Genomic DNA, 57671 nt, shown 5'->3' on the forward strand with positions numbered 1-57671 from the left:
AATACACTTTACCAAGAATGAAACAAGCTAGTAATGAAGTAAGTGAAGACTTGCCCTTGTTTATTCATTAAGTTCTTGGATTTGTGATTCTCTTAAATAGGTTGAAGAAACATAAATTATTACCCTTTATATTACCCTAAAAATAAAAAAGCACCTACAATATTAGTGTAAGTGCTTGATTTACAATGTGGAGAAGATGGGACTCGAACCCACGACCTCTTGACTGCCAGTCAAGCGCTCTAGCCAGCTGAGCTACATCCCCTATCATTTTATTAAGGTTTTTTAAATTCCATTTTTTAAAAGAGATGCTCTTATTTTTTTGAGCTTAGTAGGAGCTTCCATTAGATTTATGTTTTCATTAAAGGGTTCAACGCTTACTGCCCCTTCATAACCTTTTGAACGAATGAAATCTAAAAATTTTTTTAGATCGATGATTCCTGTCTCTCCAGGCAATTCTCGCTCCCAATCTATCTGAGTGTCTGCGGTTCGATTGACAACCGCATCGTTGATTTGAACAGATATAATATCTTTAACATTTAAGAAGTTCATGTCTTCTATCTGATCTCCCGCACAATAGGTGTGAAAACTATCCAGTAAATAACCAATATTATCCTTATCAATAGCATTAATAAGTTCTCTTAATTCAGAAATACTGTGTAAAAAAGGGTATTTATTTGTCACCATTAGTGTTTTTGGCCCCACATACTCCAGCCCTAATTGAACTCCTTCATAACTCAAAACACTCGCAATTTTTCCCAATCTTACGCGATGCAGCTCAAAATTTTTATTATACGTCAAGCTATCGTGTGTTGGCATTATCCAAGTAACAAGACTTGATATATTAAAAGAAGCAATTGCTTTAATATTTTGTTGAAGAGTCTTGAGCCCCTGCTGAAAAACCTCTTCTGAAGAACGAAATTCAACAGGGAGTCCTCCGGAATCAAATACAATTTCATTACTTAACATTTTTTTTAGATACGCTTTTTTTTCATTTGGCTTTAACTTAAGAAGTTCCTTTAAAGGAGGGCTAATTGCAGAAAAATCATAAGAAATAGCATAGTCTAAAAGTTCTTGAGCGTCACATTTAAGAACAACGGAGCTCGGATTTAAAGAGGCTCTCAGTGGTTTTGATGATCCTGAAAATGAAAAAGGATTAATTACAAAAGGACTAATTCCAGCAAATGACGTTGTTTTTATAAAATGTCTTCTAGTTGACATAAAATTGTTTTTTGTTTACAAATTATGAATACTCAAATGTAATAAATTCCTTACCTTATTAAGGTGCTACAAGTTCAACTAATTCTTAATTAGAATTGATTTTGTTTTCTTCTTTAAGAAGATTGTAAATTATTTGAAAAATCTCAGTGTCTCTTTTAAGCCATGAAGTCTCAATGATTGTTGTCTCTATTTTAAAATTAACAATATTCCAAAATTTTAAATCTTTAGAAAGCTTTTCAAAATCAGTATTTGGACCTCCAATAACCAGTTGACTATTTAAGTTTCCGAGAACAATTTCTCTATAATTAATGTTTTCATTGATGTATGGTTCAATTCTATCATTATACTGAGCTTCATTATACTCTGCCATTCCTTTTGACCTCTCAATTTCCCTAACATACTTTTTGAACATTGTTTTTAATGAATCGTTTTGGACCTTATTTATATAATCAAGATCAATAAACTCTTCAGTTATAGGCATGGAGTATCTGGTAGGCCAGGTGGTAGCTAGAGTTCCTAATAATGTTTTTAGGATAGGAATAGAATCTTTATTTTTTGATTTAATAATATCTAAAGATCTTGTCATCGAATTTTGGAGATATTGTAATGTTTTTTGTTGACGTTTTTGATAATTAATTGTCTCTTTAAATTCAACTTGAATGTCCTTATAATAGCCATTAATATCAGCTTGTTCAACTCTTTTATTGTTCCAGTTATCTATTGCTAGAGCAATTAAAATACCCCCAGTAACTAAGATTATCTCTAAAATTATATGCTTAAAGGAAAAGTTTTTATTATTTCCTTTATTGTCAATAATTCTCTTTAAGCTGATCATTTATTTGTAAAGTTTATTAATTGAAAATCATTCACATGCCTGGTCTGCTATTTTTAAGGCCTCTGAAATAATTTTTAGGCCTTCATCTATTTGATTTTTATTTATACAAAGTGGAGGCGCAACAAATATATAGCTCCACTTGCTAAAAGTGTACATTCCTAATTCAGAAATTTTAGCCTTTACTTCATTCATCACTATTAATTCGTGTGGCTTAGCATTAAATTTTGCTATGGGTTCTTTGGAGTTTTTATTCTTAACTAATTCTATACAGCCAAGAAGTCCTGTATTTCGAAAGTCTCCAATAGAGGGATGTTTAATTTTCAAAAGCTCAACTTGTTCTTCCATGTATTTACCCATTTCTTTCGCGTTGTTAATGAGATTATCGTCTTCATAAATTTTAATAACCTCCAAAGCAGCGGCACAAGCTGTAGGATGTGCTGAATACGTTAGCCCAAGCATCATCGGATCATTGTCAAAATGAGCTGCAATTCTATCACTTACTTGTAGGGCGCCAAAAGGTATGTATCCTGCTGTAATTCCTTTAGCTAAGACCATCATATCAGGTATCACGTCATGGTTATTAATTCCAAACCATTGACCTGTTCTTCCAAAGCCACTCATCACTTCATCTGAAATTAATAAAATGCCATGTTTGTCACATACTTCTCTTAATTTTTTAAAATAACCCTTAGGTAGCTTGAGACATCCTGAAGTACCTGATTCTCCCTCCATTATAATTGCTGCAAAATTTTCTGGACCCTCGTATGCTAAGATTCTATCAAGCTTATCGAAGCATTCTTGCTCCCAGTTAATTCCTGCAGATCTATATTCATAAGGTATCTCTAGATGAACAAAATTAGGAGCTTGATGAGCATCAACTTGAAGTCTTCTTGGATCTCCTCCAGCTGACATAGCTCCTGTTGTTGAACCATGATATGACCTATATCTTGATAATATTTTATGTCTACCAGTGTAAAGTCTTGCTAGTTTAATCGCGTTTTCAATACCAGTAGCTCCACAAACGGTGAAAAAAGATTTATTTAAATCTCCAGGACATATTTCAGCTAGTTTTTTTCCTAGTTCACCTCTAACTTGAGTAATTGCTGATGGTGTAACGTAACTTACTTTTTGCATTTGATTTACTACAGCGTTAGTTACTCTTTGATCTCCGTGTCCAATGTTAACATTCATAAGTCCAGAGGAAAAATCCATTATTTTATTTCCATCATCGTCAAACAAATAAATTCCTTTTGCCCTTTTGATATTTAAAGGCTTAATTCCTTTTTGTTTTGACCATGAAAATAATGTATGGTCAAGATTATATTTGAGGGTCCTATCTTTTTTATCCGACATAAAATTATTTTTTTAAGACTCGTATTTCCATTTTCCTCCCACCATTGTTCTTTCAATTGGAATATTTACAATTTCCATGGGATCAACTTTTCTAGGGTCTTTGTCAAGAACTACTAAATCTGCCAATTTTCCATTTTCTAAAGAACCTTTAATGCTCTCTTCATAGGAAGCATAAGCCCCATTAATTGTACCTACTTTAATGGCTTCATCTACAGTTATTTTTTGTGATGGACCCCAAACATCTCCGTTTATATCTGTTCTGGTTACGCTGGACTGAATAGCCATCATCGGCTCAAAAGGTCCTGGCGGGTAATCTGAGGTTTGTGTAACGTTTATTCCCGCATCAAGAAAGCTTCGAACTGCAAACATGTTTTCTAATCTTTCCTTTCCATATTGCTTCATTTTCTCTCCGTGAAAATAAACATATGTGGAAAAAGGGTTTGGAATGGCATTTAAGTTTTTAATTCTCCTAACAAGATCATCATTAATTACCGTACAATGTTCAAGTCTAAACCTGGGGTCAAGACGAGGATTTTCTCTTTGAAGTCGCTCATAAATATTTAGTGTTTTGTCAATTCCTACATCTCCATTTGCATGAACTCCTATTTGCCATCCATTTGAATGCGCTTTATGGGCATACTTATAAACCTCTTCCTCTTCCATAACAAGTATTCCGTAATCATTAGGTCTTCCAATATATGGTTTTGACAACCTAGCTGTTCTTTCTGAAATTGAACCATCTATTGTGATCTTCATTCCTCCTATTCTAAGCCAGTTATCCCCAAAACCAGTCTTAATTCCGGCATCAATAAACTTATCTATTTCTCTGTAGGAAATCATACTATAAATTCTCATAGATAATTCGTCTGCTTTATAAGCATCCTGATAGGCTTTTAAAAAGGTTGAAGATCCATAAGCTTCAGTTACAGAAGTAACTCCACTTTTCGTCATCATTTCAGTTATCAACCGAACTCCTTCCTGATAATCTTTTTCGGTAAAAGTGTCTGGAATCAATTTTGACAAAGGATGTGCAGCCGTTTCTAATAGTTGCCCTGTTAAATTCCCGTTTTTGGATTCTCTACCAATTTTACCTCCTGGTGGATCGGGGGTGTTTTTATTATAACCCATTAGCTTCAAAGCCATTGAATTTACATAATTTGAGTGGCCTCCTCTGTGTTTTATTCTAACCGGATGATTTGGAGCTGCTTCGTCAAGATCATTTTTATTTATTAATCTTCCTTCTTTAATTTTTGTGTCATCATATTTAAATCCTAAAATCCATTCTCCTGGAGGGGTAGACTTCGATCTCTCATGGATCGCTTTTTTTATCTCTTCAATTGACCTTAAATCTATATCTACATTTCTTAAATGCGATAATCCTGATGACGCTGGATGAGAATGGGCGTCTATAAATCCAGGAACAACTGTTTTTCCTGCAATATCAATTTTTCTTGTAGTTGAATTTGCTAATTTTAATATTTGATTATTTTCTCCAATGGCTACAACTCTTTCTCCTAAAATAGCAATAGCCTGAGCTGTTGGTTTATTGGGATTTACAGTAATTACATTTGCATTATACAAAATTGTATCGGGACTTGAAGTGAAAATACTTTTTGTGCTTAGCCACGGAAAAGCTAATAAAGGACTTGCATTTTTTAAAAATTCTCTTCTGTTTTGCTTAGACATAAGTTTTTATTTAAGGTATCTTAAATTTAAGAAAAACTTTTTTATCTCTTTAAGTTTTAATTTTTATCACAAAAATGTAGTCGTTGTGTTCGATAACTCCATTATTATCTGCTTCTAAAAAAGTATAATGTATGATGAATATCTAGGGCCAATTATTGAAAATAGGGCATAAGATATCTCTAAAGTAGTCGAAGAAAGTAGAAAGTTTAATCTTAATTAAATCCTGGCGTGGTTAGTTTTATGTTCTTGCTGTATATTAGAAGATATGTTGCGAGTTTATTTATTTTTAACTTTTATTAATTTTGGTCTATTTTCTTTTTCGCAAGGAAACATCAATCTTTACAAGCAATACAGGGCTGGTCCTGATCCAGACAATTTCTATCACTCCTTGAATTACTCCTTGTATACTAGTTTGAATGGAATAAATTCTGATCAAAACTATACCAAAACGCAGGTCGGAAAGGGCTTTGGGTTTGTTGTTCAAAATCTTAGATCTAAAACATTTGGTTTCTCAACTGGTATTGAGTTTAACGAAATTCGTTATAAATATGATGGCTTCTTAGAAGACTCCTCAGATAGTATAAATTATTTAAGCTTCCCATTATCAATTAGACTTTATCCTACACGAAAATTTTTTTTTGAGGCAGGATTGAAATATCACTATTTTTTAAATGCTAAAAACTCTTCAATTATTAATTCAATCTCTAGATCACTTGTATATCCTGATGGATATTTCAATAATACGTTTGGAACATTTATAGCCATACAGTATCAAGTTTGGAAAAGGCTAAATATCGGTCTTCAATATCAGTACCTAAGTGGCAAAAAAACAAATCTTTCTGGAATTCAGCCAAATATTTTTAATGGTTTAACTATCCAGATTGGGGGTTTTATGAAAAATCCTTTCAAACGTCCAGATCAGATTTAGTTTTGATTTTTAAGTAGTGTGTCATTTATAATTATCCTTTTAACCAAATAGTCCATATCCAAGCTGTCTTTAACAAAGAAATATCCTTTTGGCTTAACGATATCCATAAAAAATATTTCATGTTTTCTATTTTTTAAATTGACAAACTCTCCTGTTCCAATAAGAGTTTTTATTTCATCTGTCTTTTTTAAAGGTTTTTTGGTTTTTAGATCAGCAGAAATATTCTCTTGAAAATTACTTGCCATATTGCACGAATATAATGCCCCTAAAAAAAATAAAACAAATGTTCTTCTGAGTTTTTGCATAAAACTAAAGTTATGAATATTTTAGAATTGCTTTCTTATTGTTATATTAAGAACTTTATGCCTATCATACCTTTGACCAGGTGTGTCTTTACTCATGGATTGATATAAAGTTAAAATTGTCCATTTTTTTTTCTGTGAGAAAAATCCAAATTCAAAACTATTTCTATAATTAATATTGGTATACGTTTTTTCTCGTGGAGAAAAATCATAAAAATTTCCACTTAAAGCAAAATCATGTGGCCTATACTCCTGTCGAGTTCCAAAATATAAACCTATTGAAGATTCTTTTATTCCAAAAGATACTTTTTGAAAAGGAAATTTTGGAGTCAGCCCAACTAAAAGTCCAGTTCTTCCCAAGAACTGGAGTCTGTGACTTGATATTTTCGAATAAATCTGAGAGGTAACATGAAAATATTTAGATAACCTAATGGTTTTATTTATCTGTCCAAAGACTCCAATTTGTATGCTTTGAGGTTGAGCTCCAGTCCATGTTAATTGTGGTAATTTTAAAAACGTTTTATGTAAAAAATTTTGAAATGTTTCTGCTAAAGAAGCATCCCCGGTCACTCCTAATTCAACCCCCCAACTGTAACTAGAGTTTTCACTTAAAAAATATTCTTTTTCATTTTGAATATAAAGCCAACCGCTATAGGGATAGTCTATTCTTGAAAGATCACTCGTATATCTCTGTGAAGGATGATAAATTTCTTGTCCCAATCGCCAGTGGTTTGCTTTATTTTTATTTCTTTTTCCATATGAGATAATTATTCCACTTGAATAATATTGATCTGTTAAAAAGTACAAATCATTGTCAACAGATAATTCAATGTATGACTGGGAATGAATATTTAAAGTCGAAAACATAATACAGAAAGTCAAATAAATTAAAATTTTTTTCAATTTGCTTTTTATAATATGTTTATGTAAAATTGAGACATTGTTAAAATTATAACATCTTTCTATTAAAAAATAGAATATTGCTTAATGATGTTTTAAAAATTATTTTGCTAAAGCTATAATATGATTCGACTCGCATACTTTTCTGACCTTGATAACGTAAAAAAATTAACTGAATCCTGCGCAGAGGACATGATCTCTAGGAGCATCTTTCAATGGAATGAGCATTACCCTTCAAGAGCTGTTTTTGAAGAAGACATAAAAAACAAAGAATTATATGTTACTGAAATTAATAATATCATAGTTGGCTGTATCATGTTTTCAAAGTTAAAAGATGAGCTTTATAATACCGTTGACTGGCTCACCCCAGATGGAAACAACATGTATATTCACCGACTAGCTGTTCATCCCAGGAATCAAAAGACAGGTTTAGCGAAATTAATGATGGATTTTGCAGAAGAAGAAGCAAATAAAATGAACTGTATTTCAGTTAGACTTGATACCTTTAGTCAAAATCAGAGAAACTCAAAGTTTTATATGGCCAGGGATTACATTCAACTAGGAGATGTCTATTTCCCAAAACAAAGTGAGTTTCCATTTTATTGTTTTGAAAAAATATTAACCAGAAAGGACTGAAGTCATGAATAATATGATAAGAATTACTAAAGAGTTTAGCTTAGAAACTGGGCATGCACTTTATGGTTACGATGGGCTATGTAAAAATGTTCACGGGCACAGTTATAAACTATATGTAACTGTTTTAGGAAATCCAATACACGATCCTAATAATGTTAAGTTTGGGATGGTAATTGATTTTAGTGATTTAAAAAAAATTGTGAAAGAGGAAATTATTATTCCTTTTGATCATGCAACTGTTTTGAACTGTAGTTCACCTCATAGTGAACTAGCAGACGAAATGGAAGAAAAAGGAAATAAAATAGTTAGAGTAAACTATCAGCCAACTTGTGAGATGTTGGTTTCAGATTTCGCAAGTAAAATCCAAAATCGACTTCCTAAGGAATTACAACTCTACTCATTAAAACTCAGAGAAACGGCTACAGCTTTTGCTGAATGGTATGCTGATGATAATCAATGATCAATACCCAAACCCTTCCAGATCTTCAATATCTTTATCAAATTCCTCTAGCTTATATTTATCACAATTAAGGGGAATCTTAAGCACTTTGGGTTTAATAAAATCCTCTTTTGATACTCCTAAATCTGGTCTAAGGTAGACCTCTTTCATGAAACTTCCCCATATTGGTAATGCCATTGTTGCTCCCTGTCCAAATGCTATTTTCTTAAAATGAACCGACCGATCTTCTCCTCCAACCCAAACACCCGTTACAAGATTTGGCACAATTCCCAGGAACCAACCATCACTCTGGTTTTGGGTTGTTCCTGTTTTGCCAGCAATTGGATTATCGAAAACATAAGGATATCCAGTGATAGTGTTTTTATAAATATAGCTTTTCTTTTCAAGCCCTGAATGTCTTAGCCTGGCACCTGATCCTTGCTCTGTAACTCCTTTCATTAAGCTTATGGTTACATAGGCCGATTCTTCAGACATAACATCTTGCGTCTCGGGAACCGATTCGTAAATAGCCGTTCCGTTTTTGTCTTCTATTCTTGAAATCATAACCGGTTTTACATATATGCCTCTATTTGCAAAAGTGCCGTATGCTCCAACCATTTCAAAAAGACTTATATCAGGAGTTCCAAGCGCAATGGAAGGAACAGAAGGAATTTTAGATGTAATTCCCATTTTTCTAACTAAATTGATTACTGGTCTTGGTCCTACTTTATCCATTAATCTGGCACTTACGGTGTTTACTGAGTTTGCTAATGCGTTTTTTAAAGTTCGGTTCTTTCCATATTTGTCCCCTGCATTTTCAGGACACCATGCATCAATATTTCCGTGCTTCATTGGCTCGATACAAAAAAGACCATCTGGAAAAACATCACATGGAGAAAGTTTTAATTGATCAATTGCTGTTGCGTATAAAAAGGGTTTGAATGTTGAGCCTATTTGACGTCTTCCTTGTTTTACTTGGTCGTATTGAAAATGCTTGTAATCATATCCTCCTACCCATACTTTTACATGTCCAGTTTGAGGTTCCATTGACATCATTGAAGAGCGTAAGAAATATTTATAATATCTTATTGAATCAAGAGGAGAAATAACAGTATCAATTTCTCCCTTCCAAGAAAATATTGACATTGGTGTTGGTTCTTTAAAATGTTTCCATATCTCATCTTCTTCCCAGCCGGCATTAATTTTATTTCTCCAACGATCTGATCTGTATGCTGATCGCTTTAAAAGAGTATCAATTTGTCCTTTTCTTAAATCTAAGAAAGGAGCTGTTTTGTTTAATCTTTTAGAATTTTGTCTAAAAAATTCTTTTTGTAAGTTTTTCATGTGACTACGAACAGACTGTTCCCCAATACTTTGAAGCTGAGAGTCAATTGTTGTATAAATTTTTAGACCATCCCGATATAGGTTATATTTATCTCCATTTTGTTTTGGGTTTTTCTTTATCCACCCCCTCATAAACTCTTGTAGGTATGCTCTGAAGTATGTGGCCAGTCCTTCTCTGTGAGATTCAGGACTGTAATCTATTTCTAATTTTATTTTTGAAAGAGAATCAACAGCTTGATTAGATAAAAAACCATTTCTTTCCATTTGTTTAAAAACAATATTTCTTCTGCTTTTTACTAGCTCAGGTCTTCTTAATGGATTATAGTAAGATGAGTTTTTCAACATGCCTATCAATGTTGCTGATTGCTCTATCTTTAATTTTTGCGGAGTTGTATTGAAAAATATTTTTGCGGCAGATCTAATTCCGTCTGCATTATATCCAAAATCGTAAATATTTAAATACATAGCAATAATTTCTTTTTTGGTATACCTTCTCTCTAGTTGAATAGATAAAACCCATTCTTTAGCTTTTTGAGTAATTATCTCAGAAATATTTCTAGACCTAACTCCGACAAAAAGCTGTCTTGCTAATTGTTGAGTTATTGTACTTGCACCACCTCTTTTTCCTAAAAAAACTAATGCAGCAATTGTTCGTTTCCAATCTATTCCTGAATGAGAATAAAATCTTTCATCTTCTGTCGCAATAAGGGCATTTACAATGTTATCAGGCAGCTCACTAAATTGAATAGGTGTCCTGTTGTCTTCAAAATAATACTTTCCTAAAACAACTCCATCTGATGAAAAAATTTGTGTAGCAAGATTAGTTTTAGGATTTTCGAGATTCTGAGTATCGGGCATTTCTCCAAAATGACCCATTCCAGCCCCATAGAATAATAAACCCAAAAGAATAATTACTGAAAAAATAATTCCCCAAAAAACATTAATGGCTAAAGTGAATGGGTTTTTATTTGAATCACTCATTTTTCTCCTCGTTTAAAATTATACTTACTCCAACGCTAATGATTCCTGGCAATACTTTCATCCCATATTCATTTTGATTTTTTCTCATTGCATGTTTTAAAATAATTGAATACTCTGAATCACTCAAAAAGTCAAAATCTTCTTTCCAATTTAATAAACTTTCTTTTACATTTCCAAAACCTTTTCCTAGGAACTTTCCTGATTTGTCAGCCATTGAGTATTCCAGAGTATCAACGCTTATTTCCTTTCCGTTTTTTAACAACTTTGAAATTATGAAAATGTTAGAAAACGAATAATTGTTGTCATTTCGAATATTAATAAATATATCTCCATTCGTGTCTGGGGTTTTGTTAAAATTAAAGGTTGCTGAGTCCTGTATTTTCCACCCACCTGAGAAGTCTTTATAGTCTCCAAACCAAACATCATTTGAACAAGAGCAAAAAGTTATTAAAATAATTAAAAATAAGATTTTATTACTATTTTTAGTTTTCATAATACTTTTTGTGTCAGCGTAAAGATACAATATCTAGACACTGAGTTTATCTGTGAAATTTATTTTTTGAACTTTAAGAGTTCTGATCTACCTTTTCTAAAAATTTTATTACTGTTTTGAGTGCCTTTTCTTAACTCTTTTTGTTTCTTTATCGGCATATTTGTGATTTCTTCGCATGCAACAGAACAACAATGTTTGTTTTTTTCTGAACAACTGGAGCATTGAATAAATAGTAAATGACAAGCTGGATTTTTACAATTTACATGAACGTCACATGCAGCTCCACATTGATGACATTTGGAAATAATTTCTTGAGAAATTCTTTCACCTCGTCTTTCGTCAAAAACAAAATTCTTGCCTTTGAACTTGTTTTCAATATTTGTATTTTTTACTTGTCTAGCATATTCAGTAATTCCACCTTCTAATTGAAAAACATTTTTAAATCCTTTGTGTTTAAAGTATGCACTTGCCTTTTCACATCTAATTCCTCCAGTGCAATACATTAAAATATTTTTATCTTTTTTGTTTTTAATAATTGAATTTTCAATCACAGGTAATGAGTTTCTAAAAGTATCAACATCTGGAGTTATTGCCCCATTAAAATGACCTATTTCACTTTCATAATGATTTCTAACATCAACACAAAGGGTTTTGGGATCCTCTAAAAGATTGTTGAATTCGACTGCATTAACGTGCGTACCAATATTCGTGACATCAAAAGTTTCATCATTTAACCCATCTGCTACAATTTTGTCTCTTACTTTGATTGTGAGTTTTAAAAAGGACTTGTTATTATGCTCAACAGCAATATTAAGTCTAACGTTTTTTAAAAATAATATGTTATCAATCTTGGATTTAAAATCTTGGATTTTTTCAGCAGGAATTGAAATCTGAGCATTTATACCTTCATTAGCTATATAAATTCTCCCCAAAACCTCTATAGGGTTCCAAGTTAAAAAAAGGTGATCCCTAAAAAGTTTTGGATTACCAATTTGTGCATATTTATAAAAAGAGAGAGTTAGTCTGTCTTTTCCAGCAGATTCAATTATTTCTGAATGTTCCTTAGCACTTAATTTGTTGTACAGTTGCATGCTATACTTTTTTTAAGTTAAATTTTAACAAAGATAATCTTATTCTATATTATTATCTTTTTCTCCAATCAAAATGAGCTCAGTCTGCCTTCCGTTTACATATCTAAAACCCCTTGAACCAAAATATCCAGCTTCTTCAAGCATAATCCTAACTTCTTTTTTCCATTCTTTTACATAAACTTTTGTATTTAATTCAATAGCATAAACTGTTTCTGGTTGCAATGGACGCTCACCTGAGCCTGGTATTCCGTTTTGAGCATCCCACATTCCAAAAGTTGTGCCCGCGGAATGTCCAAAAAGACCTAAAGGATGAGTATAAATTTGAGGCTTATAGCCTGCGGTCGAAGCTTCATTTAAAGCTTTTTTAAGAGTTTGATTTCCAGTGTTACCTTCAACAAAGTTGTTTGTTAAATAGTCTTGGACTGCATTTCCATCTTTTAGGGCTTCTTGTAGAGCTTGAGGAGCAGTTTTCTCTCCTCTTCTGAGGACATATGCGAGCTCCTGACAGTCAGTGTTTAGTGTTAAATACGTTATGCCAAAGTCACAATGAAGTAGGTCTCCTGGAAGGATTGTGTCAAATTTTGATTTGCCATCAAAAGAATACATGTCGCTTGATTCATTTCTTTGAACATCAACTGTTGGGTGAAACCAAGTAGATAAGCCCATACTTCTTACTTTTTCTCGAAGCCACCAAACAACATCATCCGTAGTTGTGATCCCTGGAGTAATTACTTGTGTTGAAAATGCTTCCTTTATAATGTTATGAGTGATTAAGACTAATTGATTATATATAACCATTTCTCTTTTAGTTCTTGTTTCAATCCAAGAGACGGCTAATTGCTCAGAGGAAATTATTTTATTAGCTAAGTTTTTTGGCAATACGTTTATTAATTTATCAAAGTCAGTACGAACGAGTCCATCAGCTAATGCATAATTTTCAGAGGTATTAACTGCGATTCTTTTTGGGTTTTGAGATTTTATATATTTTGATAAAGCTTTCCATTGGCTAGGCTCTTTTTCTTTGTCCCAAACCGAAGGAATAAGTTTTCCAAATGGATATCTTGTAATTGCAGCTGATTTGAAAACTCCGTCTTTTAATGAAAAGACAATAATAGTTCGTCTTCTCGCATTTAACCATGTTGGAGGTAAAAAAGTCTTAACAATTGGATCTTCGTTATATTCTCTTGTTATTAAAACCCACATATCAATGTTGTGTCTTTCCATTAAAATGGGCAATAAGTTTTCTATTCGATCTTCTTGTATTTTATCAATAACAGAGGCCTGATCTTTTAAGTCTAATATGTTTTGAGACTGCAAAGAGATTGTGAAGAATAAAAAAGCTAAAAGTAAATTTGTTTTTTTCATAGTATTAAACTTAATAAAATTTTGTTAATAATCACTTTTATAGCTACTTGACCTAGACTAAAAGAAATATTACTTTAGCTAAAAACTAAACAAATGTCAGAAGATAACTCAGCAAAAATTAAAGCTTTACAATTAACATTAGATAAGTTAGATAAAACTTATGGGAAAGGGACTGTTATGAAGCTTGGTGATCAAGTAGTAGTTGAAACAGAGGCAATTTCCTCAGGGTCGTTAGGTCTTGATATTGCACTAGGAGTTGGGGGTTATCCTCGTGGAAGAGTTGTAGAAATTTATGGCCCCGAATCGTCAGGAAAAACAACCCTAACGCTTCATGCTATCGCTGAATGCCAAAAAAAAGGAGGTATTGCTGCTTTTATTGATGCTGAACATGCGTTTGATCGATCTTACGCTGAAAAATTAGGAATTGATATTGATGAATTGATAATTTCTCAGCCAGATCATGGAGAACAAGCTCTTGAAATTGCTGATAACTTAATTAGGTCTGGAGCTATAGATATTGTTGTAATTGATTCTGTAGCTGCTCTAACTCCAAAAAGTGAAATAGAAGGAGAAATGGGAGATTCTAAAATGGGGCTTCATGCAAGGCTAATGTCTCAAGCATTAAGAAAGCTGACAGCTTCAATAAGCAAAACTAATTGTACTGTTTTTTTTATAAATCAATTGAGAGAAAAAATAGGTGTAATGTTTGGAAATCCAGAAACAACTACTGGAGGTAATGCATTAAAATTTTATGCATCAGTTAGGCTTGACATTAGAAGGTCAACTCAGATTAAAAATGGAGATGCAGTTGTTATGGGGAATAAAACAAGGGTAAAGGTTGTTAAAAACAAAGTTGCCCCCCCATTTAAAACAACTGAATTTGATATTCTTTATGGGGAAGGAATTTCAAAGATTGGTGAGATAATAGATCTTGGCGTAAACTATGAAATAATTAATAAAAGTGGATCCTGGTTTAGTTATGGTGAAACAAGACTGGGTCAAGGTAGAGATTCTGTAAAAACTCTTTTAACTGAAAATCCAGACTTAATGGATGAGCTTGAAACAAAAATAATGGAATCAATAAAAGCTATAAACGCCTAGGCTATTTCGGGTGATTTGTTACTTTTTTCCAGACTTCGATCGCTTCTATTGCGGACTGATTTGGATCATTAATTAATTTGCCTTCAATGAAGCTTCTAGTTTCATTCATCACTTTTTCAAAATCTTTTTCTTCAAGTTCTGAAGTAGGGATTGGTTTAAAAATTTTTGCCCTGAGTTGTCCAGGATAACCATGAGTTGTATACCACGGGAATTTTCTTTTACAATCATAAAATACGATTGGAACAATAGGAAGCCTGTGTTTAATGGCAAGTTTAAATGCTCCATGTTTAAAACTACTTAAAAGATCTGTTTCAACTGTGTATTGTTTTTCTGGAAATATACAAACACTATACCCTTTTTTTAATTTTTCACTTGCCTGACCATAAACTGCAAATCGACTAACTTTATCACTTCTATCAACCATGATTGCGGCCCGCCTATACAAATATCCAAAAATTGGAATACCATCTAATTCTTTTTTCCCAACGAAAACAAAAGGTTTTTTAAAAAGTCTAAGCATAATCATAGGGTCAATATAACTTGAATGATTAGCCACAAATAAATATGATTTATCTTTTTCAAGGTTTGAATAATTGGTTTTCTTGATATGAAATCCCATCCCAATCAAAACAAAAGATGCCCAGACGTTTCTTGCGTACCAATAAACGATGTCATAACCATTAGGTAAGATAAAAATTAGGGGGGATATTGGGAAAATTAATATTACAGGAATCGAGCATAGAATGTAAAACCATAATCTCCAAAAAATCAACAAAATACGCCCCAATAGTTTCATGTGAAATTCATAAAGTCCCGAATATACAAAGGGTTCCTTTAAAATAAACTAAAGCTCTTAATAAAAAATTTATCTTTGCTTTAATATTTTAAAAATATGTCAAGAATATTAACTGGTGTACAATCAACTGGCATTCCTCATTTAGGAAATCTTTTAGGAGCTGTAATACCAGCTGTTGAGCTTGCTGAAAAAGTTGAAAATGAATCATTTTTATTTATAGCAGATCTACACTCACTTACTCAGGTCAAAAACGGGAAAGAGCTCAGAGATAATACTTTTGCCACGGCTGCTGCTTGGTTGGCGTGCGGATTAAATCCAGATAAAACATTTTTTTACAGACAAAGTGATATTAGTCAAGTAACTGAATTATCTTGGTATTTATCTTGTTTTTTTCCTTACCAAAGACTCACTTTAGCTCACTCTTTCAAGGATAAGTCTGAAAATATGTCTGATATAAACGCTGGTTTGTTTAATTATCCAATGCTAATGGCCGCTGATATTTTATTATATGACGCAGAATTAGTTCCTGTTGGTAAAGATCAATTACAGCATTTGGAAATGACTAGAAGCGTAGCCTCTAGATTTAACAATCTTATGGGTGATACGTTTATTCTGCCTAATCCTGTCTTACAAGAAGAAAGTCAATATGTTCCTGGTATTGATGGTAATAAAATGAGTAAATCTAAAAATAACACAATAAACATTTTTCTCTCTGATAAAGATTTAAGAAAGCAAATTATGAGTATTTCAACTGATAGTGCGTTGGTAGAAGACCCAAAAAACCCTGATAACTGTACTGTTTTTAAATTGTATTCATTACTAAGTAGTCCTTATGAAATAACTGAGTTGAAAAATAATTATTTGTCTGGTGGCATGGGTTACGGTACTGCAAAAACTATACTTTACGATTTAATACTCAAAAAGTTTAAAGTTGAAAGAGAAAAATTTAAATACTACAATTCTAACCCCAATGAGGTGTACTTTGCCCTTAAAAAAGGGGCTGAAAAAGCCAAGAGTGTTGCAGATAAAGTATTATTACGTGTAAGAAATAAAATCGGTTATTAAATCCGTCTTTAAATTCTAGGACGAGAAAATAAATTTGTTATTTTTGATATATGATCCTAGAACTATATATAAGAGATTTATTATTTAAATACGAATGCGTAACTGTTCCAGGATTTGGTGCTTTTTTGACAAGGTCCTATGGCTTTGAGGTTAACACTATTTCAGGGGAGTTTATTCCTTCTCGAAAAGAGATAACATTTAATAGCTTACTGACTAGTAATGATGGTGTTCTAGCTAATTATTTTGCAAAAAAACAAAAAATAAGCTATGAAAGTGCGATTCGCTTAATTGAAAAAGAAGCTGGTGTGTGGAGAAAAAAGCTGAACACCCAAGCGATACATCTAGACAGTCTTGGTAAGTTAATTCTCAATCAAGACAAAAGAATCGAGTTTAATCCTTATGGTAAATTAAATTTTGATAGTTCTGTTTTTGGCTTAAGTTCTTTTAGTAAAAAACCATTTTTGTCATCCAAAAAAATAGTCTTTATGCCCCAAAGTAAAAAAGTAATTGCACACAATTCTTTTTATAGATATGCTGCTGTAGGCTTAATTACTTTGGTATTATCCACCACCTCTCTTTATTTTGGAGATCAATATGTGTCTAATCAAAAACTATTAAATCAAGAAGTTGCTCAAGATGTGATTATAAATAATATTCAGTCTGCAACATTTGATTTAGGAAAACTAAATAGTGTATCACTTTCTGTAAGTGTAGTTAAAAAAAAGATTGTTCCTGAAATAAAAAACCCTCGCTACAGCATAATAGCCGGTACATTTAGAAATAAAAAGTATGCAAAAAGGAAAATTGAAAAATTGAAAAGAGAGGGCTATAAAGCCGCACTTGCCGAAATTAATCCGAAAGGAATGTTTAGGGTTGCATATGGGCGTTTCGAGTCAAAAAGTGAGGCAATAAAGTTGTTATATTTTTTAAAATACACATTAAAAAAAGATGCTTGGTATCTTATTGAAAAATAATTTATTTATATAACCAGAATGCTGGGTTTTCTGGCTTCATCCCTTTAAAAATGCTAAACTGTAAAATTGTTTTTCCAGTTTCATTATTTGTAAATATTTCTCCTAATTCCTCTTTTGAAGAAACTTTCTGACCTTTTTTTACAAAAACTTTTGAAAGATTTTTATAGGCTGTTATGTAATTTCCATGTTTTATTAAAATTGTTGGATTGCTGTTTTTAAAAGACAGTATAGACATAACCTCTCCGTCAAAAACTACTCTTGCGTTGGTTTTTGACTCTGTTGCTATACTGATTCCGCTACTCTTGATTTTGGTCGTTTTAACAACGGGGTGGGGCTGAGTCCCATAACGCTGAATCACTAATCCCTTTATAACTGGCCAGGGAAGACTGCCTTTATTCAATTTAAAATTTTCTGCTAATATTTTTGCTTCAGGAGTTAATGAAAAAAAGTTTGAGGTTTTTTTCCCAGCCTTTTTATTAGAAAGGGCAATTGCTTCTCTAATAAGCTTTTCAATTTCTAAATCAATTAAATTTGCTTGAACTTGTCTTTTATTAATTTGAGTCTCAAAACTTCTAGACTTTTTTTTAAGAGATTTCAAAATCTTTTCTTTATTTAGTTCCTCTCCAATCAAGCTCCTGGTTATAGTCTTATTTTCTGAGACTAACTCTTGTCTTTTATTTTTCTTATTTATTAAATCTTTGTTTAGTTCCTGAAGGTTTAAGGTTTGATTTGTGATTTTTTCACCTTGTTTTTTTCGATACTTATTGTATTGTTTGAGGTAGTCAAGTCTTTTATATGCCTGAAGTAAACTCTCTGATGAAAAAATAAACATTAGTCTATTTTGCATCGATTTACTTTTATACGAATTTTGAACCATCTGTGCATATTCTTGTTTTAGTTTTTTTAATTCCTTCCGATATTTATCAATTTCTTTTTGATTTAAATTTATTCTATTATTTAAAAAATTTGCTTGTTCGTTATTGACTCTAATCAGCTGCTTTCTTACTGATATTCTAAGTTGAATATTCTCAACTTCAGAAAGTGTTAATTTCTTTTGAGTTTTGTTTTTAAATAATAAATTATTTATTTGTTTTATTTCTTCCCTCAGTTTAACTCGTTGTTTTTCAAGTTTAATTTGTTTTACACTTGACTCATTTTGAGAGAACACACTAAGGTTAAATAATAATAATAAAACAATTACGTTTTTCATTAAAATCTGATTGGTGAATATCCTTCAGGAGTTTTAAAAGGAAAGGTTAAGTTGACTGGTATTTCTACTCTAGTATATTCTAATGTGATTTGAATGTTATTGTTGTTGTTCATTAATAGTAAAGAAATTTTACTTGGAATTAGATTACCATCAACTTTTTGAAAATCATCATAATAAATTATCAATGATTTATTCGTGCCTTGAAAAACAAACCTCTGTTCCTTTAAAAGAAAAGTAGAAGGATCAAAGAAAAAGATAGGCCTTAATATCTTGTTTTCAGATCTAGGAGAAATAACATATGAGTTGGGGTTTTTAATCTGTTCCCATTTTCCTTTTCTAATATCTATTACCGGTCTCCCAACCAATAGGTTCTCAAGGTTTTCATAACCTAAATCAACTCCCAAATACTCTTTAATTAGAGAAAAATCTCCCTCATAAAAGTTTTTTTGAAACTTCTCATAAAAAGAAATAGTGTTTGGAGTTATCAAAATTTTAGCAATAGGAATAAGCATAGTAGCGCTCAGCCAAATAGCCTTATCTTTTTCCATTCTAAGATTTACAACTAATTGCTGGCTTCTCTTTCCGTCGTCAAAAGTTACTTTTAATCTTGACCTTAATAACGATAGATTAGGTAGCGATGAGTGTAGGGTCTTTGTAAGCTCTTTGGTTTTAATATTTTTAATAGGTGCTTTGTTTGGCAAAACCTTCAAAGACTTACAGCTATTTAATATTAAAGATGAAAAGATGAAGAATATTAGTACTTGTTTTATATATCTCTGATCCATATTATTTAAGTTGAGAATAGTCTCCTAATGATACCGATTTGTAGTTATGATTTAAGTGCACGTTATTACCAATCATGGATTTTACTAATTTGGCGTTTTGAATTAGCGAATTGTTTTGGATTAGTGAATGACTAATTTCACTACTTTCCACTCGAGTGTTTTCCCCAATTGAAACTCCAGGACCAATTTTTGAGTCAATAATCTCAACTCCTTTTCCTATATAACAAGGTGGTACTATTTTTGAGTTTTTGAGTTTTACATCTGAAGAAATCAAATTAACATTTTCTCTATTTAAGATCTCCAGCATTTGAGTATTAGTTTCAATTGTTATTTGTGGATTTCCGCAATCCATCCAATGATCAACATTGCCACATGTAATAATGTAACCTTCATTTATCATTGATGTTATACCATCATTTATTTGGTATTCTTGGTAGAGTTTATTTTTAATATCTAAAGACTTTTGTAGTTTAGCTTTCAATATTTCAATATTTTTGAAATAATAAATTCCTATAGCCGCGAGGTCAGAAACGTATGATTTTGGTTTCTCGATTAGGCTTTTAACATGGTTTTTACTGTTCAATTCTAACACACCGTATGCTTCCGGGTTTTTAACTTTCTTTACCCAGATCATACCGTCAACCTCAGGGTTTATCTCTAAATCTGCTCTTATTAGGGTGTCTGCAAATGCAACAAAGGCCGGTCCTTGAAGTGATTGAGAACCACACATAACGGCATGTCCGGTTCCTAAGGGTTCTAGCTGCCTATATATCTTTGCTTTTGCTCCGATTCTTGTGGCTGCATTTTTTAGACTCTCTTCAATTTCTTTTCCAAAAAATGCAGGATCTCCTAAAATAAATATTACTTCTTCAATTTGAGATTTTACAGATTTTGATATTGTAGAAATTAGTTGGTGAACTATTGGAGAGCCTGCAACTGGTAACATGGGCTTTGGAACTGTAAGGCTGTGTGGTCTAAGTCTTGACCCTCTCCCCGCCATTGGTACAATTATTTTCAAGTTTTTTATTTTTATTTTCTATTTTCCTGTACTTCCAAAGCCTCCAACGCCTCTTGATGTGATATCTAAACTTTCTTTTAAATCCCATTTGACCTGTTCAACCTTAGCAAAAACAAGCTGTGCTATTCTATCTCCAGGATTAATAATGTAACTTTCTGAAGAAATATTTACCAAAATGACACCAATCTCTCCACGATAATCAGCGTCAATTGTCCCTGGAGAATTGAGAACTGTAATTCCATGTTTGGCTGATAAGCCGCTTCTTGACCTAACTTGAGCTTCATAACCTTTTGGTAAAGCTATTTTAATTCCGGTACCTATGACTTTTCTTTCAAGTGAAGCAAGTTTCACTTCGCTAGTCAAAACTGCTCTAAGATCAACTCCTGCGGAGGAAGTGGTTTCATACTTGGGTAATTCAAATGGGCTATTATTAATAATTGCTACTTTGGGCATACTTTGTTTTTTATAAAAATACAAAAAGCCGTATTTATCAGGCCCTAATTAAATGCTAATTTTAATTTGAAGTTAGTAAAGTTTGAATCTAATTTTCTAACTATTTAATGCTTCAGCTCCGCCAACAATTTCAAGTATTTCATTAGTTATTGAAGCTTGTCGTGCTTGGTTGTATGAAAGCTTAAGCTGGTCTCTTAGTTCTTCTGCATTATCCGTTGCCTTGTGCATAGCTGTCATTCGGGCTCCATGTTCACTTGCAAAAGAATCTTTTAGGGATTTTAGTAGTTGGGTTTTTAGTGCTTTTGGAAGTAATTCATTAACTATCTTCTCTTGTGAAGGCTCATATATGTAATCAATACTTTTCTTATTGTTGTCAGAATTGTATTCAGGGACTATTGGTAAATATGACTCCTTTGTAATAATTTGAGTAGCAGCGTTTTTAAAACGATTGTATATGAGTACAATGGAATCATATTTCTCATCAGAAAAATCTTGCATTATTAAATCTGCTATTGATGAGGCATTTTCATAATTAAGATTATCAAAGACATTATCATGAGAACTGATTACATCATATTTTTTTGACAATAAGTCTGTTCCTTTTTTACCAATTGATAAAATATCAATTTTCTTTTCTGGATTTTTCTTATAAATTTCGTTTACCGCTTTAATTATATTAGAATTGAAGCCCCCACAAAGTCCCCTATTGGATGTTATTGCAACAACTAAAATCTTATTAACTGGTCTTATTTTAACATATGGGTTGTCTCTGTCTCCACTTTCAAAAGATGAACTTAAATTTTGAATAAGTTCGGTTAATTTGTCTGAATACGGTCTCATTTGAGAAATGGCGTCTGTTGCTTTTTTTAATTTTGCAGCGGAAACCATTTTCATGGCACTTGTTATTTGCATCGTTGAAGATACTGATGAAATTCTATTTCTTATTTCCTTTAAATTAGCCATTGAATGTTTTTAATATTGCCCCGATATAGTTTGTGCAGTTTCATTTAAAACATCAATAGTTTGATCTGAAAGTTTACCTAATTTTAATTGAGATAAGACCTCGGGATGGTTTTTTTTCAAATGCTCTAAATAAGAAACTTCAAAATCTTTAACTTTTTCAACAGGAACAGACCTTAAAAGGTTTTTAGATCCTGCATATATTATGGCAACTTGTTCCTCAACTTTGAAGGGATCATTTTGGGCTTGTTTTAATATTTCAACATTTCTTTTACCTTTTTCGATTACATTCAATGTGGCGGAATCTAAATCAGATCCAAATTTTGCAAAAGCCTCTAGTTCTCTGAATTGGGCTTGATCAAGCTTCAATGTTCCCGCAACTTTTTTCATTGACTTAATTTGAGCGGATCCACCCACTCTTGAAACTGAAATTCCGACGTTAATTGCAGGTCTTACCCCTGAGTTAAAAAGATCAGATTCTAGAAAAATCTGGCCATCAGTAATAGAAATAACATTCGTAGGGATATATGCTGAAACATCCCCCGCTTGAGTTTCTATTATAGGAAGAGCAGTTAACGAGCCACCCCCTTTAACCTTGGATTTGAGAGAATCTGGAAGATCATTCATTTCAGAGGCAATACTATTGTCTGATATTACTTTTGCTGCTCTTTCAAGTAATCGAGAGTGAAGATAAAATACATCTCCAGGATATGCTTCCCTTCCCGGCGGCCTTCTTAGTAACAATGAAACCTCCCTATAGGCAACTGCTTGCTTTGATAAGTCATCATAGATTATCAAAGCTGGCCTTCCCGTATCTCTAAAATATTCTCCAATTGCTGCCCCAGCAAAAGGAGCATAGACTTGCATTGGGGCCGGGTCAGATGCATTTGCGGCAACTATAGTGGTATATGCTAAAGCTCCTTTTTCTTCTAAGACTCTGGCTATCCCGGCTACAGTTGAAGCTTTTTGTCCGATCGCAACATATATACAATAAACTGGCTCTCCAGCATCAAAAAATTCTTTTTGGTTAAGAATCGTATCAATACAGACCGTTGTTTTTCCTGTCTGTCTGTCACCAATTACAAGCTCTCTTTGCCCTCTTCCAACAGGTATCATTGCATCAATAGACTTTATTCCTGTTTGCATTGGCTCATTAACTGGTTGTCGGTATATAACTCCAGGCGCTTTTCTTTCAAGAGGCATGTCGTATAGATCACCATTTATAGCACCTTTTCCGTCAATGGGGCTACCTAAGGTGTTAACAACTCTTCCAACTATTTCTTCCCCAACTTTTATTGAAGCAATTCTTTGAGTTCTTTTGACTGTGTCTCCCTCCTTTATTTCTTTTGAAGGTCCTAATAAAACAATACCTACATTATCCTCCTCTAGATTAAGTACCATTCCCTCAAGGCCACTGTCAAAGGAAACTAATTCCCCATACTGAGCGTTAGTTAGTCCAAATACTCGAGCAATTCCATCTCCTACCTCAAGCACTGTGCCTATTTCATTTAAGTCTAGTGCGGAATTGTATCCTGCTAGTTGATTTTTTAAAATTGCCGATACTTCAGCTGGTTTAACTTCTGCCATAATATTTTATTTAACTATACTTCTGATTTTGTTAATTTATTACTTAATGCCTTTAATTGATTAGTTACACTTGCATTGAATTGTAAGTCTCCAACATTTAAAATAAAACCTCCAACTATTGAAGGATCAATTACATTTTTTAATTGAACTTGAAAATCAGTCATTTGTTTTACTTTATTTAAAACTTGCTTTATTGTTGATTCGTTAAGTGAAATAGCCGAAATAACCACAGCAGTAATTTTTCCTTGAGATTTTTGATATCTTGATATATAATTTTCTGCTACCGCTGATAACAAATGGAGTCTTCTGTTTTCTGATAAAAGAGATATTATCGATTTTGTCTCATCATTAATTGAATGAAAAATATCAATTATTGTTTTGAATTTTAATTGATTCGGTAGTACCGGGTTAGACAATAAACTTCTCAATTCTTTAGAATTGGAAACAGTCAAAAGAATATCCTTAAAATCTTGCTCTACTTCCTTTGCTTTGTTTTTGTCAAACGCATGCGCTAGAGAGGCTTTTGAATATCGAATTGCTGCCCTGTTTACCTTCATCAATTTCTAAAGTTTAGTTTCTTTAAGCAATCGCTCAATTAATTTATTTTGCTTATCCTTATCCTCTAGTTCAGAATGAAGAACTTTTTCAGCCATTTGAATAGCTATGTCGGCAACTTGGGTCTTAAGCTCCTGAATAGCTGCTCTTTTTTCACTTTCAATCGACTCATGAGCCTGCTTAATTAAATGTTCTGCAGAACTTTTAGCCTCTATCCTAGCTTCATCAATTATTTTTTGACTCGTGTTTCTAGCTTCTTTGAGCAAAGCCTCTCTTTCGGATCTTGCTTTTTTAATTATTTTTTGGTTGTCTTCGTTTAAAGATTCCATTTCTTTTCTGGCGTTGTCTGCTGAAGAAAGTGCTTCTTTGATAGAAGATTCTCTCTCATTTACCGAATCTAAAATCGGTTTCCAAGCAAACTTTTTCAGTAACAGAACTAATCCTACAAAAATAAGAAGTTGCCAAAAAAACAATCCAAAAGAAAACTCGTTTATTAATTTATCCATTTTGGTACTTTTTCGTAAGTGTTTTTATAACATTCTTGTTATACTGCAAATAATGCAGCGAATCCTATGCCCTCAACAAGAGCAGCCGCTATTAACATTACCGTTTGAATTTTTCCCGTAGCTTCTGGCTGGCGACCTATCGCCTCCATCGCACCTTTACCGATGTTTCCGATACCGATACCTACTCCTATTACTACTAAACCCGCTCCTACTATTGCTGGAATTTCCATATTTACTATTTATTTAAAATTATACATTAAGTTAAACTAAAAAATTTAATAATCATTGTCTTCATGATCGTGTTCCTCTACTGCAAAACCAAAATACAATGCTGATAATACTGTAAAAATATACGCTTGTAATACTGCCACTAAAATCTCAATAATAGAGATTGAAAAAGCTAAGATAAAAGATAGGCTTGATCCTAGCCAAGTTCTGAAAACAAAAATTAAGGATATAAGACTCATTAAAACAATGTGTCCTGCAGAAATATTTGCATAAAGACGGATCATTAAAGCAAATGGCTTAATCATGACCCCCAACAACTCTATGGGTGCAAGCGCAATTTTCATTGGTAATGGAACTCCTGGCATCCAAAAAATATGTTTCCAGTAAACTTTTTTTGCTGTCAAATTGGTTATTAGAAAGGTTATTAATGCTAAACAGAATGTTACAGCAATATTTCCTGTTACATTAATTCCTAATGGTGTTAATCCCAGAATATTCAAAAACCAAACAAAGAAAAACAGAGTGAGCAAATAGCTCATGTAATTTCTGTAGTGTTTTTCTCCAATGTTAGGAATTGCTATTTCATCTCTAACATACAATACTATAGGCTCAAAGAACCTTCCGGCTCCTGTAGCAACAAGATTGTTTTTTTTATATGAATCTGCAAGTCTCTTGAATAAAAAAAACATAAATAAAGAGGTGAACATTATGCTCACTACTCCTTTTGTAAGAGAGAGGTCTAAGGGGGCAATATTTACTGGATGGTTAGACTCGTCATATTGAATGAATCCTTTTGAGTCCGTTTTATATATTTTATTGTGTTCTAGCTTGTAGAAGTTTTCACCCACCTCCGCGACACTTTCACCATGATGTAACTTTGAAGAAGAAAATATTTTAAAACCATGATCCCATAAAATGACTGGAAGCGGAATTCCAAAATGAATTTTTTTTCCTTCATTATTAGTATAAGAAAGTAAGTTGAAATCGTGTGAATCCTGAAGATGATGAAGGATATACTCTTTTATTTCTGATTTTTGATCTCCCGTTTTGGACGAAGTGTCTTTGAGATCGTTAGCGAATAATGGATAAACTCCAAAGAGCAGTAAGGAAAAACTTATCTGATATATATATTTTAGCATATTTAGCGTAAAAATTTATTTGTTTTTTGCGCATTGCAAATGTAAGTCATTCGCAAAAAATATTAAAGCACTTTTATCATATATTTTAATTTTAGATATCTGCTGTTATTCTTTTGAGTTTAAAAACTTTGAAAGCTCGTAAGTTTCAATTAATAAGCATGTGAAATAGGGAATGAAAAAAGCTGAAAGTTCTGTTTTAGAAATTATACCATCAAAAGTAAATTTTGGATATAGAAAAAGTAAAAATAAAATAAATTTTAAAACCGTTCCAATGCAATAAAATAGAATTGAACTTAAACTAATTGATTTAGAGAAAAAATAAGTGCCTGAATATATTACTTGCGCTAGGATCAAATTAAAAATATAGGATATTATAATATTTTCTGACCAAAAGAGGTCAAAAAAATAATAAATAATCAATATATGAAAGGAAAAAAGAGGCAGTAAAAAGAGAGAGAGTGTAAAAAAGAATTTTAGAGAAACTCTGAGCATTTAGATCTATAAATTAAGATTCTTACTTTGTTTTTGTATTAAATATATTATTATAATTAATCCCAGTGATGATGATAAAATAGTGGGCAGTTTGTTTTCAAATAAAAACTTCGATTCAATCCATAAACCAAAACGGATCATTAGATACATTAACACCCCTATTTGAAAGGCAAGGCCAGAAAAGACAAGCAGCCTATTATGCTGTTTTTTCATGATTTTTTGAGAATTCAGAAAGTGGCTTAACCTGTTTATTTTCTTGAGATTTCATTGAACAGTTAGCGTTAAAGGTTGCTCCTGATTCAACAATAAGCTTGCCGATAAGAACCTCTCCCTCAATATTACTTGTTGCTTTTAAAAAAAGTATATTTTTAACTTTTAATGAGCCCTTGATTTCACCCTCTACATCAGCAGTTTCACAATCTAAATTACCATTAACCTTTCCTTCTTTTCCAACTATAATCTTACCTAGGGTTTTAATTGTACCCTCTAAAACACCATCAATCCTAAAATCAGCTTCAGATACTATATCTCCTTTAAATTTTGTACTCTTTTCTATTCTACTGTATTGACCGTTAATGTCTGAGTTTTTCATAATACTTTTAATTTGCTACTGGCCACAATTTTTCTATAAAAATTTTGCGATATTTAGAGGATAAAGCTACAAAATTATTTGAATCTAATAGTTTTAATGCGCTCTGAGGTAATGTTTTCCTTACGCTGTCTATTTCGAGCTTAGATTTTATGCCATGAATTACAATAAATTGGTAGTCAGCGTTATAAATATCATTTGTTAACTTCCATTTTCTTGTTTTAAGTTGATCAATATTAGTGTTTAAAATTTTTATTAATCTATTATGGTCAAATTTTGAATCTATCTCATATGGAAGTATCCACTTAAACTCTACTAGCGTTTTAGTTTGTTTTTGAAAGCTAATGTTGATATTATCTAAATCTGATTTTGCTTTAATGGCTATTTTAGAATTTGGGAAATCTTTGATGATTTCTTCCAGCTCTAATTTTAAAATATTTTTTCCTTTTAATCTTCCTAGTGCTTGAGCCCTTATTAGCAACACTTTGGGCTCCCATTTTGAAGCTGCTAATAATACCTTTATATTTTCTATCATCGTAAGTGCCTCCGAGTATTTTCCTTCTAAGTATGTGTTTAATACCTTCAAATATAATGACTTAGGAGTTTTTAGTTCTCCTTGTATGTAGTTTTCTGGATCAATAAGAACCTTGGAATAAATTGATTCTGGATATTGATTAATTAATTTGATTTTATAATCATTTGCCAATTTATTAGAATCCTCAAAATAAACCTTATACAAGTGGTATAGTGCGGGGGAAGCGAAGACAGAAGATGTGCTCTTTTCTGTTACATATTTCAAGTTTTTAATAGACAATTTCTTATCCTTATATTTCTCTTTGTATATAAGGCCAAGCTTCAATGCTGCTTGATGATTTTGATTTATTAAACTATCTTTTATGCCAGGAGATTTTGGTATTTGATTTAAATAAAACTCAACAGACTCAATCTCGATTTTTGCAACTTTAAACTCTTTGCTTTTTTTGTCCTGCAAATTAGAGGTGTTTTTAAATTGGGCCTGAACTTTGTTTCTCCAGTTGTCAATATTTGGTCTTTTTCCCCATGTTGAAGTGAAGTTTTGTTTCCCTTTAAGAGCTAAACTTGGATTGTAAAAATAAAATGATGCTTTGGGTTTTCTTTTTAAAAACGATTTTCTTTTTTTTTGTTGACTAAGTAATTTAATCTTGTCGAGCTCTGAGTTTCTTTTGTTTATCAGAAATTCTCTAAAATAACTAATTTGATCTGCCTTATTTAAGCTTAAAAGACTTAATAAGCTGTCTGTTTTTTGGAATTGATTTTCATAAAAAATGACATCCGAAAGATTGTCTCGCTCTCTTTGAGTTTTAATTTTAGTGATACTTTCTGAGGCTAATAGAGGTATCAAACTGTCTAAGTAGTTTCCTGTAAGGCCATATTTTTTATTTTTAAAATTAAGATTTGCCATATCCCTATAGTTAACTTTTCGGGTAGGATTGTCAATTCCTTTACTTTGAAGAGACTTTTTAAAGTATACCATGACTAGGCTGTCGTTACCTTTTAAAGAATAGTAATTCCCAATAGCCCTATTTAAGCTATGAGAAAACATTTTATTTTCATAGACTTTTAATAACTTTTCTATTTCCTGAACAAATGGAATCTCTTGATTTTCATTGGAAAGTCTTAATGAATTAATTTTTGAATTAATCCAAAACTTTCTTTGTACTTGCCAATTTAATTCAACTATTGAATTATAATAATAAAGGGCCATCTCTTTTGAGCCTTTTCTTTCAAAAAGCTGCGCAGCAATATATGCGTACCTTACTTTTTGTGTTAAGTTTTTCTCGTGATTTGCCGCTCTAACCATGTAATAACTTGCTGAATCAATTTCCCTCAGATTAATGAAAGCCTGGGACAACGTCGCATTTGATTGACTATAAAACTTGTTTTTGCTAATAAGTTGTCTTGCTAGCGGCCTAAGGTTGTTTATTGCTACTTGATTGTTTTGTAATCTAATGTTCGTTTTTTCCCTCCAAATTCTCCCTTCAATATATACCGACTCATCAGTGCTATTGTCAAGTAGAAAGTTAAATGCCTCTATTGCGGGGAAAAATCTTCTATCGTAATACCTTGCCTTTCCTAATAGGAGGTATGCTTCATCAATATTTGAATTTTTTTGAGCCCCCTCAATACTCATTGAGTGTTTTTGAATAGCTTTAACTGCTTTTTCTTCCGCCCTATTAAATCCCGGAACAATAGTATTGTCGTCAAAACGTTCTCCTTTTAAAAGAATAGGATCTGTTTTAATTATTTTAAAAAAATCATCCTCTATGGTTGCATTTAAAATATCTTGTCCGACCGAAAGTGATTCGTTTCCGTTAAATACAACATTATATTTGGTGTTTAGGCTATGGTACTGTCGATTAAGAAATCGATTTTTTTGGGTAGAGCATGCCGCCAATAGAAGGAAAATAATAATAATAAAATAAAATATCCTTCCTAGATGTTTCAAAATACGTTTTTTATAATAACTGAATAAACTACCTTTTATTATAAATTAAAGGAGAGATTTAAAGAGTAAAATAGTCTTCAAGCTGTTTAAGTGTCTCTTTATTGGTCTCGATGTCTTTAATGATTTTTCCTTTTTCAAGTAAAACTATTCGATTACACACCTCAGTAACATGACTTAAGTCATGACTAGAAATTAAAAAAGTAGTTTTATTGTTCTTTGAGAGATTTTGAATTAATTTTTTAAGTAGAATTTGTGAGCTAGGATCTAAGTTTGAGAAAGGTTCATCAAGAATTACCAGCTCAGGTGAACCAATTAGTGAGGATGCAATCCCAACTTTTTTTTGATTTCCTTTGGATAAGTCTCTAATATATTTTTTTTGGCTTAAAACTTCATCTTTAAAAAAATCCGAAAACTTTTCCAGCCACGATTTTAAAGCTTCCTTATTAACACCTCTTAATTCAGCTATGAATTCAAAGTATTCTTCAGGAGTCAGATAGCTAATTATAAATGTACTGTCAATAAAAGCGCTGGTTTTTTCCTTCCACGATTCATCTTTGGAAACTTCAATGCCTTGGTTTAATATCTCTCCTGAAGTTGGTTCTATCAAGTCTAAAAGCAAACTAAAAAGAGTTGTTTTTCCAGCTCCATTATTTCCGACAAGTCCAAAACAGGATCCTTTGGAGATACCAAGACTTGAAATATTTAGTACTTGATCACCAGAGTATGTTTTTGTTAAATTTTCAATTTTAATCATTTTAGTTATTTGTGTTATAAGCTTCTAGTGTTTTGTATTTCTGCTTTTTATATACTTTTTCAATTTGATTGATTATAAAACTATGTAAAAAAAATGCCAAAAGTCCAGATAGTCCAATTAGTAAGATGCCGACTTGTTCACTGAACATTGTTTTTCCTAACCAATATATTAAAACTGGAAGGCCCATTTTAGGGAGAACAAAAAGAAACTGGGTTAAACTGTAAGCCTGTGTGTTTTCAAAAGCTTTTGCTTTTATATTTAATTTGATTGGACTTTTATTTAGCACTCCGGACAAGAGAGTTATATATCCACCCAGTCCCATATTAAAAAAAGCTCCTGCTACTATCATGCTATATATTTTTAATCCATAATAAAGGTATGGCAGGGATAAAATCGTTGCTATAACTGTTGCTGTAATCATTAATACTAGTTTGGATTCTAAATATTTTCTGTAAGAAAGATTTTGTGTCATTAAAAGTGAATAGTATTCACTATCCCAAGAAGGCACATATTGTCCAAAGGTCATCATGAAGCCTCCTGTTATAAAAATAGATGCAAAAACTAATAATGTCCCAGTTTCATTATAGAAGGAAGGGGTGAAAAATATAATTCCATAAAACAAAAAGAAAAAAGACATTAGTATTACTTGTTTTGCTCTGACATTTCTTAAAATCAGTCTTATATCGTTTTTAATTAAGACTCCTAATGAACCAAAACGATCTAAAAATGAAAGATTTTTCCCTATTAATTTTTCTTTTCCTTTTGAGAGAGCCTTATCCAGATAGCACTGTTTAATTAAAAAATTAAATAATAAGTAATACGATAATATTAGAATTGAAATAACAATGAAAATCCAAATAGGGTCACTGTAAACTTTGTCAAGAAATAATCCAAAAAATGAGAAAATATCAAAATAGTCAAATCTCTGAAGACTATATAAAGAAACTACAGTGACTATAATTATTTTTAAAATTGAACTATTTTTATTGACTAGAAAAACTAAATTATTCAATATCCATGTAATCATTTGTAGGCAAACCCACCAAGAAAAAGCACCAAAAATGCTTCTTCTTGAAAATTCGACTTCATCCCCTGGACCTCCTGAAAAAATAAAAACGATTGCAAATGGTAAAAACCAAAATATTGGTGAAGAATTATAAATTGAAAAAGTAGACTTTAGTATTGTATTTAGAATTATTTTTTTTTTAGTTATTGGAGTTATTAATAGCTGTTGTATTTCGGTCGATGGAAGAGATTGAAAAAAATATCTGAATACAAATCCCAAAACAAAATAATATAATAGATAGCTGTTTACAATTGATAAAGGGGATTGATCAGGAAATTCTTTTTCTAGTAGAAAAACAGAAATTCCGCTAAAAAAAATAGCTGCTAATGAAAAATATATTATAAAAAAACCTATCAAAACTTTAACCCCTAATTTTGCACCAAACTGAGGCGCTCTTGAAAATTGTTTCCATTTAAGTTCAATAAATTTTGTGTTCATGATCTAAATATACCAGATTAATTGTGATTTACAACCATCTTTATTAGTTGTTTATGCTCATTTTATTTGTAAAAATGATTTAATTTTGTTCTCGTTATTTAATTTAATCTTAATGTCTGATTTTAATTTTTTAAAAGTTGCGAAAGTTGACAGACTTACTAGAGACTCTGTCGCTCTATCTTTTGAGGTTCCAAATGAACTCAAAAAAGACTACGGTTTTATTTCTGGACAATATCTTACTTTGGAAGTCGTCATTAATGAGCTTAAGGTTAGAAGATCGTATTCAATATGTTCCGGCCCCAGAGAACTCCTAAAAGTTGGAATTAAGAAGGTTAAAGGAGGGCTTTTTTCTAATTATATAGTTGACAAAATTCAAACAGGAGATTTGATAAGTGTTGCTATTCCGCAGGGGCGGTTTTTGTATAACTCTAAAGGTGACAAAGAGCTCATAACCGGAATAGCTGCCGGTAGTGGAATTACACCAATTTTATCAATAGCTAAGCATGTTTTAGATGCAAATAATGAAAATGAATTTAGACTTATCTATGGAAATAAATCACTGTCTAGTGAAATGTTTTACCAGGAGATAGAGTCTCTTAAGGAATTGTACCCTAGTCGATTAAAGGTTGTTAATGTTTACAGTCAATCCAACGAAAAACAAGGAATGTATGGAAGGATTGATATTTCAATTATAACATACTATAGAGAGAAATATAACATTGCCGACAAATATTATATTTGTGGCCCAGAGTCAATGATTAATTCGATTTCAGATGTTTTATTAAAAGAAGAAGTTCCAAAAAACAAGATTTTTTATGAATTATTCACTGCCAGTAATATTAGTGTCATTGAGAAGTCTAATGCAAGAGTTTCAAAATTAGATATTGTTTATGATGGAGAAACTTATTGTTTAGAAAACGTATCTGGAAAAACAGTATTAGAGGTGGCGATTCAGAATGAAGTTGATGTGCCATATTCTTGTCAAGGTGGAGTGTGTAGTAGTTGTATTGCAAAAGTTGTTGAGGGTGGAGCTAGAATGAGGGCTAATCAAGTTCTCACAGAAGAGGAAGTTGAAGAAGGTATAATACTGACCTGTCAAGCGGAGGTAAAAGAAGATTATGCTAAAGTTGATTTTGACGACATTTGATTTCATTGTTTTTCCAAAACTTCCAGTGCTCTTTCAATTACTGTTTTTGGGGAAATAGTCCTAAAAGCATTTTCATACCCCTTGGGTATAGTTTTTCCATAAATAGAGGTAGGTATCGATGGATATTTATCTCGATCTGAACAAATTGAATTATTTTCTGGCTGACCAAAAGGTGCAAATCCTGCATAAGGATGTGTCTGTCCCCAAAGAGTAATTACTGGTATTCCAGCATTTGCAGCTAAATGCCCGTTCAAACTGTCCATGCTAATCATAAGATCTAAAAAAGGAAAAGCCATAAGCTGCTCTTTAAAATCTAATTCTTTTGAAGCATTCCAACAATTTGAGTACGCTTTTGTCCATACCGCTAAGAGAGCTTCTTCTTTTTTCCCGCCTCCCAATAAAAATATTTTGTAATCTCTCTGTAAAAAAACTATGACCTGTTGCATCAGGTCTAACGGGTATGTTTTTCCGGAAAAAGATGCAAAAGGTGCTATTCCTATCCACTTTTTTTTATCAAGATAAAATACTCTTTCGAGTTTTTCTGGTAATGAATTATTGTGAGAAAATTTATTTTTGGTGATATCGATAGGAAATCCAAGTTTTGAAAAAACTTTTGAGTACCTAAACACTGTTGGAGTTAGTGGCTCAAAGTGTTTATTTTTTAACCTTGTTAGTGCTTTTTTTTGTCTTCTACCTTTATCGATACTTTTAACTTTGTAGCCCAAAAGCCTAAAAAGCAAGCTTATTAATCTAGTTCTAAGGACATAATGAAGATCAGCTATGTGAGTGGGGTTTAGTTTTTTGAGAGCTTTAAAAAGCTTAAAAACTCCTATTAAACCTATATAATCCTTTTCAATATCAAGTGATAGAAAATTAATGTTTTTAAATTCATCAAATAGCGGGGCCATTTTGGGGCGACTTGCCACGTTAAATTTAATATCTGGATACTGATTTGACAACGATCTAAGTACTGGTATCATAATTGCTACGTCTCCAAGAGAAGAGAAACGAAGTACCAATACATTTTTAACTCGTTTCATCCAACTATTTAGACCCTTTGTAAAGAACCGGATTTAATTCTTCATCATTATACATTTTCATTTGCTTGTAAACCTTCATGTATTTTTTGCCGCTAAAAATATTATCTAGTAGCGAGTCTATTGCGTTTGACAAGTCTGTTTTTTGCTCTAATAAAACATCTAACTTGTTTTGACATTTAACTGTGTGATTTTTTGAGGCATCTGTTCGGTCGACTTCTTCTTGCATGTGATATATTTTAAGAGCTAAAATAGAAAGCCTATCTATCGCCCAGGCGGGGCTTTCAGAATTTACTTCTGCATTATTCAAAACAACCGTGTCTTTATACTTGTTAAGAAAATAGCTGTCAATATATTCTACCATATCTGTTCTGTCCTGATTAGATGCATCAATTTTTCTTTTGAGATCCATTCCCTTTTTGGGATCAATGTTTGGGTCTCTTATTAAATCTTCGAAGTGCCACTGAACAGTATCAATCCAGTTTTTTCTAAATAATAGGTGTTCAAATGTGTTTTCAGAAAAAGGGTTTTTAAAGACTTGATCTACTGTGTTTAGAATATGGTATTGATCAATAGACTTTTTAAAAACTTCAAGTGCTTTTTTACTTATTTTATTCATATTCACGAATTCAATATTATTTAAAAACTATGTCGGAACAAATATACCATTTGCTTTACGGAAACAAAAAAGGGAAAGTATTGAATATTGAAAAAAACAACAATACGAGCAAAAATGCTTCTGCGAAAAGTGTTTTTTTTAACCTTCTATGAAAAAGACTTAATCCATAAACCGTTGATGGAAGTATAAGAATCATGGCTTCCTGCTTATTGATAAAGTAAACTAATATCAGGTGTGTTGCAAAAATACCTATTCTTGAGTAATGTGAATTTCTCTCTAGCTTTGATAGTTCAATTGTTTTGGCAAACACAAATGTTAAAACTGATGTAAAGACTAGTATAATTAAAAACTTCCCCTCTAACCCTTTAGCATCTAAAAAGTAAAAATTTTCTTTTTTATTTAAAAATTCATAGAAAGCTACGTCGATTAGAAAAAAAGCTTTTATTGTTAAAGCTAAACTTCCAGAAACTACAATTGGCATAATGACTACAAATAAATTACTCAATTTAAACTTTCCAATTGGAATAAATAAAATAATTATAAGTATTGTATAGGCAAAAAAGTATGGTATTAAAATAATTGAGACACTCATTTGTATTCCAATCTTTAATAAAGATTCTTTATCTAAATCAGGGGTTTTTAAAAACTTTGTGAATGCCATAAACAATAATAGGGCTCCAATAATCCATCTAAAATTAATTATTTCGTGCGGCATAAAAGAAAGTACAGCTGGGAATATGAACAAATGTATTGATGACCTTTCCAAAACATTAAAGTCTTTTGAGGCTGATTGATTTATCATGAAGCTATTTAAGTAATTATAAAAACCTATTAAGGCCACGAAAAAAAATAAATAGTATAATTTTCCTTGAGTTAATGGTGAGTTGTAATTTTCTATTACCTTAAAATAAATAATACATGCCAAAAATAAATTTGAAAAAACAATCAATAAAAAAGAAGATTTGTTGTATAGCTTGGTGAGCATAGTCTGATTTGTTACATTTGCAATATAATCTAATTAATTATGAAAGAAATTTTTGAGAGTATTGCTTACTTATTTGAAAAAATTCTCTTTTTGCCTTATAATTTTCTCAGAAATTTGGAGCTAGACAATTGGTGGATAGCAAACTCTGTGTCTTGGCTTTTCTTGTTTGTGGGAATATGTGCAGGTGCTTATTGGATTTCTCAACTAAGAGATTTCGATAAAAGAGGAGAAGAAAATAAAGACCCTTCTGCCCATTCTTTCTTATAAATCAAACCCTATATCTTTTCTGAAGTACTTTCCTTTAAAGTTGATTTTTTTGGCTCCTTTGTATGATTTCTTTAAAGCTTCTGACATGTTTTCTCCAAGCCCTGTAACTGTAATAACCCTTCCGCCAGCAGTAACAGTTTTGCTTTGTTTTTTTGTAGTTCCTGAGTGAAAAACTAATCCATCTTTAAAGTCTTTTATTCCCTCAATTTCGAAGCCTTTTTTATATTCATTTGGATATCCTCCTGAAACCAGCACGACAGTTGATGCGAATCTTGGATCAATTTCTAATTTTACTTTATCAAGTGTTTTGTTTGCTGTTGATTGAAAAAGAGTAACTAGATCATTTTTTATTCTTGGAATAACAACTTCTGTTTCAGGGTCTCCCATTCTAACGTTATACTCAATAACCTTCGGCTCTCCCCCAACGTTTATTATTCCAATAAATATAAAACCCTGATAAGGTAAATTATCTTTTTTTAAGCCTAGCAAGGTTGGGCTTATGATTCTATCATTAATTTTTTTTAAAAAATCTTTATTCGCAAACGGAACTGGAGAAATTGCCCCCATACCTCCTGTATTTAATCCTTTGTCTTTGTCGCCAATTCTTTTATAATCTTTAGCGGTAGGAAGTGTTATTCCTGTTTCACCATCAGTAAGCACAAAGCAGGATAGTTCAATTCCATCAAGAAACTCTTCGATAACTACTTTTTCAGAAGCCTGTCCAAACTTTTTGTCTAGCAGCATAGATTTAAGCTCTGATTTAGCATCTCTTAAATTATCGATTATTAATACGCCTTTACCTGCAGCCAAGCCATCCGCTTTTAAAACATATGGCGAGCTCATGGTTTCCAAGAAACCATATGCTTTTTCAATATTCTCTGAGGTAAACTCGGAATATTTAGCTGTTGGGATATTATGTCTATTCATAAAAGCTTTTGCATAAGACTTGCTGCCCTCAAGTCTTGATGCTTTACTGTCTGGTCCTATTAAATTTACTTGTCTTAAATTATCGTCTGATTCAAAATATTCCTTAATACCCATAACCAATGGGGCTTCGGGACCTACTATTACCATATTAATTTCATTCTTTATTACCGCTTTTTTAATAGCCTCAAAATCAGTAGGAGAAATCTCAAGATTGGTTGCTATTTCCGATGTACCAGCGTTTCCTGGAGAAACATATAAATTTTTACATTTTGGGCTTTGGGCGAGTTTCCAGCAAAAAGTGTGTTCTCGACCTCCAGATCCGATAACTAAAATATTCATTATAATAATTTTTTCAAATATAAGATTTTACTCATCCTCACTAAAGAATTGGTCAACCTTTTCTATTAGGCTATTAGAGGCTTCTTTATGGTCTCTTTTTGGATATATTTCTTCTAGATTTAAATTCTTTAAATCACTTGTTTTACAACAATAAAAATACTCAGACAGCCCTTCTAGTCTACTTTTTTGATTAATATGATTATACCCATCCGTTAAAAAAATCACTTTTGCGCCTAAAGAAATTGCTGGAAGTGCGGTATGAATTCTGGACGTAATTACCAGTTTAGATTTAGAGATAAGATCTAGTTGTTTATTTGCTAAAGAAAAAATTTCCATTTGAGTCTTTCCTGTTGTCTCAATTATTTGAGATTCTTTTATTGCCTTCGAGTGCTTTTGATTAGAAATGAACTCATCGAGATTTTTTTTTGATTTTTTATAGACGAGATTTTTTTTTGGGTACTTAAAAATATTTAAGAAAAAATTCTTTGTGCTGATTTTTGGATTCATTCTGTCCAGCGCACTCAGAACAAGAATGCCTTCTTTTTTTTGAGTATTATTGTTTTGTAATGTAAGCGTCAAACAGCCTGAAAAGTATGTTTTAACTCCCTTTTCGGATAAAATTCTTTGAGTATAATAATCTCTACAACCTATAGGCTCATGTTTTTTAAAAAATTCAATTCCCTTGTCGGAAAGCATATTTCTTTTTGCTGTGGGGTTTATGTGAAATGATATAAATAAGGGATTTATTTGTTCTGATGGCGGCCAGTTTTTGGAGTTTTCCATAAACCATCCGTTCATAATTAAATTTATTTTTGGCCCAGAGTAGATGTTTAATTTTTCTCTATCAAGACAAACAGAATTCGAACCCGCTAATTCTTTTGCGGCAATACTTTGAATATAATCTCCTAAGTTATTAGATTTTGAATAGGATAAAAACCCGGATCTATTTTTGCTAGTTTTCATATTTTACGTAACTCCTTAATTCTCTTTTTTTCATTGAAATTGGCCATAATATGTTTACGAGCCTCTTTGCCTAATTTACCATGATTTTTTCTTAGAAAGGTTTTAATCTTGCCAACCTCTTTAATACCGTTAAACAATAAGCCTGAATTGCCAATAGCTCTGGGTATCCCAAAAACAGCATTTCCGATTGGAATACACTCACATAACATTGCCTCACAAAGAGAGTTTGGAAGTCCTTCAAGTCTTGATGCTTGAATATAATATTGACTCTCAGAATAATATCGTTTTAGATTTATTCTGTTTTTAGGCTTAAGAAATACAACATTTGAAGGTGTTTTTTCTTGCGTGATTATCTTTTCAGACGATAATCCAATAATTGTAAAGTTAAAATCCGGCAATTGAACTGCTAGTTTTAGAATTAAAGGGATTCCTTTTAAGCTTATTACTCTAGAGTCGGTTAAATTTGCGACAGTCAAAACAGTTTTTGACAGTTTTAAAGTAGCACATTTCCAAAATTCTGAAGAATAGCTTGTCGGAACAACTTTAATTTTCTTTTCAATTTCAGGGATCCAATTGACAAGTCCTGAGTTAATCTTATTCTGTAAAAATGCATTTCTACACCCTTTTGATAAAGATTCGTCTACCACCCAAATCTCAGTTGCTAAATTGAAATTAATTTTTGCGATCTTTTGTCTAAAATTATTTTTAGAAAAAACCCCATGATTGATCTCAGAGTCTGATACTGCGTCGTAACCTCCAACCATTATGATGGTTTTAACTGAAAAAGCTCTAGCTATTAATATTGGTATAATTGCGTGGTAATCACTAAACCAGATTACAACGCTACTTGATCTTGGTATTAAAAAAAAACCCTTTACACCTTCTTTAATTCTGTTTAATAAAAAAAGAAAAGTGTTTTTAAAAGGAGTGGATGAGATTGTAAAAACCTTGTATCCTAAGCTTTTCAAAGTTTTCATGTCTTTTATCACAAAAGACGTTGGCAAAGTATAGACAAAAGTTATTTTTTTTCGCCTATTCATAATTAATTTCTAAAGACAGTTTGTCTGCAATATTTCTGTCATTACTTAATCTAGGTACTTTGTTTTGCCCCCCTAATTTTCCTATTTTTTTCATATAACTTTCAAAACCATGATCTACAACAGGTGAAATTATGCTCGGTCTTAAAATCTTACCTTTTATTAAATCATCATAATATGTGTTTTGTTTTCGCATTTCGGCATCAAGTATCATTGAAAACTCTTTAATTTTAGGAGGCGGAGTCTTAAAGTCTATAAGCCAATCATGAAATGGTAGTCCTGACTTTGGATTTATTTGTGGTGCAACTGTGAATTCTCTCACCTCGATAGAAGAACGATTAATTGCATTTTTTAATGCTGTTTCTACTTCCTTACCTATGACGTGTTCTCCAAATGCTGAAATAAAATGTTTTATTCTCCCTGTCACTACTATTCTGTAGGGTTTGTTTGAAGTAAAAGATATTGTGTCTCCTATGTTATATGACCAAAGTCCGGCGCTGGAAGATAATATTAAAACATAATTAACATCTAACTTAACATCTTTAAGGGAAATTCTTTTAGCGTCAGAATTAAAAAAAGACTCTGCTTCAATAAATTCATAAAAAATTCCATTATTTAACAACAGTAAAAGTCCTTTTTCATCTATTTTATCTTGATATGCAAAAAACCCTTCTGAAGCTGGAAAAAGCTCAATAGAATCTATTTTCCTGCCTATTAAGCTCTTAAACAAACCCTGATATGGCTCAAAATTAACTCCTCCATAAATGAATAAAGAAAAGTTTGGAAACTGTTTTCCAACAAAATTTCCTGTATGGCTTTTTATTTTCTCGAAATACATCTGAACCCAAGAAGGGATCCCCCCTATTATGGTCATGTTTTGATCAACTGTCTCTTTTACAATTTCATCAACTTTTGTCTCCCAGTCTTCAATACAATTTGTTTTCCAGCTTGGCATTCTGCTTTTTTGCAAATAGGATGGGACAAAATGGGCTGCTATTCCTGATAATCTTCCTAGAGAAATTCCATTTAAGCTTTCTAAAACAGGACTCCCTTGAATAAATATTTGCTTTCCGTTAACAAAGTCAGCCCTTCCAGTTTCCTCAATATAATTTAAAATTGCGTCTCTAGCAGAATTAATATGGGTTGGCATAGATTCTTTTGTTATTGGAATATATTTTGTGCCTGAGGTTGTTCCGCTTGTTTTTGCAAAGTACAGAGGTTTTCCGGGCCATAAAACATCTTTTTGACCTTCTACGATTAATTCTATGTACAGCTTTAGGTCTTCATAATCGTTTATGGAAACTTTAGATTTGAAATCCTCATAGTTTTTTATTGATTTGAAATTATGATCTAAGCCAAATTTGGTTTTTGAAGCATTTTTTATTAAAAACCTTAAAGTTTTTTCTTGAGATAAAATTGGGTTTTCAATCCATTTTTGGTTTTTCCATACAATATATTTTGCAAAAAGTTTTGCTATTATTTTTTTCATCTGCTATTTTGAAAAATCAATCAGATTTTCAGGGTCTATTGGGTATCCATCAATCCATAGCTCAAAATGAAGATGAAAACCTGTTGAAAACTCACCTGTGTTTCCGGCTGAAGCTATAACTTCTCCAGACTCAACGTTATCTCCTTGTTGTTTAGATAAAGAGGCGTTGTGCTTATATACCGAAAGTAATCCATTCGGATGTTCTAGTATTATTACATATCCTGTCTGTGCAGTCCATTCTGAAAAAATTACTGTTCCTTCAGCTACAGACTTAATGGGCGTATTTTCTTTTAAAGCTATATCTACAGCAAAGTGCTTTAAATCAACATTAAATTTTTCTGAAACTAATCCTTTTGCTGGTGTAAACAATGTAAAAAGCTCCTTTTCTTGATTATCAGATATGAAATTGTATTTATCCTCGTCCAGCACTTTGGCTCTTAATATAGAGTCTTCTTTTGAAGTTTTTACTGGGTTTTGAAAGACATCTTGAGCTTTTTCCTTTGACAGGGTAGATGTTTCTTCTGTTTTGATGTCCCCCGAAAGGGCTCTTTTTATTGCCTGGAAGTATCTTTGTTGTTTTTCAATGTTTAATGTTATTGAATCAATTTTTATGGCATTTGAAATTGCCTCTATTCTCATTTTACCCGAAGGATATCCGGGTATCAATTCTTTGATTGGGGAATAAGATATGATAAAATAGGTTGCGGTGGCTATTAATACAATTAATGAAATTGAGGCAATAAACATTGTAACTCTTGTGGTTCGAAAGTAAAATTTATCCTCAAAGGTATCTTCACTTATAACTACAATTCGATATTGGTTGAATAGTTTTTTTAATGCGGATGCCTTAATTTTTTTTTCTTCACTCATCTCAAACAAATATACAACTTCGGCAATGATAACGCCACCTTGATTTTTGCTTTGAATATTTCTTTACCTTTGTTATAAATATTTTGTAATATGTTAAGTAATATTTTAAATGGAATGATTGGCGGACCTCAAGTTATTTTGATTTTAGCCGCAGTATTGTTGTTGTTTGGTGGCCGTAAGATTCCTGAACTTATGAGAGGATTAGGAAGTGGTATTAAAGAATTCAAAAATGCTACTAAAGAAGAGGTTGACAAAAAAGATGACAAAAAAGAAAGCTAGATTTCTTATTTGTTAAATGAAACACTTTTGATAATTGTTTCTAGTTCAAACATGTAGTCTCTTTTGCTTATCGAGGGAGCAAAAACAAAACCCTCTATTGCTATCCATCTTTTTTTAAGTGTGTCAGAAATCATGTAGTTTACAAAGGGACCTGCCATATAATCATTTGCGACCTCCCATGTGCCTTTGGTTATATATGATTTTTTTTCTGACAACTTCGTCTTGTAAAAATACGGTTTATATGCCTTTTCAGTAATCATGTAAGAGCCGTTTAGTCTTCCTGGAATATGTATTTTGCCTATTGAGTCTCTGATACTAATTATCGATTTGGATATGTTTTCGCCATATTTGTCGCTTTCAATACTATAAATTATAAGGTTGAGGTGTCCTTTGCTTACTGGTTTTTCAATCCAGACAAAATTAAGTGTGTCTTTCACCACTTTGTATGCAGAAGGATATTTAATTTTTATATCAAATTTATTTTTAATATTGGTTTCTGTGCTTAAAGACTTCGAGATTCTCCTTGTTTTTTCTTTGAACTCATTTTCAAGAAAAACCCCCTTAATTAATTTTGCGTTTTGTTCAAGAAAAAACTTCATTTCTTCGCTATCGTTCCCTTGAATTCTTGCAAGAACCTGAGGTCTTGCATACATGTCTGAGTATAAGTTAAATTTAGCTAGCGTATCCTTAACAAACTCAATAATATTCCTGGATTTTCTTGTGAAACCATTGAAAATTTTTGGTTCTAAATATTTTATTGAGAACAACGGCTCGTCCATTGGGAGTCCCTCATAAACTTGTCCAAAAATGTCTCTGGTTTTTTTTCCTAAACTTCCTTTCCATGCAGATTGAGACATGACTACATTTACGGTATTTATATTGCCGCTAGATTCCGGTACAAATCGAACAGACTTTTGATTTTCACAAGAAGCGAAAAAACAAATTAAAAACAGGCAAGTATTTCTAATCATTTCTAATGATTTTTTCAATAAATATAACGATTGTTCAGTTTTAAAACATAATATCATTAATGATTTTGCATACGTATACTTCTTTTTTGTTTTATGTGTTTTCTCCTGGTTTTTGTATTTGAAAAGCTTAAAGATTTTGCTATTGCAGTAACTAAATCTGTCGAGCCTTTTAGGGGGCTAAATAGTTTTTCTGCATTCACTGTTTTATTATTTGTAATTCAATTACTTCTATATGAGTTATTTATAGAGAGCCTCAATGCCTGGTAATGTTTTTCCTTCTAAGCTTTCGAGCATCGCTCCTCCTCCTGTTGAGACGTAGCTCATTTTATCAATAAAACCAAACTTTTTAACTGCAGCGACAGAGTCCCCCCCTCCCACCAAAGAAAAAGTTCCGTTTCTTGTTGCTTCAGAGATAAATTCTCCTAATGCAATTGTCCCTTTTGAAAAGGTTTCAAATTCAAAAACTCCCAACGGTCCATTCCATAAAATTGTTTTTGATTTTTGAATAATAGGTTTAATTTTTTTTATGCTCTCCGGTCCGAAATCAAGCCCCTGCCATCCATCAGGAATTTGCCTTACGTTACATGTTTTTATAATTGCGTCATTACTAAAAGAGTCTGCAATAATAACATCCGAAGGTAGATGGATTTCCACTCCTTTGCTTAGGGCTTTTTCGATCAAATTAAGCGCATAATCACAATATTCAACCTCGCATATGGAGTTTCCAACTTTTCCTCCCTGTGCTTTGATAAAGGTGTAAGCCATTCCCCCACCAATAATAATATCATTCACCGAATCTAAAAGGCTTTCTATTATCGTAATTTTGGAAGAAATTTTAGCACCACCTAAAATGGCAAGTATTGGTTTTTTTCCGTTTTTAACAACTCTTTTTATTGACTTGACTTCCTTTTCTAAAAGCTTTCCAAAATATTTATTTTGGAAAAACTCTGCTATTATTGTTGTCGATGAGTGAGCCCTATGAGCTGTTCCAAAAGCGTCGTTTATAAAAACAGTTCCCAGTTGTGAGAGTTTTTCTGCAAAAAACTTATCTCCATTTGTTTCTTCAGCATGAAATCGAACGTTTTCCATCAATATTATTTCTCCCGGAAGGAGTTTTTTTGTTTCTTTTTCTGCTTCCGGTCCAATTGTTGATTTACAAAAAAACACTTTGTGTTGTAATATTTTTGAAACCTCATCAACAATTAGAGAACAAGAAAGATTCGGGTCAAAACCTCTCGGACGACCAAGGTGAGTCAATAAAACAACACTGCCACCTTGTTTTAAAACGCGAAATATTGTGTCTGTAGAAGATTTTATACGTGTCGAGTCTGTTACTTTTTTGTTTTCGTCTAAAGGAACGTTATAATCAACTCTTATAACAACTTTTTCTCCTGTGAAATTTATATTATCTATGGTGTTCATAAGGTGTATTGTTTGACAAAAATAAAATAATTTTTGCGCTCATAAGTTTTTTGGATCAATAAATATCAGCTCTAACATTAGTATAAAAATCCGTATTTTTAAAAATGCTTTTAAACTACAAAAATGATGGACTTTTGGGGGCAAGAAGAGTTAGCCCAAAATATAAATAAAGAAATAACTAATAATGAAGTTCCGCATACTCAGTTAATAACAGACAAACATGGGGTTGGGGGGCTTCATATGGGTGTTTCTTTAGCAAAAGAAATTCTTGGACGAGACCCTTTTAATCATCCAGACTTTTTCATTTGTTTTCCAGTTATTAAACTTGAGAAAAAAATTGAAGTTTCTAGGGATCTTATTGAAGTTTTTAAATCCTATTATAAGGATAACAACTTTTGTAGCGTTTCGGACTGGCTTCTTTGCTTAGACTCAAACAAACAAGGGTCTATTGGCGTGGAAGAAATAAACCAATTGCATGATAAAATAACGCTTAAGTCTTACGAAGGGAAAAACAAAGTATGTGTTATCTGGGGGCCAGAGCTTCTTAATATTTCTGCTGCAAATAAGTTACTTAAAATATTAGAAGAACCTCCATTTAAAACTTATTTTATACTAGTAAGCGAAAATCCAGATCAGGTTCTGCCTACAATTTACTCTAGATCAATTATTATTTCTTTAAATAAAATTTCAGTTGATAAAATAAAAAAACGGCTTATTTTAGAAGGATTTGATAATTCGTCAGAGGTCGCATCGGCTTCTGGTGGGAGTTGGAGGGGCGCTCTGGAGCTTTCTAAAAACTCGGCTTTAAGAAAGGAACTGGAAGCGGTCTGGATTGACGGATTAAGAAACGCATTTAAGTCAATCGGAAATAAATCAATTGTTGTCAATTTGATGATCTGGGCTGATGCTGTGGCTGCCATGACTAGAGATAAGCAAAAATACTTCTTAAAGCTGGGGTCTTCTCTGATTCGTTCTGCATTAGTAATTAACTATAAGGCTGATGCTGCCTCTAATTATTTTACTTTAAACGATTTTAATGTTAAAAATTTAGCTCCGTTTATAAATAGCAGAAATATAAATGATATCACAACCTTAATTGACGAAACATATTTCCAGATAAAAAGAAATGCAAATTCAAAAATTTTATTTTCGAACTTTATATTAAAACTTGCTAGATATATAAATAAAAAAGAGGCCTAAGCTGTTTTTTTAAAAACGAAAACACTTGACGAATAGTTCTTGTTGAAGAAACCTAATATGTTAGATATCGTCCCAACCGCTAACGCAAGAGCCCAAGGGAAAAACATTTTTTTTCTTCTTGCTGAAAGAAGTGATATATAATATGCGTCGAGTAATAAAGGAGTTTTTTTGAAAAGATCAAATCCTTGTGTTTTTAAAATATCCACAAGGCCTTTTGGTGTAAAATGCCACAAGTGCCTTGGAACGTCAAGAGCCGCCCATTCCTCCTTAAAAAACTGAGAATCAGCGCTTTGTATGTTTGGAACTGCTACTACTAGGATACCGCCAATGGTTAGTTTCTCAGATAAAGCCTGAATACACTTTTGAGGGTCAGAAACATGTTCCAGCACATGCCATAAGGTAATTGCATCATAGTTAGTGCTCGGTAAATCCTTCACAGTCGAAAAAACCCTCAGGCCTTTTTGTTTACATATTCTTTGTGATGAGAGGCTTTTCTCAACTCCAGTAACATTGATTTTTTTATCCTGCAAGTACTTTAGAAAATCTCCGTTTCCACATCCATAATCAAGGATTTGTGGGTTTTTTGACTTAGTCTTTATTATTCTTTGCTTGAAAAGCATCATAATTCTTCGACAAATGAAATATATCTTGTCGGTTACAGTGCTCGGACTAACCTGGTGTGAATGGTAATTATTGATTTCATAAAAACGATACATGTCTTCGTCCTGGTCAATTTTAGTTCTTGCAACTGAATACTCTTTGTTAAAATAAATTGAAAACAATTCCCCGGAGCACTCTCTGTCTTTTGCAGTACAATAATAATTATTATTTTTCATTTGTTTCACGTGGAACATTATCTGCCTAGCGCTACTAAAAGAACACTAATATCGCTTGGCTTAATCCCACTTATTCTACTTGCCTGGGATAAGGTATTGGGTAATATTTTATTTAACTTTTCTTTTGCCTCACTGGATAAAGAAGCTAATTTGTCATATTTAAATCGAGATGGGATTGAAATGTTTTCAAGTCTCTGGATTTTGTCAGCCATTTGCTCTTCCTTGGCTATGTAGCCTGAGTATTTAACTTTAATTTCGGCTTGCTCTAAGGACTTGGACTCAATTTTATTTTCTTTAACAAAAACTTTGACCTGCTTTAAAAGCATTAAATCTTCTGTGCTTATATTGGGCCTAGATAGAATTTTAGCAAGCTTACCGGGCTGCTTTACCTTTGATGAGTTTTTTGACTCTAATATTGAGTTTAAACTTTTCGGGTCGAAGCTAGTTTTCTCAAGGAAATTAATCATTTTATTAGTAGAGTTTGTTTTATTCTCTAAAGCACGCATCCTGTTTGGACCTGCAAGCCCAAGACTGTAGCCTTTTGGGGTTAATCTTTCGTCTGCATTGTCTTGACGGAGCAAGGTTCTATATTCCGCTCTTGAAGTGAACATCCTGTATGGCTCTTCTGTTCCTTTAAGGACAAGGTCGTCAATCAAAACGCCTATATATGCTTCATTTCTCTTTAATATGAAAGGATCATTTTTCTTTATTTTCTGATTTGCATTTATTCCCGCCATTATTCCTTGAGCAGCGGCCTCTTCATAGCCAGTTGTGCCATTTATTTGACCAGCAAAGAATAAATTTTCTATAATCTTCGTTTCTAAACTGTGCTTAAGCTGTGTGGGCTGAAAATAGTCATACTCTATAGCGTATCCGGGTCTAAAAAATTTGACATTCTTAAAACCTTGAACCATTTTTAAAGCTTCAAACTGAATGTCTTGGGGAAGAGAGGTTGAAAATCCATTTACATAAACCTCAACGGTATTCCAGCCTTCAGGCTCAACAAAAATTTGGTGTCTTGGCTTCTCTGAGAATCGATGAATTTTATCCTCAATCGAGGGGCAGTATCTAGGTCCAGTGCTTGTTATGTTTCCGTTGAACATCGGTGATCTATCGAAGCCAGTCCTTAAACGGTCATGAACTTGATCGCTAGTATATGTGATGTGGCAGCTTTTTTGTGATTTAAGTAAAACTGTGTTTTTTAAAAAACTAAATGTCTCAGGTTTTTCATCTCCAGGCTGCTCATCCATTAATGAATAATCAAGCGACCTTCCGTCGACTCTTGGGGGAGTGCCTGTTTTCATTCGGCCCGACACAAAGCCATAAGATTCAAGATCAGCTGTCAAGCCCTTTGAGGAGGTCTCACCAACTCTTCCACCACCAAAATTTTTCTCACCAATATGAATTAATCCATTTAGAAAAGTTCCATTAGTAAGTATTACGGTGTTAGAAAATATGGATATATCTAAAGAAGTTTTTACACCTTTTACGATCCCATTTTTAATAATTAATCTTGTAACTGTTTCCTGATAGAAATCTAAATTTTTAGTTTTTTCAAGCTGTTCTCTCCAATGCTGGGAAAACATAGCTCTATCTGATTGTACCCTTGGGGACCACATGGCCGGACCCTTAGATCGGTTTAACATTTTAAACTGAATAGCGCTATAATCTGATATAACACCACTGTATCCGCCAAGAGCATCAATTTCTCTTACGATTTGTCCCTTGGCAATTCCACCCATTGCTGGGTTACAGGACATTTGACCTAAGTTTTGAAGATTCATGGTGATTAACAATGTGCTTGATCCGAGATTAGCAGAAGCGGCCGCAGCTTCGCATCCTGCATGACCTCCTCCCACAACAATAACATCGTATTTTTTTTCAAACATTTATTTTCTCTTAATGTTTCACGTGAAACATGTTAATCATTTTATCTTCTTCTGCCGACATTTTTTTTTTCTGCAAGGGAATATTGTCTAAAAAACCTAAACAGTGAAGGAAACCGTGAGATACAAGCCTAACTAGTTCATTTTCAATTGTTTGAGAATACTCTGTCGCGTTTTCATGGGCTTGATCGATAGAGATAAAAACCTCTCCACTTATGCAAGTTTGAGTACCGTAGGAAAAAGTAATAATATCAGTATTGGTGTTATGCTTTAAAAACTTGAGGTTTAAGCTTAACATGCTTTCTTTTGAAATAAACGAATAGACAAGCCTGTCAATAGTTGCTCTATAATTTTCAGCCGCCGTGTTTAATAACAACACAAGTCGTTTTTCTTCCATAAAAGATGGTATGTTTAAAAATTGGATCATTTCTTTTACAAATATACATCAAACTATATGCAGTTGAAAGTAACCGATTTTTTATATTTACAAAATTATGAAAGAAAGAGTACGATTTGCACCTAGCCCTACTGGGCCTCTTCACATAGGCGGCCTAAGAACGGCGCTATTCAACTATCTGTTCACAAAAGGCAAAAAGGGATCCTTTATTTTAAGAATAGAAGACACGGACAGAAACCGTTTTGTTGAAAAAAGTGACGACTACATAGAGCGAGCTTTAAGCTGGGCTGGGATAATTACAGACGAAAGCCCGTCAAAAGGAGGGGAGTTCGGTCCGTATAGGCAAAGTGAAAGAATTGACATATATAAAGAAAAAATTAATGAGCTGATAACGGCTGGTAAAGCATATTACGCTTTTGATTCGGGAGAAAGGCTAGCTGAGCTTCGGGCTCTGGAAGAGAAGAAAGGAAAAGTGTTTAAATATGATAGATTGGTAAGGGGTTCTCTAGACAACTCCTTGTCTATGAAAAAAAAAGACATAACTGATAGAGTATTAAAAGACTCCTATGTCGTGCGTTTGAAAGTAGAGGACGGAGAGACAATATCTGAAGACCTTTTAAGAGGCCATATTCGGGTTAATAATCAGGTTTTAGACGATAAAATTTTAATTAAGGCGGACGGATATCCTACCTATCACTTTGCAAATGTAGTAGACGATCACATGATGAATATAACCACCGTTATAAGGGGGGAAGAGTGGCTTCCCTCGTTGCCTCTTCACAATTTGATATATGATGCTTTTAACTGGAATAAGCCATCATTTATACATCTACCCTTGATTTTAAAGCCAAATGGGAAAGGAAAGCTATCAAAAAGAGACGGTATAGAGGGGGGGTTCCCGGTGTTTCCTTTAAAATGGAAAGAAGAAAAAGGTTTTCGCGAAATGGGGTTTACAAGTGAAGGAATAGTTAATTACTTAGCGCTGCTGGGATGGAGTCCTGGGGATGATAAGGAGGTGTTTACCTTTTCAGAGCTCCAAAATAGATTTAGCGTTAAAGGGATACAAAAGGGTGGTGCCAAATTTGATTTTGAAAAAGCAAAGTGGGTGAATCATCAGCATTTATCGAAAATGAGTTTTTTTTCCTTTGAAAAGTTGTTTCCAAATTTATTTATTGAAATAAAGAAAAAATATCCTACAAAATGCGAAGGCATATATATGCTTGTGAGGGAGCGCCTCAAACTAGCAGGTGACTTAAAAGAAGAAACCTCTTTTTTACTAGAAAACCCAACACAATTAGACGAAAAAGTGTTAAATAAATTAATGTCGAAAACAGATGTTGAAAAATTAACAGCAGATATAATTAGAATTGTTGAGGTTACAGGGGTTAATGAATTAAAAGAAAACCTTATTGAACTATCAGACAACAGAAAAATTGGGATAGGGATAATAATGCAACTTATTAGACTGAGTTTTATTGGGAAAATGTCTGGTCCTGACATTATTAAAGCGGCGAATCTAATGGAAAAAGATGTAACTTTAGAAAGGTTATTAAACTTAAAAAAAAATCTAACAAAATAATTTCATTATGACTATACTTTCTTCAGTACTGACCCTTTTTACGGTTCTAATTATCTTATCGGGTGTTTTTATTGTAAAACAACAATCTACAGCAATAGTCGAGCGATTTGGCCGTTTTTTGGCTGTACGCCATCCCGGAATACATATAAAGATTCCTTTTGTTGATAAAATAGCAGGAAGGTTAAGTTTAAGAATTCTTCAATTAGATGTGATTGTGGAAACAAAGACTAAAGATGACGTTTTTGTGAAGCTTAAGGTTTCAGTTCAATATAAGGTTATTGAAGATAAGGTTTACGATGCTTTTTATAAACTTGACTTTCCTCAGGATCAAATCACATCTTATGTTTTTGATGTTGTGCGAGCTGAGGTACCAAAAATGATTCTCGATGATGTGTTTGAAAAAAAGAACGAAATTGCTAATGCCGTTAAAGGTGAACTTAATGAAGCCATGAGTAACTATGGGTATAACATTATTAAAACACTTGTTACGGACATAGATCCAGATGCAGAAGTCAAAACTGCCATGAATAAAATTAACGCTGCGGAACGACAAAAGGTTGCTGCTCAATATGAAGGGGATGCCGCAAGGATATTGATAGTAGAAAAGGCTAAAGCGGAAGCTGAAAGTAAAAGGCTTCAAGGGCAAGGGATTGCAGATCAGAGGAGAGAAATTGCTCGTGGTCTTGAAGAGTCTGTGGATGTTCTTAACAATGTTGGGATAAACTCTCAAGAAGCCTCTGCATTAATAGTTGTTACTCAGCATTATGACACATTACAGTCAATTGGAGGAGAGACAAATAGCAATCTTATTTTACTGCCAAATTCTCCGCAGGCAGGGAGTGAAATGCTTAATAATATGGTAGCCTCCTTTACCGCAAGTAATCAAATTGGTGAAGAAATGAAAAAACGAAACGACAAGCTAAAAGATGAAACAAAGAAAAAATAAATTACTTTTATTTATGACCACGCATCTCTCAATCCAACAGTTTTGTTGAAAATTAAAAGGGATGAAGTGCTCGTTCTATCAACATTGAAATACCCTATTCTCTGAAATTGGTAGGGTTCACAAGCTTTAGCGGTCAAAATACTAGGCTCTATAAATGCGTTTTGAACAATTAAAGAGCTTGGATTAATAAATTCAATAAAGTCTTTGTCTTTATGTTGGTCCGGAGAAGGATCATTAAAAAGTCTGTCATAAATTCGGACATTAGCGTTTATGGCATGTTTAATACTTACCCAATGAAGGGTTCCTTTTACTTTTCTTTTACTAGCTTCGGATCCTGAGCCACTTTTTGACTCCTTGTCATACGAACAAAGAACTTCAATGATATTACCGTCGTCATCTTTGACAACACCTTCTCCTTTTATAATATATGCATTCTTTAACCTGACTTCTTTTCCTGTGGTAAGTCTAAAAAACTTTCTGTTAGCTTCTTCTTTAAAGTCTTCTCTCTCTATATATAAATGCTTTGAAAAAGGGATTTCTCTTTTACCAAGTTCAGGCTTTTCTGGATTTATATCACCACTTAAGAGCTCCTCTTCTTTGTCAAAATTAGTAATTGTAAGTTTTAAAGGGTTCATTACCGCGTTTACTCTAGGAGCAATTTTATTTAGATGGTCTCTTGCGCAAAACTCTAATAATGATACTTCAATTATGTTTTCTCTTTTGGCAACCCCTACAGTCTCGACAAAAGACCTTAAAGAATCAGGAGTATAGCCTCGTCTTCTTAATCCTGATATGGTAGGCATTCTTGGGTCGTCCCACCCCTCAACGAAACCCTCATCAACCAAAACTTTTAATTTTCTTTTTGATGTAACGGTATATGATAGGTTTAACCTCGCAAATTCAGTTTGAGAGGGGAGCCTGTTAATTGTTGGGAGGGCTTTTAAAAACCATTCATACAAATCCCGGTGGGGTTTAAACTCGAGGGTACATAATGAATGTGAAACTTTTTCAATATAGTCTGATTGTCCATGAGTCCAATCGTACATTGGATAAACCTTCCATTTATCATTTGTTCTATGGTGATTTTTATCGAGAACTCTATAAAGTACTGGATCTCTCATTAGCATATTCGAGGACTGCATGTCAATCTTAGCTCGAAGTACGTGGGCGCCCTCAGGATGTTTTCCGTCAGCCATTTCAAGGAATATTTTTTTACTCTTCTCAATATCCCTGTCTCGAAATGGACTTTCTGTTCCCGGGGTAGTAGGAGAACCTTTTTGTTTTGCTATTACTTTAGAAGCTTGAGAATCAATATAAGCAAGATTTTTTTCTATTAAAAAAAGAGCCCATTTAAATAATCTGTCAAAATAATCAGAAGCATATAATTCCTTACTCCACGAATAGCCGAGCCACTTAATATCTTTTTTAATTGCTTCTACATATTTTACCTCTTCGTTTTGAGGGTTGGTGTCATCAAATCGAAGGTTTACTGGCGCCTTGAACTTCAGGCCTAAGTTAAAGTTAAGACAGATGGCTTTCACGTGGCCTATATGTAAGTATCCATTTGGCTCCGGAGGGAATCGAAAGCACAATTCGCTTGGACTAAGACCATTTAAAAGATCTTCCTTTATAATCTGCTCTATAAAATTTTCAGCAGGATAGCTTTTGTCCATTTATATTTTTTGGTAAATATATGAAAAGAGAGTATCATCCATTCATTTGTAAACTAGTTTATATCTTTGTGGAAATTATGGGGAAAATTATTTTAAGAAACATCAAGATTTATACAAATCATGGGTGTTTAAAAGAAGAAGAGTTGATTGGGAGTGACTATGTTTTCCAGATAGAAGTCGATGCAGATCTGGAAAGGTCTAGTGTGACGGACGATCTAATGGATACTGTAGACTATGTGGCGCTTAATTCAATAGTAAAAGAAGAGGCAAATAAAAGATCTAAACTTTTAGAAAGCGTTGCAAAAAGAATAATAGATCGAATTTTTAATGAGCACCCTATTGTTCAAAAAGCCAAAGTTGAAGTTTCAAAAATCAACCCTCCAATTGGTGGAGATGTTGAAGCGGTATCTATTATAGTTAAAAGAAAAGAAATTTAGAAGAATTAGTGTTATTTTTGTGCTCACGGCATCGTGGCCGAGTGGCTAGGCAGAGCTCTGCAAAAGCTTCTACAGCGGTTCGAATCCGCTCGATGCCTCTAAACCCGTTATAAATTATAACGGGTTTTTTATTCCATTTGCTTTATTGAGCCTCCAAGTAGAGTTTTAGTAATTAGCTTTTTTGGTTTTCCGTAAACTCTAACAATTGACCCTGTTGTAGATTTTATATCCATAAGAACTGAAGACTTTGAATAAACTACAGACCCTATATTGGCTGTAATTTTAGTTTGTTCTGAGTCAAGCTCCTCTGTTGAGCATATTCCCCCAGTATTTGCAATGATTTCGACTACAAGTGAATTTCCAGTTAAGGTGACTGATCCTCCAGAGGCAACCTCTATCTTAATTTTTTCTGTAACTACGTATCCTTCAAGAGAAGAGCCTTCTTTTACCTTGATATTCAAGTTTGTTTGAGTGATAGTGTCTTTAAGTAAAAGCTTTGATCCTTGAAATAGTTTAATTTCATCTATTTCACTTTTATAATAAACATCAACAAATATTTTCCCTAAAGACAGTTTTTTATCAATTCCTGATTTAAGTTTCAAAACTTTATTTTTAATTTTGTATCCAAAAGTACTCCTGTCTTCATTATTGTCACTTACAACTATTTTGTTGTCATCACCCTTAATTAGATTAACCTCTATTCCTGCATAAACAATTAAAGTTTTAAAATCGCCTAAAAGGGTCGTCTCTGAATATTGTTCTTGTGCATTTATTAGTTGCAGTGAAATTAAAACTAGTAGTGTAATTAATAATCTTTTCATTTATTTTTAATTAAGTAATGTAAAATCTAAGTGTCTATTTAGTATGTCTGCTTTTTTAACTTTTATTTGTATTTGATCCCCAAGTTTAAAAATTTGTTTTGTTTTAAATCCTTCTAATTGATGTTTTTTCTGGTTGTAAAAGTATTGATCATCATCTATGCTTTTAACTGAAACCATTCCCTCGCATTTATTCTCGTTAATTTCTACATAAATTCCCCTGTCGGTTATACCTGAAATGATACCCTGAAAATTTCTTCCTATTTTATCTTCCATATATTTAATTTGCATGTACTTTACCGAATCTCTTTCTGCTTTGGTTGCCAACTGTTCTCGTTGAGAGGAATGAGTACACGCTTCTTCTAGCGTATCTTTATTAACAGCTTTTCCTTTGTTTAAATAATGTTCTAACAAACGATGAGTTAATACATCAGGATATCTTCTTATTGGAGAAGTAAAATGAGAATAACTTTCAAAAGCTAAACCATAATGACCTATATTATTTGTGGTATATATTGCTTTTGACATGCATCTTAAGGTTAAAGTGTCTATCATGTTTTGTTCTGGCCTTCCCTTTATGTTAGTTAAGAGCTTATTTAGGGAATTATTTATTTTATTTTCTTCTGTATCAAGACGATAACCAAAGCTTCCTACTACATCTTTTAAATTTTTAATTTTTTCTTGGTTTGGCTCATCATGAACCCTATAAACAAACGGCAGCTTTTCTTTCTTTCTTTCTATAAATCCTGCAACTTTTTTATTTGCTAGTAGCATAAATTCTTCGACCAACTTATTTGCCTCCTTTGATGTTTTTAATTTTATACTTTCAGGTTCATTATTTTTATTTAAATTAAACCCCACTTCAACTCTATCAAAAGAAAGAGCGCCTGAAAGGAGTCTTTTTTCTCTCATTATTAATGCAATATTATTTAAACATAGAATAGCTTCAAGTATTTTGTTTGATATTGAATATTCTTTTTTTTCTAATGATATTTCTTTACTCACAAAACCCTTCTGGGTTTCAATTATTTCTTGAACTTCTTCATAAGAAAACCTATGATCTGATTTAATAACTGTTTTTCCAAACCACTCTGATAGAATTTCTCCTTTTTTATCTATTTCAAATATTGCAGAAAAAGTATATTTTTCTTCATTTGGCCTTAAGGAGCACAAATTATTTGATAAAATTTCTGGGAGCATAGGAACTACTCTATCTACTAAATAAACAGATGTTGCCCTTTTGTAAGCTTCATCGTCTATAATTGTGTTTTCTTTTACATAGTGAGAGACATCAGCTATATGAATACCTATTTCAAATTTATCTTTATTTATTTCTTTGAATGATATTGCATCATCAAAGTCTTTAGCTGTGATGGGATCGATAGTAAAAGTTAGTATATTTCTTATATCTTTTCTTTTATCTATCTGTTTCTTTTCAATGTTTTTATCAATCAATTCTGCTTTCTCTATTATATCTTTTGTAAATTTATAAGGAAGTCCGTAGTCATAAAGAATAGCATGCATTTCCACATCTATATTTCCTGGTTCTCCTAAAACATCTATTATTTCTCCGTAAGGTGATTGCGCTTTTTTTGGCCAATCTTTTATTTTCACTATAACTTTTTGTCCATCCTTTGCTTTATTCATTTCTTTAGAAGACAAAAATATATCTGTGTACATCTTCGATCCTCTTGTTAAAACAAAACCAAATTCTTTTTGTTTCTTTAAAATTCCTACATACTCATTTTTATGTCTTTTTATAATTTCAACAACTTCTCCTGAAATACTATCGTTTTTGTTTTTTCTATTATACACGTATACTTTAACTATATCTTTATTCAGAGCTCTATTAATATGTTTTTTAGAAATAAAAATATCATTTCCTTCCTTTAGTAAATAACCATTACCGGAACTCGTTATATCTATGATTCCCTCTTCATACGATATGTTTACTTTTAAATAACTAAACTTTCCTTCTGTTTTTTGTTCAATTTTTTTAAGATTAAACAGTTTATTTAAAGATTTTAATACACTACTCTTATCTATTGATTTATCTAAAAGAATAGCTGATGAGATTTGTTTATAGTTAAAGGAATTATTTTGATTCTTTGTTAAGAATTTAATTATTCTTCTTTCTAAATCAATTACATTTTTATTTTTATTTGACATTATATTGTTTAATATTATAAAATTAGGTATTAGATTTTTTAAAGAAGCATAGATTTATAAACAACTTTATATATTATATAATTAATTTTAAAAAATAATTAAAAAAAATAGTGATTATTATAGTATGTTAATATGTAAAACAACTTTATAATTAATCCCTTTGATAGTATATAATTAAAGTTTTATATATAGTTATTAACGTATATATTTATATTAAAATGTTGATTACAAATTATATAGATGAGTATTTAACATAAGTTAATACTTAAGAATAGTTAATAAAATAATTTATAAATAAATAAAAATATGTTTGTAAGGAGTGAAAATATATTAATAATTATGGAATATAAAAGAATAAACTAATTTGCATTAAATAATTTTTTATTCAATAGGATATAACATATTGTAAATGCAAATTAAGTTATTATAGTTACTAACATGTTTTAAACTAGATATAAAAATAATTATAAACAGAATAATACTTAATATATAAATATGAAAATAGCTATAGGAAACGACCACGCAGGCGTAGAATATAAAAAAGAAATAATTAATTTTCTAAAATCAAAAAATATTGAAATAAAAAATTATGGAACAGATGATGAAAATAGGGTAGATTATCCGGATCACATTCATCCTGTTTCAAAATATGTAAGTGAAGAAAAGGAAAGAATAGGAATTATTATTTGTGGAAGTGGAAATGGTGCAGCAATGACAGCAAATAAAAGTAAAAAAATAAGAGCAGCCTTGTGTTGGAATAAAGAATTATCTAAACTAGCGAGAGAACATAATGATGCTAACGTTATAAGTATACCAGCAAGGTTTGTTTCTTTGAAAGAAAGTATTGAAATGATAGAAATATTCCTTACTACGAAATTTGAAGGGGGAAGACATCAAGAAAGAGTAAATAAAATATAAAAATGTTAAATTTTAGTTGTTTTAAATTTGAAGAATTATCCAATTCAAAACTATATGAAATATTAAAGCTCAGATCTAAAATTTTTGTAATAGAACAAAAATGTCTCTATCAAGACATGGATGCGCTAGATAACAAAGCATATCATATTCTCATAGAAAAAAAGAATAGTATAATTGGCTATTCAAGAGTACTGGAAAAAGGATCTGTTTATAAAGATTATTTGTCAATAGGAAGAGTTTGTGTGGATGAAAAAAACAGAGGAAATAAAATAGGGGACTTGCTAATTGAATATTCTTTAAAATTAGCAAAAGAAAAATATAAAAATATTCCTATTAAAATTTCTGCACAGAGCTATTTAAAGGATTTATATAAAAAACATGGTTTTATTTACAAAGGAGAAGAATATATAGAAGATGGAATTCCTCATAGCGCTATGTATCTTGAATGAGTTTTTTTATTACTAACTGAATATTAGTAAATAATATAGCAGAAGAAGAAATTTCTTTACCCAAATAAATAAAAAGGTAATTTCCAGGCAAACAATTATCAAAAAAACTGTTTTTTTCTATATTTACCCCCGCTTTTATTCTTCTTTTTATAAGGTTTCTATCTACAGCCCTATTAAAATTTTTTTTAGAAACAGTATAACCAACAAAATAATCTTTATCGTTTCCAGCGTAAAACCTT

The 57671-nt window shown here is 32.2% G+C and carries 57 protein-coding genes and 2 tRNA genes (1 of these 59 running past the window's edge); 16 read left to right on the forward strand and 43 right to left on the reverse strand.

All coding sequences use genetic code 11. The annotated features are described in order from the left end of the window. Positions 1-188 precede the first annotated feature (188 nt). The 5 genes from AC3ATN_RS04135 to AC3ATN_RS04155 form a co-directional block, all read right to left on the reverse strand. Positions 189-262 (reverse strand) — tRNA-Ala (locus AC3ATN_RS04135). A gap of 20 nt (positions 263-282) precedes the next feature. Beyond that, positions 283-1218 (reverse strand): sugar phosphate isomerase/epimerase family protein, encoded by a 936-nt coding sequence (locus AC3ATN_RS04140; RefSeq protein WP_487531969.1) that lies wholly within the window; start codon positions 1216-1218, stop codon positions 283-285. An 85-nt stretch (positions 1219-1303) separates the two neighbouring features. Further along, a complete protein-coding gene (locus AC3ATN_RS04145; RefSeq protein ID WP_487531970.1) occupies positions 1304-2053 on the reverse strand; it encodes a hypothetical protein in 750 nt (249 codons plus the stop codon). A gap of 27 nt (positions 2054-2080) precedes the next feature. Then, complete coding sequence (locus tag AC3ATN_RS04150; RefSeq protein ID WP_487531971.1) at positions 2081-3406, reverse strand: aminotransferase class III-fold pyridoxal phosphate-dependent enzyme; 1326 nt, start codon at positions 3404-3406, stop codon at positions 2081-2083. A 12-nt stretch (positions 3407-3418) separates the two neighbouring features. Continuing rightward, positions 3419-5092: an amidohydrolase gene (locus AC3ATN_RS04155; protein ID WP_487531972.1), complete on the reverse strand. Its 1674-nt coding sequence runs from the start codon at positions 5090-5092 to the stop codon at positions 3419-3421. A 265-nt stretch (positions 5093-5357) separates the two neighbouring features. On the opposite strand from AC3ATN_RS04155, the gene AC3ATN_RS04160 reads away from it, so the two are divergent. Beyond that, a complete protein-coding gene (locus tag AC3ATN_RS04160; protein ID WP_487531973.1) occupies positions 5358-6020 on the forward strand; it encodes a hypothetical protein in 663 nt (220 codons plus the stop codon). On the opposite strand, the gene AC3ATN_RS04165 is transcribed toward AC3ATN_RS04160, so the two are convergent. Then, positions 6017-6325 carry a hypothetical protein gene (locus AC3ATN_RS04165; protein WP_487531974.1) on the reverse strand — a complete coding sequence of 103 codons (309 nt, stop codon included), beginning with the start codon at positions 6323-6325 and terminating at the stop codon, positions 6017-6019. The two genes, AC3ATN_RS04160 and AC3ATN_RS04165, sit on opposite strands and share 4 nt — an antisense overlap. Positions 6326-6346: 21 nt before the next feature. Continuing rightward, positions 6347-7189: a lipid A-modifier LpxR family protein gene (locus AC3ATN_RS04170; RefSeq protein WP_487531975.1), complete on the reverse strand. Its 843-nt coding sequence runs from the start codon at positions 7187-7189 to the stop codon at positions 6347-6349. A 156-nt stretch (positions 7190-7345) separates the two neighbouring features. Here AC3ATN_RS04170 and AC3ATN_RS04175 point away from each other — a divergent pair, with 156 nt between their 5' ends. Together AC3ATN_RS04175 and AC3ATN_RS04180 are read left to right on the forward strand one after the other, a co-directional pair. Continuing rightward, the gene (locus AC3ATN_RS04175; protein WP_487531976.1) at positions 7346-7858 is read left to right on the forward strand and encodes a GNAT family N-acetyltransferase; all 513 of its coding nucleotides are present in this window, start codon (positions 7346-7348) and stop codon (positions 7856-7858) included. Positions 7859-7862: 4 nt separating this feature from the next. After that, positions 7863-8318: a 6-pyruvoyl trahydropterin synthase family protein gene (locus AC3ATN_RS04180; protein ID WP_487531977.1), complete on the forward strand. Its 456-nt coding sequence runs from the start codon at positions 7863-7865 to the stop codon at positions 8316-8318. Here AC3ATN_RS04180 and AC3ATN_RS04185 read toward each other — a convergent pair whose 3' ends face one another. From AC3ATN_RS04185 to AC3ATN_RS04200, 4 genes are read right to left on the reverse strand one after another with little or no spacing between them, the layout of a single operon-like run. Next, entirely contained in the window at positions 8319-10622 is a 2304-nt protein-coding gene (locus AC3ATN_RS04185; protein WP_487531978.1) for a penicillin-binding protein 1A, read from the reverse strand. It abuts the gene before it with no gap. Then, positions 10615-11115 carry a gliding motility lipoprotein GldH gene (locus AC3ATN_RS04190; protein WP_487531979.1) on the reverse strand — a complete coding sequence of 167 codons (501 nt, stop codon included), beginning with the start codon at positions 11113-11115 and terminating at the stop codon, positions 10615-10617. Before AC3ATN_RS04190 ends, AC3ATN_RS04185 begins: the two co-directional genes overlap by 8 nt. Before the next feature lie 59 nt (positions 11116-11174). Next, positions 11175-12206 (reverse strand): oxygen-dependent tRNA uridine(34) hydroxylase TrhO, encoded by a 1032-nt coding sequence (gene trhO, locus AC3ATN_RS04195; RefSeq protein ID WP_487531980.1) that lies wholly within the window; start codon positions 12204-12206, stop codon positions 11175-11177. Between the two features lie 39 nt (positions 12207-12245). Continuing rightward, the gene (locus AC3ATN_RS04200) at positions 12246-13571 is read right to left on the reverse strand and encodes a M24 family metallopeptidase (RefSeq protein ID WP_487531981.1); all 1326 of its coding nucleotides are present in this window, start codon (positions 13569-13571) and stop codon (positions 12246-12248) included. A gap of 93 nt (positions 13572-13664) precedes the next feature. On the opposite strand from AC3ATN_RS04200, the gene recA reads away from it, so the two are divergent. After that, on the forward strand, positions 13665-14672 hold the full coding sequence (gene recA, locus AC3ATN_RS04205) for a recombinase RecA (protein WP_487531982.1): 1008 nt from the start codon (positions 13665-13667) through the stop codon (positions 14670-14672). A gap of 1 nt (position 14673) precedes the next feature. Here the strand turns inward: recA and AC3ATN_RS04210 are convergent, their stop codons facing one another. After that, positions 14674-15468, reverse strand: coding sequence for a lysophospholipid acyltransferase family protein (locus tag AC3ATN_RS04210; RefSeq protein WP_487531983.1), 795 nt, complete (start codon positions 15466-15468; stop codon positions 14674-14676). A gap of 96 nt (positions 15469-15564) precedes the next feature. Here AC3ATN_RS04210 and trpS point away from each other — a divergent pair, with 96 nt between their 5' ends. Beyond that, on the forward strand, positions 15565-16533 hold the full coding sequence (trpS, locus tag AC3ATN_RS04215; RefSeq protein ID WP_487531984.1) for a tryptophan--tRNA ligase: 969 nt from the start codon (positions 15565-15567) through the stop codon (positions 16531-16533). Positions 16534-16583: 50 nt separating this feature from the next. Then, positions 16584-17507 (forward strand): HU domain-containing protein, encoded by a 924-nt coding sequence (locus AC3ATN_RS04220; RefSeq protein WP_487531985.1) that lies wholly within the window; start codon positions 16584-16586, stop codon positions 17505-17507. 1 nt (position 17508) lies between these two features. Here the strand turns inward: AC3ATN_RS04220 and AC3ATN_RS04225 are convergent, their stop codons facing one another. The 14 genes from AC3ATN_RS04225 to AC3ATN_RS04290 form a co-directional block, all read right to left on the reverse strand. Then, on the reverse strand, positions 17509-18717 hold the full coding sequence (locus tag AC3ATN_RS04225; RefSeq protein WP_487531986.1) for a murein hydrolase activator EnvC family protein: 1209 nt from the start codon (positions 18715-18717) through the stop codon (positions 17509-17511). Further along, positions 18717-19502, reverse strand: a complete 786-nt coding sequence (lolB1, locus tag AC3ATN_RS04230; protein WP_487531987.1) for a lipoprotein insertase outer membrane protein LolB1 — start codon at positions 19500-19502, stop codon at positions 18717-18719. Before lolB1 ends, AC3ATN_RS04225 begins: the two co-directional genes overlap by 1 nt. Position 19503: 1 nt before the next feature. Then, entirely contained in the window at positions 19504-20520 is a 1017-nt protein-coding gene (locus AC3ATN_RS04235) for a sugar phosphate nucleotidyltransferase (protein ID WP_487531988.1), read from the reverse strand. An 18-nt stretch (positions 20521-20538) separates the two neighbouring features. Next, on the reverse strand, positions 20539-20973 hold the full coding sequence (gene dut / locus AC3ATN_RS04240; protein ID WP_487531989.1) for a dUTP diphosphatase: 435 nt from the start codon (positions 20971-20973) through the stop codon (positions 20539-20541). 96 nt (positions 20974-21069) lie between these two features. Further along, positions 21070-21936: an ATP synthase F1 subunit gamma gene (gene atpG / locus AC3ATN_RS04245; RefSeq protein WP_487531990.1), complete on the reverse strand. Its 867-nt coding sequence runs from the start codon at positions 21934-21936 to the stop codon at positions 21070-21072. Positions 21937-21945: 9 nt separating this feature from the next. Then, the gene (gene atpA / locus AC3ATN_RS04250) at positions 21946-23520 is read right to left on the reverse strand and encodes a F0F1 ATP synthase subunit alpha (RefSeq protein ID WP_487531991.1); all 1575 of its coding nucleotides are present in this window, start codon (positions 23518-23520) and stop codon (positions 21946-21948) included. A gap of 14 nt (positions 23521-23534) precedes the next feature. Further along, complete coding sequence (atpH, locus tag AC3ATN_RS04255) at positions 23535-24077, reverse strand: ATP synthase F1 subunit delta (protein ID WP_487531992.1); 543 nt, start codon at positions 24075-24077, stop codon at positions 23535-23537. A gap of 6 nt (positions 24078-24083) precedes the next feature. Further along, a complete protein-coding gene (locus AC3ATN_RS04260) occupies positions 24084-24581 on the reverse strand; it encodes a F0F1 ATP synthase subunit B (protein ID WP_487531993.1) in 498 nt (165 codons plus the stop codon). 38 nt (positions 24582-24619) lie between these two features. Continuing rightward, positions 24620-24811, reverse strand: a complete 192-nt coding sequence (locus tag AC3ATN_RS04265) for a hypothetical protein (protein WP_487531994.1) — start codon at positions 24809-24811, stop codon at positions 24620-24622. Positions 24812-24856: 45 nt separating this feature from the next. Beyond that, on the reverse strand, positions 24857-25948 hold the full coding sequence (gene atpB / locus AC3ATN_RS04270) for a F0F1 ATP synthase subunit A (protein ID WP_487531995.1): 1092 nt from the start codon (positions 25946-25948) through the stop codon (positions 24857-24859). A gap of 688 nt (positions 25949-26636) precedes the next feature. Beyond that, complete coding sequence (locus AC3ATN_RS04275) at positions 26637-27032, reverse strand: bactofilin family protein (protein ID WP_487531996.1); 396 nt, start codon at positions 27030-27032, stop codon at positions 26637-26639. 7 nt (positions 27033-27039) lie between these two features. After that, positions 27040-29514 (reverse strand): type IX secretion system periplasmic lipoprotein PorW/SprE, encoded by a 2475-nt coding sequence (gene porW / locus AC3ATN_RS04280; protein ID WP_487531997.1) that lies wholly within the window; start codon positions 29512-29514, stop codon positions 27040-27042. 58 nt (positions 29515-29572) lie between these two features. Further along, positions 29573-30268, reverse strand: a complete 696-nt coding sequence (locus tag AC3ATN_RS04285) for an ABC transporter ATP-binding protein (RefSeq protein WP_487531998.1) — start codon at positions 30266-30268, stop codon at positions 29573-29575. A 1-nt stretch (position 30269) separates the two neighbouring features. Then, positions 30270-31772 carry a DUF5687 family protein gene (locus tag AC3ATN_RS04290; protein ID WP_487531999.1) on the reverse strand — a complete coding sequence of 501 codons (1503 nt, stop codon included), beginning with the start codon at positions 31770-31772 and terminating at the stop codon, positions 30270-30272. 112 nt (positions 31773-31884) lie between these two features. Between AC3ATN_RS04290 and AC3ATN_RS04295 the strand changes: the two genes are divergently transcribed. Next, positions 31885-32919: a 2Fe-2S iron-sulfur cluster-binding protein gene (locus tag AC3ATN_RS04295; RefSeq protein WP_487532000.1), complete on the forward strand. Its 1035-nt coding sequence runs from the start codon at positions 31885-31887 to the stop codon at positions 32917-32919. 2 nt (positions 32920-32921) lie between these two features. On the opposite strand, the gene AC3ATN_RS04300 is transcribed toward AC3ATN_RS04295, so the two are convergent. The 3 genes from AC3ATN_RS04300 to AC3ATN_RS04310 are packed head-to-tail and all read right to left on the reverse strand — an operon-like array spanning position 32922 to position 35377. After that, entirely contained in the window at positions 32922-33959 is a 1038-nt protein-coding gene (locus AC3ATN_RS04300; RefSeq protein WP_487532001.1) for a glycosyltransferase family 9 protein, read from the reverse strand. Positions 33960-33963: 4 nt separating this feature from the next. Further along, positions 33964-34575, reverse strand: coding sequence for a DUF4254 domain-containing protein (locus AC3ATN_RS04305; protein WP_487532002.1), 612 nt, complete (start codon positions 34573-34575; stop codon positions 33964-33966). Positions 34576-34630: 55 nt separating this feature from the next. Then, positions 34631-35377 (reverse strand): hypothetical protein, encoded by a 747-nt coding sequence (locus AC3ATN_RS04310; protein ID WP_487532003.1) that lies wholly within the window; start codon positions 35375-35377, stop codon positions 34631-34633. A gap of 222 nt (positions 35378-35599) precedes the next feature. Between AC3ATN_RS04310 and AC3ATN_RS04315 the strand changes: the two genes are divergently transcribed. Further along, entirely contained in the window at positions 35600-35827 is a 228-nt protein-coding gene (locus AC3ATN_RS04315) for a DUF6341 family protein (RefSeq protein ID WP_487532004.1), read from the forward strand. Here AC3ATN_RS04315 and purD read toward each other — a convergent pair. The 5 genes from purD to AC3ATN_RS04340 are packed head-to-tail and all read right to left on the reverse strand — an operon-like array spanning position 35822 to position 41452. Beyond that, positions 35822-37093: a phosphoribosylamine--glycine ligase gene (gene purD, locus AC3ATN_RS04320; RefSeq protein WP_487532005.1), complete on the reverse strand. Its 1272-nt coding sequence runs from the start codon at positions 37091-37093 to the stop codon at positions 35822-35824. The two genes, AC3ATN_RS04315 and purD, sit on opposite strands and share 6 nt — an antisense overlap. 27 nt (positions 37094-37120) lie before the next feature. Further along, a complete protein-coding gene (locus tag AC3ATN_RS04325; RefSeq protein WP_487532006.1) occupies positions 37121-38056 on the reverse strand; it encodes a polysaccharide pyruvyl transferase family protein in 936 nt (311 codons plus the stop codon). Beyond that, positions 38053-39033 (reverse strand): glycosyltransferase, encoded by a 981-nt coding sequence (locus AC3ATN_RS04330; RefSeq protein ID WP_487532007.1) that lies wholly within the window; start codon positions 39031-39033, stop codon positions 38053-38055. Before AC3ATN_RS04330 ends, AC3ATN_RS04325 begins: the two co-directional genes overlap by 4 nt. Positions 39034-39088: 55 nt before the next feature. Further along, entirely contained in the window at positions 39089-40582 is a 1494-nt protein-coding gene (locus AC3ATN_RS04335; RefSeq protein ID WP_487532008.1) for a GH3 family acyl-acid amido synthetase, read from the reverse strand. Between the two features lie 3 nt (positions 40583-40585). Continuing rightward, positions 40586-41452, reverse strand: coding sequence for a M23 family metallopeptidase (locus AC3ATN_RS04340; protein WP_487532009.1), 867 nt, complete (start codon positions 41450-41452; stop codon positions 40586-40588). Positions 41453-41542: 90 nt separating this feature from the next. On the opposite strand from AC3ATN_RS04340, the gene tatA reads away from it, so the two are divergent. Further along, positions 41543-41731: a twin-arginine translocase TatA/TatE family subunit gene (gene tatA / locus AC3ATN_RS04345; protein ID WP_487532010.1), complete on the forward strand. Its 189-nt coding sequence runs from the start codon at positions 41543-41545 to the stop codon at positions 41729-41731. A 5-nt stretch (positions 41732-41736) separates the two neighbouring features. Here tatA and AC3ATN_RS04350 read toward each other — a convergent pair whose 3' ends face one another. After that, complete coding sequence (locus tag AC3ATN_RS04350; protein ID WP_487532011.1) at positions 41737-42702, reverse strand: DUF4837 family protein; 966 nt, start codon at positions 42700-42702, stop codon at positions 41737-41739. A gap of 237 nt (positions 42703-42939) precedes the next feature. After that, entirely contained in the window at positions 42940-44124 is a 1185-nt protein-coding gene (locus AC3ATN_RS04355) for a phosphoglycerate kinase (protein ID WP_487532012.1), read from the reverse strand. Between the two features lie 123 nt (positions 44125-44247). Between AC3ATN_RS04355 and AC3ATN_RS04360 the strand changes: the two genes are divergently transcribed. Continuing rightward, positions 44248-45324: a DNA polymerase III subunit gene (locus AC3ATN_RS04360; protein ID WP_487532013.1), complete on the forward strand. Its 1077-nt coding sequence runs from the start codon at positions 44248-44250 to the stop codon at positions 45322-45324. Here the strand turns inward: AC3ATN_RS04360 and AC3ATN_RS04365 are convergent. From AC3ATN_RS04365 to ybeY, 3 genes are read right to left on the reverse strand one after another with little or no spacing between them, the layout of a single operon-like run. Next, positions 45321-46178 (reverse strand): class I SAM-dependent methyltransferase, encoded by an 858-nt coding sequence (locus AC3ATN_RS04365; RefSeq protein ID WP_487532014.1) that lies wholly within the window; start codon positions 46176-46178, stop codon positions 45321-45323. The genes AC3ATN_RS04360 and AC3ATN_RS04365 overlap by 4 nt on opposite strands. Further along, the gene (mnmG, locus tag AC3ATN_RS04370; RefSeq protein ID WP_487532015.1) at positions 46178-48049 is read right to left on the reverse strand and encodes a tRNA uridine-5-carboxymethylaminomethyl(34) synthesis enzyme MnmG; all 1872 of its coding nucleotides are present in this window, start codon (positions 48047-48049) and stop codon (positions 46178-46180) included. Before mnmG ends, AC3ATN_RS04365 begins: the two co-directional genes overlap by 1 nt. A 10-nt stretch (positions 48050-48059) precedes the next feature. After that, positions 48060-48473, reverse strand: coding sequence for an rRNA maturation RNase YbeY (ybeY, locus tag AC3ATN_RS04375; RefSeq protein WP_487532016.1), 414 nt, complete (start codon positions 48471-48473; stop codon positions 48060-48062). A gap of 67 nt (positions 48474-48540) precedes the next feature. Between ybeY and gltX the strand changes: the two genes are divergently transcribed. Beyond that, complete coding sequence (gene gltX, locus AC3ATN_RS04380) at positions 48541-50022, forward strand: glutamate--tRNA ligase (RefSeq protein WP_487532017.1); 1482 nt, start codon at positions 48541-48543, stop codon at positions 50020-50022. A gap of 7 nt (positions 50023-50029) precedes the next feature. Then, on the forward strand, positions 50030-50968 hold the full coding sequence (locus tag AC3ATN_RS04385; RefSeq protein WP_487532018.1) for an SPFH domain-containing protein: 939 nt from the start codon (positions 50030-50032) through the stop codon (positions 50966-50968). An 11-nt stretch (positions 50969-50979) separates the two neighbouring features. On the opposite strand, the gene AC3ATN_RS04390 is transcribed toward AC3ATN_RS04385, so the two are convergent. Next, entirely contained in the window at positions 50980-52641 is a 1662-nt protein-coding gene (locus AC3ATN_RS04390; protein WP_487532019.1) for a glutamine--tRNA ligase/YqeY domain fusion protein, read from the reverse strand. Between the two features lie 77 nt (positions 52642-52718). Here AC3ATN_RS04390 and folB point away from each other — a divergent pair, with 77 nt between their 5' ends. Both folB and AC3ATN_RS04400 read left to right on the forward strand, forming a co-directional pair. Further along, positions 52719-53078 carry a dihydroneopterin aldolase gene (gene folB, locus AC3ATN_RS04395; RefSeq protein ID WP_487532020.1) on the forward strand — a complete coding sequence of 120 codons (360 nt, stop codon included), beginning with the start codon at positions 52719-52721 and terminating at the stop codon, positions 53076-53078. A 27-nt stretch (positions 53079-53105) separates the two neighbouring features. After that, a tRNA-Cys gene (locus tag AC3ATN_RS04400) sits at positions 53106-53176 on the forward strand. Positions 53177-53206: 30 nt separating this feature from the next. On the opposite strand, the gene AC3ATN_RS04405 is transcribed toward AC3ATN_RS04400, so the two are convergent. Then, positions 53207-53899, reverse strand: a complete 693-nt coding sequence (locus AC3ATN_RS04405; RefSeq protein WP_487532021.1) for a GIN domain-containing protein — start codon at positions 53897-53899, stop codon at positions 53207-53209. A gap of 6 nt (positions 53900-53905) precedes the next feature. Beyond that, entirely contained in the window at positions 53906-56065 is a 2160-nt protein-coding gene (gene rnr, locus AC3ATN_RS04410) for a ribonuclease R (protein WP_487532022.1), read from the reverse strand. Between the two features lie 495 nt (positions 56066-56560). On the opposite strand from rnr, the gene rpiB reads away from it, so the two are divergent. Both rpiB and AC3ATN_RS04420 read left to right on the forward strand, forming a co-directional pair. Beyond that, the gene (gene rpiB / locus AC3ATN_RS04415) at positions 56561-56983 is read left to right on the forward strand and encodes a ribose 5-phosphate isomerase B (RefSeq protein WP_487532023.1); all 423 of its coding nucleotides are present in this window, start codon (positions 56561-56563) and stop codon (positions 56981-56983) included. A gap of 2 nt (positions 56984-56985) precedes the next feature. Further along, positions 56986-57432, forward strand: a complete 447-nt coding sequence (locus AC3ATN_RS04420) for a GNAT family N-acetyltransferase (RefSeq protein ID WP_487532024.1) — start codon at positions 56986-56988, stop codon at positions 57430-57432. On the opposite strand, the gene rnpA is transcribed toward AC3ATN_RS04420, so the two are convergent. Beyond that, positions 57416-57671 carry the 3' portion of a ribonuclease P protein component gene (rnpA, locus tag AC3ATN_RS04425; protein WP_487532025.1) on the reverse strand. The gene runs 95 nt beyond the window's last position, so the window shows 256 of its 351 coding nt (coding positions 96-351); its start codon lies beyond the right edge, outside the window; its stop codon occupies positions 57416-57418. The two genes, AC3ATN_RS04420 and rnpA, sit on opposite strands and share 17 nt — an antisense overlap.

It is taken from the genome of Candidatus Marivariicella sp. (assembly GCF_983056325.1).

Coding starts and splice junctions, on each gene's coding strand:
- AC3ATN_RS04330 (WP_487532007.1), bottom strand. CDS start 39,033: ATGAAAACTTTGAAAAGCTTAGGATACAAGGTTTTTACAATCTCATCC.
- gltX (WP_487532017.1), top strand. CDS start 48,541: ATGAAAGAAAGAGTACGATTTGCACCTAGCCCTACTGGGCCTCTTCAC.
- AC3ATN_RS04310 (WP_487532003.1), bottom strand. CDS start 35,377: ATGATAAATCAATCAGCCTCAAAAGACTTTAATGTTTTGGAAAGGTCA.
- lolB1 (WP_487531987.1), bottom strand. CDS start 19,502: ATGGATCAGAGATATATAAAACAAGTACTAATATTCTTCATCTTTTCA.
- AC3ATN_RS04275 (WP_487531996.1), bottom strand. CDS start 27,032: ATGAAAAACTCAGACATTAACGGTCAATACAGTAGAATAGAAAAGAGT.
- atpH (WP_487531992.1), bottom strand. CDS start 24,077: ATGAAGGTAAACAGGGCAGCAATTCGATATTCAAAAGCCTCTCTAGCG.
- AC3ATN_RS04175 (WP_487531976.1), top strand. CDS start 7,346: ATGATTCGACTCGCATACTTTTCTGACCTTGATAACGTAAAAAAATTA.
- AC3ATN_RS04420 (WP_487532024.1), top strand. CDS start 56,986: ATGTTAAATTTTAGTTGTTTTAAATTTGAAGAATTATCCAATTCAAAA.
- atpG (WP_487531990.1), bottom strand. CDS start 21,936: ATGGCTAATTTAAAGGAAATAAGAAATAGAATTTCATCAGTATCTTCA.
- AC3ATN_RS04220 (WP_487531985.1), top strand. CDS start 16,584: ATGATCCTAGAACTATATATAAGAGATTTATTATTTAAATACGAATGC.
- AC3ATN_RS04225 (WP_487531986.1), bottom strand. CDS start 18,717: ATGAAAAACGTAATTGTTTTATTATTATTATTTAACCTTAGTGTGTTC.
- AC3ATN_RS04285 (WP_487531998.1), bottom strand. CDS start 30,268: ATGATTAAAATTGAAAATTTAACAAAAACATACTCTGGTGATCAAGTA.
- AC3ATN_RS04365 (WP_487532014.1), bottom strand. CDS start 46,178: ATGTTCCACGTGAAACAAATGAAAAATAATAATTATTATTGTACTGCA.
- AC3ATN_RS04295 (WP_487532000.1), top strand. CDS start 31,885: ATGTCTGATTTTAATTTTTTAAAAGTTGCGAAAGTTGACAGACTTACT.
- atpB (WP_487531995.1), bottom strand. CDS start 25,948: ATGCTAAAATATATATATCAGATAAGTTTTTCCTTACTGCTCTTTGGA.
- mnmG (WP_487532015.1), bottom strand. CDS start 48,049: ATGTTTGAAAAAAAATACGATGTTATTGTTGTGGGAGGAGGTCATGCA.
- AC3ATN_RS04200 (WP_487531981.1), bottom strand. CDS start 13,571: ATGAAAAAAACAAATTTACTTTTAGCTTTTTTATTCTTCACAATCTCT.
- purD (WP_487532005.1), bottom strand. CDS start 37,093: ATGAATATTTTAGTTATCGGATCTGGAGGTCGAGAACACACTTTTTGC.
- AC3ATN_RS04405 (WP_487532021.1), bottom strand. CDS start 53,899: ATGAAAAGATTATTAATTACACTACTAGTTTTAATTTCACTGCAACTA.
- AC3ATN_RS04140 (WP_487531969.1), bottom strand. CDS start 1,218: ATGTCAACTAGAAGACATTTTATAAAAACAACGTCATTTGCTGGAATT.
- AC3ATN_RS04385 (WP_487532018.1), top strand. CDS start 50,030: ATGACTATACTTTCTTCAGTACTGACCCTTTTTACGGTTCTAATTATC.
- AC3ATN_RS04155 (WP_487531972.1), bottom strand. CDS start 5,092: ATGTCTAAGCAAAACAGAAGAGAATTTTTAAAAAATGCAAGTCCTTTA.
- AC3ATN_RS04355 (WP_487532012.1), bottom strand. CDS start 44,124: ATGAACACCATAGATAATATAAATTTCACAGGAGAAAAAGTTGTTATA.
- AC3ATN_RS04300 (WP_487532001.1), bottom strand. CDS start 33,959: ATGAAACGAGTTAAAAATGTATTGGTACTTCGTTTCTCTTCTCTTGGA.
- AC3ATN_RS04335 (WP_487532008.1), bottom strand. CDS start 40,582: ATGAAAAAAATAATAGCAAAACTTTTTGCAAAATATATTGTATGGAAA.
- AC3ATN_RS04210 (WP_487531983.1), bottom strand. CDS start 15,468: ATGAAACTATTGGGGCGTATTTTGTTGATTTTTTGGAGATTATGGTTT.
- AC3ATN_RS04145 (WP_487531970.1), bottom strand. CDS start 2,053: ATGATCAGCTTAAAGAGAATTATTGACAATAAAGGAAATAATAAAAAC.
- AC3ATN_RS04340 (WP_487532009.1), bottom strand. CDS start 41,452: ATGAGTGAAGAAAAAAAAATTAAGGCATCCGCATTAAAAAAACTATTC.
- AC3ATN_RS04290 (WP_487531999.1), bottom strand. CDS start 31,772: ATGAACACAAAATTTATTGAACTTAAATGGAAACAATTTTCAAGAGCG.
- rnr (WP_487532022.1), bottom strand. CDS start 56,065: ATGTCAAATAAAAATAAAAATGTAATTGATTTAGAAAGAAGAATAATT.
- AC3ATN_RS04185 (WP_487531978.1), bottom strand. CDS start 10,622: ATGAGTGATTCAAATAAAAACCCATTCACTTTAGCCATTAATGTTTTT.
- AC3ATN_RS04170 (WP_487531975.1), bottom strand. CDS start 7,189: ATGTTTTCGACTTTAAATATTCATTCCCAGTCATACATTGAATTATCT.
- recA (WP_487531982.1), top strand. CDS start 13,665: ATGTCAGAAGATAACTCAGCAAAAATTAAAGCTTTACAATTAACATTA.
- AC3ATN_RS04315 (WP_487532004.1), top strand. CDS start 35,600: ATGAAAGAAATTTTTGAGAGTATTGCTTACTTATTTGAAAAAATTCTC.
- ybeY (WP_487532016.1), bottom strand. CDS start 48,473: ATGATCCAATTTTTAAACATACCATCTTTTATGGAAGAAAAACGACTT.
- AC3ATN_RS04160 (WP_487531973.1), top strand. CDS start 5,358: ATGTTGCGAGTTTATTTATTTTTAACTTTTATTAATTTTGGTCTATTT.
- trhO (WP_487531980.1), bottom strand. CDS start 12,206: ATGCAACTGTACAACAAATTAAGTGCTAAGGAACATTCAGAAATAATT.
- AC3ATN_RS04265 (WP_487531994.1), bottom strand. CDS start 24,811: ATGGAAATTCCAGCAATAGTAGGAGCGGGTTTAGTAGTAATAGGAGTA.
- folB (WP_487532020.1), top strand. CDS start 52,719: ATGGGGAAAATTATTTTAAGAAACATCAAGATTTATACAAATCATGGG.
- AC3ATN_RS04360 (WP_487532013.1), top strand. CDS start 44,248: ATGATGGACTTTTGGGGGCAAGAAGAGTTAGCCCAAAATATAAATAAA.
- AC3ATN_RS04190 (WP_487531979.1), bottom strand. CDS start 11,115: ATGAAAACTAAAAATAGTAATAAAATCTTATTTTTAATTATTTTAATA.
- dut (WP_487531989.1), bottom strand. CDS start 20,973: ATGCCCAAAGTAGCAATTATTAATAATAGCCCATTTGAATTACCCAAG.
- AC3ATN_RS04165 (WP_487531974.1), bottom strand. CDS start 6,325: ATGCAAAAACTCAGAAGAACATTTGTTTTATTTTTTTTAGGGGCATTA.
- AC3ATN_RS04260 (WP_487531993.1), bottom strand. CDS start 24,581: ATGGATAAATTAATAAACGAGTTTTCTTTTGGATTGTTTTTTTGGCAA.
- AC3ATN_RS04390 (WP_487532019.1), bottom strand. CDS start 52,641: ATGGACAAAAGCTATCCTGCTGAAAATTTTATAGAGCAGATTATAAAG.
- rpiB (WP_487532023.1), top strand. CDS start 56,561: ATGAAAATAGCTATAGGAAACGACCACGCAGGCGTAGAATATAAAAAA.
- AC3ATN_RS04325 (WP_487532006.1), bottom strand. CDS start 38,056: ATGAAAACTAGCAAAAATAGATCCGGGTTTTTATCCTATTCAAAATCT.
- trpS (WP_487531984.1), top strand. CDS start 15,565: ATGTCAAGAATATTAACTGGTGTACAATCAACTGGCATTCCTCATTTA.
- AC3ATN_RS04305 (WP_487532002.1), bottom strand. CDS start 34,575: ATGAATAAAATAAGTAAAAAAGCACTTGAAGTTTTTAAAAAGTCTATT.
- AC3ATN_RS04350 (WP_487532011.1), bottom strand. CDS start 42,702: ATGATTAGAAATACTTGCCTGTTTTTAATTTGTTTTTTCGCTTCTTGT.
- tatA (WP_487532010.1), top strand. CDS start 41,543: ATGTTAAGTAATATTTTAAATGGAATGATTGGCGGACCTCAAGTTATT.
- AC3ATN_RS04180 (WP_487531977.1), top strand. CDS start 7,863: ATGAATAATATGATAAGAATTACTAAAGAGTTTAGCTTAGAAACTGGG.
- atpA (WP_487531991.1), bottom strand. CDS start 23,520: ATGGCAGAAGTTAAACCAGCTGAAGTATCGGCAATTTTAAAAAATCAA.
- AC3ATN_RS04150 (WP_487531971.1), bottom strand. CDS start 3,406: ATGTCGGATAAAAAAGATAGGACCCTCAAATATAATCTTGACCATACA.